This is a genomic window from Jannaschia helgolandensis, assembly GCF_900109285.1.
Classification (GTDB): Bacteria; Pseudomonadota; Alphaproteobacteria; order Rhodobacterales; family Rhodobacteraceae; genus Jannaschia; species Jannaschia helgolandensis.
In genome coordinates this window covers 53747-111201 of sequence record NZ_FNZQ01000007.1, presented here as the reverse complement: position 1 = coordinate 111201, position 57455 = coordinate 53747, and the positions used below count along the sequence as shown (strand labels likewise).

Annotated in this window: 53 protein-coding genes (1 of these 53 cut by a window edge); 29 read left to right on the top strand and 24 right to left on the bottom strand. The window is 61.4% G+C overall.

From position 1 onward, the window contains the following. A protein-coding gene (locus tag BMY38_RS15705; RefSeq protein ID WP_092764610.1) for a DUF2270 domain-containing protein crosses the window boundary here: on the bottom strand, positions 1-600 show its 5' portion. It extends 78 nt beyond the left edge of the window; only the first 600 of its 678 coding nucleotides appear in the window; its start codon is at positions 598-600; the stop codon falls past the left edge of the window. A 242-nt stretch (positions 601-842) separates the two neighbouring features. Continuing rightward, positions 843-1763, bottom strand: a complete 921-nt coding sequence (locus tag BMY38_RS15700) for a fumarylacetoacetate hydrolase family protein (protein ID WP_245737646.1) — start codon at positions 1761-1763, stop codon at positions 843-845. Positions 1764-2077: 314 nt separating this feature from the next. On the opposite strand from BMY38_RS15700, the gene BMY38_RS15695 reads away from it, so the two are divergent. Continuing rightward, positions 2078-4285, top strand: coding sequence for an NADP-dependent isocitrate dehydrogenase (locus BMY38_RS15695; RefSeq protein ID WP_092764608.1), 2208 nt, complete (start codon positions 2078-2080; stop codon positions 4283-4285). Between the two features lie 43 nt (positions 4286-4328). Here BMY38_RS15695 and BMY38_RS15690 read toward each other — a convergent pair whose 3' ends face one another. The 7 genes from BMY38_RS15690 to BMY38_RS15660 form a co-directional block, all read right to left on the bottom strand. Beyond that, complete coding sequence (locus tag BMY38_RS15690; RefSeq protein WP_092764606.1) at positions 4329-5309, bottom strand: 2-dehydropantoate 2-reductase; 981 nt, start codon at positions 5307-5309, stop codon at positions 4329-4331. Beyond that, the gene (locus tag BMY38_RS15685; RefSeq protein WP_092764604.1) at positions 5306-6838 is read right to left on the bottom strand and encodes an acyl--CoA ligase; all 1533 of its coding nucleotides are present in this window, start codon (positions 6836-6838) and stop codon (positions 5306-5308) included. The genes BMY38_RS15690 and BMY38_RS15685 overlap by 4 nt, the downstream gene beginning before the upstream one ends. Before the next feature lie 27 nt (positions 6839-6865). Further along, positions 6866-7618: an ABC transporter permease gene (locus BMY38_RS15680; protein ID WP_092764602.1), complete on the bottom strand. Its 753-nt coding sequence runs from the start codon at positions 7616-7618 to the stop codon at positions 6866-6868. A 9-nt stretch (positions 7619-7627) separates the two neighbouring features. Further along, complete coding sequence (locus BMY38_RS15675; protein WP_092764600.1) at positions 7628-8428, bottom strand: ABC transporter ATP-binding protein; 801 nt, start codon at positions 8426-8428, stop codon at positions 7628-7630. Next, on the bottom strand, positions 8415-9176 hold the full coding sequence (locus BMY38_RS15670) for an ABC transporter permease (RefSeq protein WP_092764598.1): 762 nt from the start codon (positions 9174-9176) through the stop codon (positions 8415-8417). The genes BMY38_RS15675 and BMY38_RS15670 overlap by 14 nt, the downstream gene beginning before the upstream one ends. A 74-nt stretch (positions 9177-9250) precedes the next feature. Then, positions 9251-10225 (bottom strand): ABC transporter substrate-binding protein, encoded by a 975-nt coding sequence (locus BMY38_RS15665; protein ID WP_175495917.1) that lies wholly within the window; start codon positions 10223-10225, stop codon positions 9251-9253. A gap of 85 nt (positions 10226-10310) precedes the next feature. Further along, positions 10311-11003 (bottom strand): FadR/GntR family transcriptional regulator, encoded by a 693-nt coding sequence (locus tag BMY38_RS15660; protein WP_092764596.1) that lies wholly within the window; start codon positions 11001-11003, stop codon positions 10311-10313. A 164-nt stretch (positions 11004-11167) separates the two neighbouring features. Between BMY38_RS15660 and BMY38_RS15655 the strand changes: the two genes are divergently transcribed. Beyond that, complete coding sequence (locus tag BMY38_RS15655; RefSeq protein WP_092764594.1) at positions 11168-11851, top strand: fumarylacetoacetate hydrolase family protein; 684 nt, start codon at positions 11168-11170, stop codon at positions 11849-11851. A gap of 510 nt (positions 11852-12361) precedes the next feature. Further along, on the top strand, positions 12362-13963 hold the full coding sequence (locus BMY38_RS15650) for a thiamine pyrophosphate-binding protein (RefSeq protein WP_092764591.1): 1602 nt from the start codon (positions 12362-12364) through the stop codon (positions 13961-13963). Here BMY38_RS15650 and BMY38_RS15645 read toward each other — a convergent pair. Together BMY38_RS15645 and BMY38_RS15640 are read right to left on the bottom strand one after the other, a co-directional pair. Then, positions 13960-14787 (bottom strand): nitroreductase family protein, encoded by an 828-nt coding sequence (locus BMY38_RS15645; protein ID WP_092764589.1) that lies wholly within the window; start codon positions 14785-14787, stop codon positions 13960-13962. The two genes, BMY38_RS15650 and BMY38_RS15645, sit on opposite strands and share 4 nt — an antisense overlap. Further along, the gene (locus BMY38_RS15640) at positions 14780-15394 is read right to left on the bottom strand and encodes a glutathione S-transferase family protein (protein ID WP_092764587.1); all 615 of its coding nucleotides are present in this window, start codon (positions 15392-15394) and stop codon (positions 14780-14782) included. Before BMY38_RS15640 ends, BMY38_RS15645 begins: the two co-directional genes overlap by 8 nt. A 187-nt stretch (positions 15395-15581) precedes the next feature. Here BMY38_RS15640 and BMY38_RS15635 point away from each other — a divergent pair, with 187 nt between their 5' ends. Genes BMY38_RS15635 through BMY38_RS15605 form a run of 7 tightly spaced genes read left to right on the top strand, consistent with a single transcriptional unit; the run spans position 15582 to position 21452 of the window. Then, positions 15582-16289 (top strand): succinate dehydrogenase/fumarate reductase iron-sulfur subunit, encoded by a 708-nt coding sequence (locus tag BMY38_RS15635; protein ID WP_092764585.1) that lies wholly within the window; start codon positions 15582-15584, stop codon positions 16287-16289. Then, a complete protein-coding gene (locus BMY38_RS15630; protein WP_092764583.1) occupies positions 16286-16615 on the top strand; it encodes a succinate dehydrogenase in 330 nt (109 codons plus the stop codon). The genes BMY38_RS15635 and BMY38_RS15630 overlap by 4 nt, the downstream gene beginning before the upstream one ends. Next, a complete protein-coding gene (sdhC, locus tag BMY38_RS15625; RefSeq protein WP_092764581.1) occupies positions 16612-16953 on the top strand; it encodes a succinate dehydrogenase, cytochrome b556 subunit in 342 nt (113 codons plus the stop codon). Before BMY38_RS15630 ends, sdhC begins: the two co-directional genes overlap by 4 nt. Continuing rightward, positions 16953-18707, top strand: a complete 1755-nt coding sequence (locus BMY38_RS15620; protein ID WP_092764579.1) for an L-aspartate oxidase — start codon at positions 16953-16955, stop codon at positions 18705-18707. The genes sdhC and BMY38_RS15620 overlap by 1 nt, the downstream gene beginning before the upstream one ends. Next, complete coding sequence (locus BMY38_RS15615; RefSeq protein WP_092764578.1) at positions 18704-19663, top strand: fumarate hydratase; 960 nt, start codon at positions 18704-18706, stop codon at positions 19661-19663. The genes BMY38_RS15620 and BMY38_RS15615 overlap by 4 nt, the downstream gene beginning before the upstream one ends. Continuing rightward, entirely contained in the window at positions 19660-20790 is a 1131-nt protein-coding gene (locus BMY38_RS15610) for a CaiB/BaiF CoA transferase family protein (RefSeq protein WP_175495916.1), read from the top strand. The genes BMY38_RS15615 and BMY38_RS15610 overlap by 4 nt, the downstream gene beginning before the upstream one ends. Then, positions 20787-21452: a fumarate hydratase C-terminal domain-containing protein gene (locus BMY38_RS15605; protein ID WP_092764574.1), complete on the top strand. Its 666-nt coding sequence runs from the start codon at positions 20787-20789 to the stop codon at positions 21450-21452. Before BMY38_RS15610 ends, BMY38_RS15605 begins: the two co-directional genes overlap by 4 nt. Here the strand turns inward: BMY38_RS15605 and BMY38_RS15600 are convergent. Genes BMY38_RS15600 through BMY38_RS15590 form a run of 3 tightly spaced genes read right to left on the bottom strand, consistent with a single transcriptional unit; the run spans position 21449 to position 24240 of the window. After that, positions 21449-22588: a mandelate racemase/muconate lactonizing enzyme family protein gene (locus BMY38_RS15600; protein ID WP_092764572.1), complete on the bottom strand. Its 1140-nt coding sequence runs from the start codon at positions 22586-22588 to the stop codon at positions 21449-21451. The genes BMY38_RS15605 and BMY38_RS15600 overlap by 4 nt on opposite strands. Then, positions 22588-23331, bottom strand: coding sequence for a sulfite exporter TauE/SafE family protein (locus BMY38_RS15595; protein WP_092764570.1), 744 nt, complete (start codon positions 23329-23331; stop codon positions 22588-22590). The genes BMY38_RS15600 and BMY38_RS15595 overlap by 1 nt, the downstream gene beginning before the upstream one ends. Before the next feature lie 3 nt (positions 23332-23334). Next, positions 23335-24240, bottom strand: coding sequence for a LysR family transcriptional regulator (locus tag BMY38_RS15590; protein WP_092764568.1), 906 nt, complete (start codon positions 24238-24240; stop codon positions 23335-23337). Positions 24241-24402: 162 nt separating this feature from the next. Between BMY38_RS15590 and BMY38_RS15585 the strand changes: the two genes are divergently transcribed. The 3 genes from BMY38_RS15585 to BMY38_RS15575 all read left to right on the top strand — a co-directional run bounded on the left by BMY38_RS15585 (position 24403) and on the right by BMY38_RS15575 (position 27423). Then, a complete protein-coding gene (locus BMY38_RS15585; protein ID WP_092764566.1) occupies positions 24403-25380 on the top strand; it encodes a Bug family tripartite tricarboxylate transporter substrate binding protein in 978 nt (325 codons plus the stop codon). Positions 25381-25441: 61 nt separating this feature from the next. Continuing rightward, a complete protein-coding gene (locus BMY38_RS15580; protein ID WP_092764564.1) occupies positions 25442-25924 on the top strand; it encodes a tripartite tricarboxylate transporter TctB family protein in 483 nt (160 codons plus the stop codon). Continuing rightward, positions 25921-27423 (top strand): tripartite tricarboxylate transporter permease, encoded by a 1503-nt coding sequence (locus BMY38_RS15575; RefSeq protein WP_092764562.1) that lies wholly within the window; start codon positions 25921-25923, stop codon positions 27421-27423. Before BMY38_RS15580 ends, BMY38_RS15575 begins: the two co-directional genes overlap by 4 nt. A 94-nt stretch (positions 27424-27517) precedes the next feature. Here the strand turns inward: BMY38_RS15575 and BMY38_RS15570 are convergent, their stop codons facing one another. From BMY38_RS15570 to BMY38_RS15555, 4 genes are all read right to left on the bottom strand, one after another. Then, complete coding sequence (locus BMY38_RS15570) at positions 27518-29707, bottom strand: RNA degradosome polyphosphate kinase (RefSeq protein WP_092764749.1); 2190 nt, start codon at positions 29705-29707, stop codon at positions 27518-27520. Positions 29708-29795: 88 nt separating this feature from the next. Further along, a complete protein-coding gene (locus tag BMY38_RS15565) occupies positions 29796-30446 on the bottom strand; it encodes a P-loop NTPase family protein (protein ID WP_092764560.1) in 651 nt (216 codons plus the stop codon). Next, a complete protein-coding gene (locus BMY38_RS15560; protein WP_092764558.1) occupies positions 30443-31558 on the bottom strand; it encodes an AI-2E family transporter in 1116 nt (371 codons plus the stop codon). Before BMY38_RS15560 ends, BMY38_RS15565 begins: the two co-directional genes overlap by 4 nt. 82 nt (positions 31559-31640) lie before the next feature. Then, positions 31641-32093, bottom strand: coding sequence for a GatB/YqeY domain-containing protein (locus BMY38_RS15555; RefSeq protein WP_092764556.1), 453 nt, complete (start codon positions 32091-32093; stop codon positions 31641-31643). Positions 32094-32283: 190 nt separating this feature from the next. Here BMY38_RS15555 and carA point away from each other — a divergent pair, with 190 nt between their 5' ends. Next, positions 32284-33429, top strand: a complete 1146-nt coding sequence (gene carA / locus BMY38_RS15550) for a glutamine-hydrolyzing carbamoyl-phosphate synthase small subunit (RefSeq protein ID WP_092764554.1) — start codon at positions 32284-32286, stop codon at positions 33427-33429. Between the two features lie 234 nt (positions 33430-33663). Further along, positions 33664-35559, top strand: a complete 1896-nt coding sequence (locus tag BMY38_RS15545) for a glycosyltransferase family 2 protein (RefSeq protein ID WP_175495914.1) — start codon at positions 33664-33666, stop codon at positions 35557-35559. A 67-nt stretch (positions 35560-35626) separates the two neighbouring features. Here the strand turns inward: BMY38_RS15545 and BMY38_RS15540 are convergent, their stop codons facing one another. Next, positions 35627-36262 carry a GntR family transcriptional regulator gene (locus BMY38_RS15540; protein ID WP_092764550.1) on the bottom strand — a complete coding sequence of 212 codons (636 nt, stop codon included), beginning with the start codon at positions 36260-36262 and terminating at the stop codon, positions 35627-35629. A gap of 140 nt (positions 36263-36402) precedes the next feature. Here BMY38_RS15540 and BMY38_RS15535 point away from each other — a divergent pair, with 140 nt between their 5' ends. Both BMY38_RS15535 and BMY38_RS15530 read left to right on the top strand, forming a co-directional pair. Further along, positions 36403-37062, top strand: a complete 660-nt coding sequence (locus tag BMY38_RS15535) for a pyrimidine 5'-nucleotidase (RefSeq protein ID WP_092764548.1) — start codon at positions 36403-36405, stop codon at positions 37060-37062. A 25-nt stretch (positions 37063-37087) separates the two neighbouring features. Then, positions 37088-38278 carry an FAD-dependent monooxygenase gene (locus tag BMY38_RS15530; RefSeq protein ID WP_092764747.1) on the top strand — a complete coding sequence of 397 codons (1191 nt, stop codon included), beginning with the start codon at positions 37088-37090 and terminating at the stop codon, positions 38276-38278. A 9-nt stretch (positions 38279-38287) separates the two neighbouring features. Here the strand turns inward: BMY38_RS15530 and BMY38_RS15525 are convergent, their stop codons facing one another. The 3 genes from BMY38_RS15525 to BMY38_RS15515 all read right to left on the bottom strand — a co-directional run bounded on the left by BMY38_RS15525 (position 38288) and on the right by BMY38_RS15515 (position 40405). Then, entirely contained in the window at positions 38288-39418 is a 1131-nt protein-coding gene (locus BMY38_RS15525) for an aminotransferase class V-fold PLP-dependent enzyme (RefSeq protein WP_092764546.1), read from the bottom strand. 76 nt (positions 39419-39494) lie between these two features. Next, positions 39495-39953 carry an Lrp/AsnC family transcriptional regulator gene (locus tag BMY38_RS15520; protein ID WP_092764544.1) on the bottom strand — a complete coding sequence of 153 codons (459 nt, stop codon included), beginning with the start codon at positions 39951-39953 and terminating at the stop codon, positions 39495-39497. After that, positions 39950-40405: an Lrp/AsnC family transcriptional regulator gene (locus BMY38_RS15515; protein ID WP_092764744.1), complete on the bottom strand. Its 456-nt coding sequence runs from the start codon at positions 40403-40405 to the stop codon at positions 39950-39952. Before BMY38_RS15515 ends, BMY38_RS15520 begins: the two co-directional genes overlap by 4 nt. Positions 40406-40539: 134 nt before the next feature. Here BMY38_RS15515 and ilvC point away from each other — a divergent pair, with 134 nt between their 5' ends. The 12 genes from ilvC to glmM all read left to right on the top strand — a co-directional run bounded on the left by ilvC (position 40540) and on the right by glmM (position 56019). Then, positions 40540-41562 (top strand): ketol-acid reductoisomerase, encoded by a 1023-nt coding sequence (ilvC, locus tag BMY38_RS15510; RefSeq protein WP_092764542.1) that lies wholly within the window; start codon positions 40540-40542, stop codon positions 41560-41562. A 241-nt stretch (positions 41563-41803) separates the two neighbouring features. Next, a complete protein-coding gene (locus tag BMY38_RS15505; protein WP_092764540.1) occupies positions 41804-42721 on the top strand; it encodes a DMT family transporter in 918 nt (305 codons plus the stop codon). 60 nt (positions 42722-42781) lie between these two features. Further along, positions 42782-44230, top strand: coding sequence for a TrkH family potassium uptake protein (locus BMY38_RS15500; protein ID WP_092764538.1), 1449 nt, complete (start codon positions 42782-42784; stop codon positions 44228-44230). Positions 44231-44387: 157 nt separating this feature from the next. Continuing rightward, the gene (locus BMY38_RS15495; RefSeq protein WP_092764536.1) at positions 44388-45323 is read left to right on the top strand and encodes a glycine--tRNA ligase subunit alpha; all 936 of its coding nucleotides are present in this window, start codon (positions 44388-44390) and stop codon (positions 45321-45323) included. After that, positions 45320-46213 (top strand): FkbM family methyltransferase, encoded by an 894-nt coding sequence (locus tag BMY38_RS15490; protein ID WP_092764534.1) that lies wholly within the window; start codon positions 45320-45322, stop codon positions 46211-46213. The genes BMY38_RS15495 and BMY38_RS15490 overlap by 4 nt, the downstream gene beginning before the upstream one ends. 80 nt (positions 46214-46293) lie before the next feature. Next, positions 46294-46836 (top strand): DUF6446 family protein, encoded by a 543-nt coding sequence (locus BMY38_RS15485; protein ID WP_092764532.1) that lies wholly within the window; start codon positions 46294-46296, stop codon positions 46834-46836. Between the two features lie 2 nt (positions 46837-46838). Beyond that, positions 46839-49061: a glycine--tRNA ligase subunit beta gene (glyS, locus tag BMY38_RS15480; RefSeq protein WP_092764530.1), complete on the top strand. Its 2223-nt coding sequence runs from the start codon at positions 46839-46841 to the stop codon at positions 49059-49061. 184 nt (positions 49062-49245) lie between these two features. Next, positions 49246-51777 (top strand): putative PEP-binding protein, encoded by a 2532-nt coding sequence (locus BMY38_RS15475; RefSeq protein WP_092764528.1) that lies wholly within the window; start codon positions 49246-49248, stop codon positions 51775-51777. Between the two features lie 197 nt (positions 51778-51974). Continuing rightward, positions 51975-52661 carry a cell wall hydrolase gene (locus BMY38_RS15470; protein ID WP_245737645.1) on the top strand — a complete coding sequence of 229 codons (687 nt, stop codon included), beginning with the start codon at positions 51975-51977 and terminating at the stop codon, positions 52659-52661. Positions 52662-52761: 100 nt separating this feature from the next. Further along, the gene (locus BMY38_RS15465; protein ID WP_092764526.1) at positions 52762-53703 is read left to right on the top strand and encodes a dihydroneopterin aldolase; all 942 of its coding nucleotides are present in this window, start codon (positions 52762-52764) and stop codon (positions 53701-53703) included. Further along, on the top strand, positions 53703-54695 hold the full coding sequence (gene folP / locus BMY38_RS15460; protein WP_092764524.1) for a dihydropteroate synthase: 993 nt from the start codon (positions 53703-53705) through the stop codon (positions 54693-54695). Before BMY38_RS15465 ends, folP begins: the two co-directional genes overlap by 1 nt. Beyond that, entirely contained in the window at positions 54676-56019 is a 1344-nt protein-coding gene (gene glmM / locus BMY38_RS15455; RefSeq protein WP_092764522.1) for a phosphoglucosamine mutase, read from the top strand. The genes folP and glmM overlap by 20 nt, the downstream gene beginning before the upstream one ends. Here glmM and chrA read toward each other — a convergent pair. Together chrA and BMY38_RS18225 are read right to left on the bottom strand one after the other, a co-directional pair. Beyond that, positions 56016-57248: a chromate efflux transporter gene (chrA, locus tag BMY38_RS15450; RefSeq protein WP_092764520.1), complete on the bottom strand. Its 1233-nt coding sequence runs from the start codon at positions 57246-57248 to the stop codon at positions 56016-56018. The two genes, glmM and chrA, sit on opposite strands and share 4 nt — an antisense overlap. After that, positions 57245-57391, bottom strand: a complete 147-nt coding sequence (locus BMY38_RS18225; protein WP_175495913.1) for a hypothetical protein — start codon at positions 57389-57391, stop codon at positions 57245-57247. The genes chrA and BMY38_RS18225 overlap by 4 nt, the downstream gene beginning before the upstream one ends. Positions 57392-57455: the final 64 nt, after the last annotated feature.

The following is a 57455-nucleotide window of genomic DNA, read 5'->3' as shown; positions in this document are numbered from 1 at the left end:
CCACGTCAGGCAATAGGCAACGCCAAGACCAATGACATATTTTCCATCCAATGGACCAATTGCGGCGCGATCTATGAACTGCGACGCGCTTGTCAAAGGTTCGGGGTGGACGACCAACTTGCCAATATAGGCCGCGCTTTGAATCAGCAGGATCCATAAATAATTCCGCCGGATGCGCCGTCCGAGCGCCACCCATATGGAAACATGGTGCATAGGATATAAATAATCCTCGGCCAGGACTTTTTGCCAGCCGTCTTCCATATGGAGATCGCCGTCGTGCAGCATCGGCGCATAAAAATGCACCTCCATCCACCTGCATCGCGCGCGCCATACATTGAAATATCGGTAGCGGCGCGCCTCCAGCATCAAAAAGAAGAAGATCAAGACGCCCACGAGTATCAAGGGCAGTGGCGATGCGGCCGGCGACGAAAACGCGATGGATAATGCGATGCCCAAAGTGACCACGGCCCAGTTGGTCGTGGTGTCGAGCCGCGTCCGCCAGAGCGTCGACCTGTAGACCTCGCCACGATACAGGTGCGCAATCGCGCCGATTTCGGCAGCGCTAAGTTTCTTTCTTTGCTCAGCTATCTCCGCTGTCATCGAAGCCCCCTGAAACAGGGTTGCACATCAAATATGCACTGAACAACAAATTTCCCGGTGGCTACCGGCCTCTTCGAGACTTAGGACCGCTTTCGGTCTGTCCGATGGCTGCACGGTTCAAACGACGTTGGACACCAGACCTGCCGATCCGAAGGGCCGGAGGGATATATCGTCACTTGCCCATCCCAGCCGGTGAAAGAAACCGGGCCGCACTGACTGCTGTTCTGCATCGTTGGATGTCTTCATTCAGCAGCTTTCACCCCGAGATCCTTCTCGTCGACAATCGGGCTGGCGCAAATGCCGATACCTTCGATCTCGATCTCGATGATCTCACCGGGTAGCAACCAACGCGGGTTTGGCGTCTTGGCATGACCAACCCCCGGCGGTGTGCCCATAGCGATCAGGTCGCCCGCATCGAGTGTCGCGTATTCCGAAATCGTCGCAATCGTCTGGGCAACGGACCAGATCATGTTGGCCGTGTTGGAGGATTGCAAAATCTCGGTACCGACGCGGCTTTCAATCCTGAGACCTGATGCGCCAGCGGGAAGTTCGTCCGGGGTCACAACGAAAGGACCGATCGCGCCTGTGTCGTCAAAGTTTTTACCCGGCGTCCACTGGTGCGTCTTGCGCTGGTAGTCGCGCACGGACCCATCGTTGAATACGGTATAGCCGAAGACATGGTCCAAGGCATCCGCTTCGGGAATGTGACGCCCACCTTTGCCGATAACCAGCATCAGTTCTGCTTCATAGTCCAGTTTATCGGAGCAGGATGGCCGCACCATCGGTGCTCCTGCGGCCATGATGGAATTCCTGCCCCGCATGAAGAGCGCCGGGTAATCCGGTATGTCATAGCCGCCCTCCTTGATATGGTCAGTATGGTTCAGACCCAGACAGATGATCTTGCCCGGATCGGCAACGGGCAAGGCAGGGGTGATCGATGCGACCGGGACGCTGGATGCACCCCTCGTTTTTACAGCCACTGACCTTGCGAGCGCGGGGGCGGCGATCAGCGCCTTCAGATCATTGCCGACCGCAGGGTCCAATGCCGTAAGATTAATGGCTTCGTCACCTGTGACCGCAACACGGCGGTGCCGTTCGCCGTCTCGCCCACCATATATTTCCTGTGCATGATCCTTGTCAGTGCGATGATGTTTTGCCCGCACTAGAGGTATTCATGAGTAAGTATCGATTCATTTTGCGGGGGTGAATTGGTGGCGCAGGCTGTCAGTAAGACAAGCGTCATATTGCGATAAGCCAAGGTCGGGCTTCGTTGCCATCCCAAGGCCAACGATGGATAAAAGGCAGTCCCAGGCCCCGTCCTTGATTTCGAAACCTCAGGCCAAGCTGGAGAAGTTCTGCGGTACGGGCCTCGTCAAGCGTCGGTACAGTCATAAAGGCGACCGCTTTGTGTGGACCTTGGTGAGGCTGCTGGATAAGTCGATACCCAACAGATCAAAGCTGAGGAGGACGACAGCCCATGGATAATCCTGATATCGTATACACCAAAGTTGATGAGGCCCCGGAACTGGCTTCTGCGTCCTTTCTGCCCATCGTTCAGCGGTTTGCGTCAGAGGCGAACGTTACTGTCGGGACGCGCGACATTTCACTGGCCGGGCGCATCATCGCGACGTTCCCCGAAAACCTGACCGAGGAACAGCGCCAGACAGACGATCTTGCACACTTGGGTCAACTGGTGAAAACGCCCGAGGCGAACGTCATCAAGCTGCCCAATATCTCTGCATCCGTTCCGCAGCTGGTCGCCGCGGTCACTGAACTGCAATCGCAGGGTTACGACCTTCCGGATTACCCGGAAAATCCTGCGACCGACGCCGAAAATGCCATCCGCGCACGGTATGACGCGATCAAGGGATCGGCTGTGAACCCCGTCCTGCGGGAGGGTAACTCTGATCGCCGCGCGGCTGTGGCCGTCAAAAACTATGCGCAGGCCAACCCGCATCGGATGGGCGTCTGGTCCAGCGACAGCAAGACGACTGTTTCCACCATGTCAGCCGACGATTTCCGGTCGAACGAGAAATCCGCGACGCTGACCAAGGCGGCGACCGTGCGGATCGAACTGGTGGCCAAGGATGGCAGCGTAACGGTCCTGAAAGACAGCGTGTCCTATCCTGCGGGCACTGTTGTAGATGCGACGTTCATGTCGGCAAAGGCGCTGGATACATTCTTGCTGGATCAGGTTGCCGCGACCAAGGCGGCTGGTGTCCTGTTTTCCATCCACCTCAAGGCCACGATGATGAAGGTGTCGGACCCGATCATTTTCGGACATGCGGTCAAAGCGTTCCTGAAACCTGTCTTCGATCAATATGGCGATGATCTGGCAGCGGCCGGTGTCAACCCGAACTCGGGCCTTGGCGCTTTGCTGGACGTCGTGGCGACATCGCCGAAAGCCACAGAAATACAGAAGGCAATTGAGGAAGCCATTGCTGACAACCCACCATTATACATGGTCAATTCAGACAAAGGCATCACCAACCTGCACGTTCCGTCTGATGTGATCATCGACGCATCGATACCGGCGCTGATCCGGGCGGGCGGCAAGGGCTGGGGACCTGACGGGTCTGAATCGGACACCAATTGCGTGATCCCCGACAGCTCTTACGCCGCAGTCTATGACGAGGCGATCAAGAACTGTAAGTCCAACGGCGCGCTGGATCCGTCCACCGCCGGTACAGTTCAGAATGTCGGCCTTATGGCGCAGAAGGCCGAGGAGTATGGGTCGCACCCCACCACGTTCGAGATGCCAGAGGCTGGCACTGTCCGCATGGTTCTCGAGTCTGGCGATGTACTGCACGAACACGAGGTCGAGGCGGGCGACATCTGGCGCTCCGCTTCGACGCGGCAGGCTCCAATCGAAGACTGGGTGCAGTTGGCAATCGACCGGCAGGCGCTGGAAGAATGTCAGGCGATCTTTTGGCTGGACGCGTCACGCGCACATGACGCCGAACTGCTGAAATACGTAAAACCTCTGCTTGATAAGGCTGGTGTTGCAGACAAGTTCCTGATCCTGGCCCCGCGTGAAGCCACGGCCCTGTCGTTCGATACAATCCGCAAGGGCGATACATCGATTGCGGTCACGGGCAACGTATTGCGCGACTACTTGACTGACCTGTTCCCGATCCTTGAACTGGGCACATCGGCCAAGATGCTGTCGATCGTCAAGCTGATGCAGGGCGGCGGACTGTTTGAGACCGGTGCAGGCGGTTCGGCACCGAAACATGTCCAGCAGTTGGTTGAAGAAAACCATCTGCGGTGGGATTCACTGGGTGAGTTCTGCGCGCTGGGGGAAAGCCTGAAATACCTTGCACAGGTAAAGGACAACCCCAAGGCAATGGTTCTGGGCAAGGCCGTCGATGCCGCAACCCAAGGCATTCTGGACAATGACAAGTCACCCGGTCGCAAGGTTGGCCAGCCTGACAACCGGGACAGCCATTTCTATTTTGCGCTCTACTGGGCGCAGGCGTTGGCGGCACAGACTGAAGACCCTGAAATGGCAACTGCATTTGAACCGCTCGCCAAGGCACTGGCCGATAGCGAGGAAAAAATTGTGGCCGATTTTGCCGCCGTGCAGGGACGTGCGGTCGATACGGGCGGTTATTACAACACGGATGCCGCGAAAACTGCGGCGGTCATGCGTCCCTCCGCTACGCTGAACGACATCATCGGGTGAACTGATACACGACCCCGCCAGAGTAATTTGGCGGGGCTTCTTCTCAAGTGTATAATCCAGCTGAACGCGCCCGGAGTTTCACCAGCGCCAATACCGTATCAAGCGTCGGTGTGGGCGTGCCGGTCAACATTCCCAATTCTTTGACAGACCCCACCAGTGCGTCGATTTCCATCGGGCGACCCGCATCAAGGTCTTGCAGCATCGATGTGCGGTGCGATCCGACCGCGGCCCCGCCATCCAATCGCCGGTCAACGTCGATAGGGAATTTCACGCCCAAGTTTTCAGCAATCGTCTGCGCCTCCACCATCATGGCGCGCGCCACGGCGCGTGTTCCCGGATCGGTGCACAGCACATCCAGCGTGGAGTCGGTCAGGGCCGAGATCGGATTGAACGACAGATTACCCCACAGCTTGACCCAAATCTCATCGCGCAGCTTTGGGCGAACGGGTGCCTTCAGTCCGGCGTTGGTCAGCAATTGTGACAGGGCCACTGCGCGGTCCGACTTGCTGCCGTCAGGTTCGCCCAGTGAAAACCTGTTACCTTCGATATGGCGGACTGTGCCGGGTTCACTCACTTCTGCCGCGGGGTAGACCACGCAGCCCAAGACGTTGTCAGGTCCGATACCGTCCCACTGCGCGTTTCCCGGATCGACAGACGTCAAACGCGTGCCTTCAAGCGGGCCGCCGATTTTGTGGAAATACCACCAAGGGACACCGTTAACGCCACTTACAACTGTGCTGTCAGGCCCCAGCAGCGGCTTCATCAACGGAACGACAGGCGGAACGGAGTGCGCCTTCAACGTCATGACAACATAATCCTGTGGCCCGAGTTTCTCGGGATCATCGCTGGCCGTAATGGGCACCGTCACCGGGTCGGCCCCATGCTCCAGCAGCGTCAGCCCTTTGTCCTGCATTGCAGCAAGATGCGGTCCGCGCGCAACAAGACTGACATCCGCACCGGCCAGCGCCAGTTTCGCGCCCAGGTAACCACCGATGGCACCCGCCCCGAAAATGCAGACCTTCATGTTGTGGCAAGCCCAAGCTTTTCGGCCAAACCGATACGCTGCATCTTGCCCGTCGCCCCCTTTGGGATTTCATCCAGAATGATGACGTGGCGCGGCACTTTGAAATCGGCAAGCCGTTCAGCGGCAAAGCTGCGGATATCGGTGTCAGTGGCCCTCTGCCCCTCGACAAGGACGACCGCTGCTGCGACGTCCTCACCCAACTTGGCGTGGGGGATGGCGAAGGTGACGACCTGGGCCACTGCCGGATGATCAAGCAAGATACCATCGACTTCGAGCGGGCTGATCTTTTCGCCGCCGCGATTGATGATTTCCTTCAAGCGTCCCGTCAGATGCAGATACCCGGCATCATCAATCGCCCCCTGATCCCCTGTGCGAAACCAACGTGTGTCGTCGGCGACGAAGAAATTCTTTGCATTCGCGTCCGGGTTGCTTTCGTAGCCCGATGTGACATTCGCCCCCGAGATCACGACCTCGCCGGTGCCGTCGATGATCCGGTTCTCGGCTTCATGGGCGATGCGAACCACAGGTCCGGCTGCAATGCCAACCGATCCGGGCATCTGCGCCCCGCGTGCCAGAGGGTTGCTGGTCATCTGATGCGTGGCTTCTGTCATGCCATAGGCCTCGATCACCGGGGCGTTGAACGTATCGGCCAGTGCCGTCATTACCTGCGCTGGAAGCGAGGCTGACGACGATCGCAGAAACCGCAACGGTGTGGTCGCTATGATGTCGGCGTTCCGCGCCGCACGTGACAGGATCGCCTGGTGCATTGTCGGAACGGCCGTGTACCACGTTGGCGTTGCCGTTTTCATCCAGCCGAAAAATTTCAGCGCGTCAAAGCCGGGGGCGCACCAAACGGATGCACCCGAGGCCAGCGATGCAGACACTGCCGCGATCAGCCCGTGTATATGGAACAGTGGCATCACGTTCAGGCAGCGATCGACCGATGTCAGTGCAAGAGACGTCTGAATGTTGCGGGCAGATGCGACAAGGTTTGACTGTGACAAGGGTACGATCTTGGGTCTCGATGTCGTGCCAGACGTGTGCAGGATCAGCGCGGTGCTATCCGGTCCCGGCGACCCCGCTGCGGCAGGGATATCTGCCGCAGCGTCGGGCACAAGGTGGAAGACCCCCGCCGGATCGCTTGGATCAGCATGCAACCGTAATATGCCGACCCCGCAGTCCTGTGCGGCCCGCACCGCAGGGCCATCGTCGCCTGCCTGCGCGACCAACGCTTTGGCCTTCAGATCCGTAAGATAGAATGCGTATTCATCCAGTCGGTAGGCCGGGTTCAGCGGCGCGGTAATGGCCGCTTGCGCGACGGTCACAAAGGCTGTCGCCATCTCTGGTCCGTTCGGCAACACGATCGCGACACGGTCATGTGCGCCGATCCCGGCTGCGCGCAGCTGGTCGGTGATTTGATAACCTAACGCCCGCAGCCCCCCGTAGGTCAGCCAATCGCGGTCAGGCGCGCCGATAGCAGGAAGGTCAGCATCATGAGACGCAAGAAGTGAATGCAGGGTCGCTGACATTTCAAAACCCCGCTTCAATGGATCTGATCATCGGCTTGCAGCATAATATGACACTTTCCTTTCCAGATAACCCAGGAATTCGGAAATGGTAAATGCCAGTGCGAACAGCACGATAAGTACTGCCCAAAAATGCGACATCAGAAAATTCGAAGCATAAAGTTCAAACAATGCGCCAAAGCCAACGATTGATATCAGAAGCTGCCCGATAATAACGCCCTTAACGGCGCGGATGACTCCAATCCGTACTCCACCAAGAATTTCCGGCAAGGCGGCCCAGAAATAGACTTTCGTGAAAGCATCCATAGGTGACGCGCCAAAGCTGGTGGACATTTCAATTAGGGACCGGTTGATCTGACGTACACCTGCGCGGGTGTTCAGGATAATGATCCATATGCCAAATAGTGTCGTCGTGATGATGATCGATTTTAGCCCAAACCCAAATAATACCATGAGCACGGGAACCAGCGCAGTCAGCGGTGCGCTGACAAAAATATTTACCCAGGGCAGCAGCAACTCATCCAGCAGACGGTTGCGACCCATGAAAATTCCGATGGGAATGCCAATTACGATAGCAAAGAAAACCCCACCAAGGAACGCCACAGCGGTTTCATACAGTGCTTTGGTAAAAGCAGGCGTGCCGATGATATTGAACAGCGTTACAAAAACCTCCGACAGTGGCGGGACAAAGAACGTGAGCTCCAACTGACCGGTAATTTCCCAAAGTAGACCCCAAATAAGCAGGGATGACATATTTGGAAGTTTATATCCCTTGAACCACACTTGAGCCCCCTATTCCACATAAGCGCGCAGTGACGCCCATATCTGATCCACGATATCAAGGTATTCAGGGGCCCGACGAATACTTTCGACCCCTATGGCACGATTGATATTTGGACGTATAATCTCGTGAACGCGGCTTGGCCGCGGTAATAGCAAGGCGATTTGGTCGGAACAGTAGACCGCTTCTTCGATAGAGTGGGTGACAAAAATGAATGTTTTGTTCTCATTCGCAACAAGTGCCAGCAAATCTTCCTGGAACTTGCGCCGGGTCTGTTCATCAACGGCTGAAAACGGCTCGTCCAGCAGTAACACATTTGCATCAACCGAAAGGGCGCGAGCAAGGCCGACACGTTGACGCATACCTCCCGAAAGCTCGTGAGGATACGCTCCTTCAAACCCTGCGAGTCCAACGTCGTTGATATACTTGGCCGCCTTGTCCTCACGTTCCGATTTCGCTACGCCACGCAATTCCAACCCGAATGCCACATTGCGCATGACACTGGCCCAGGGCAGCAATGCGAAATCCTGAAAGACAAAGGCACGGTTTGGGCCTGGACCGGTTACCGGTTTGCCATTGACGATAATCTTTCCGGTATCAGACTTTAGCAGGCCAGCAATGATCTTCAGGAGTGTGGTTTTCCCACAGCCGGATGGTCCGAGGAGAGAGGTCAGTTGCCCGCGTGGAAAATCGAGTGACATATTTTTGAGCGCTTCGACTGCGCCATAGTTTTTGGATACTCCCTGCACTGAAACGGCGATGTCCTGTTCCAGCGATTGCGCGTCGGCGAAGGCACTCTCAGTCTGAGACATAACCACGATCATTTCCTTTGAAGAGAATATTTTCTGTTTTTTCCAGCAGATTCAGAAACAGGACAGCGAGTAGAATAATAGAAAAGATGGCCGCATACATGCTGGGATAATCGGCGATAGAGCGACTGTAGGATATGATGTCACCGACACCGGTCGGGGTGATTTTCAACTCGGCGAGGATTGCACCGATGAATCCGGCAGACACACCCAGGCGAAGACCAGAAAAAATCACCGGACTGGCTGCGGGAATAATGATCTTCAGCAGAATATGTCGATCCTTTGCTAGAAACGACTTTGCCATTTCTTTCATCGACGCTGGTGTATTTCGCACGGCACTGCTGGTGCTCAGCACGATTACCGGCATGGACATGATGCAGACAACAAATACCTTTGACGTCAGCCCAATACCGTAGACCATGACCAATAGCGGGATCAAGGCCGCAAGTGGGGCAGCCTGCATCACAATGAATATAGGAGAAAAGAGCCATTCGAACCGTGTACTCAAGCCGATCCAAAGACCAAAGCCGATGCCAAGAACGGTCGATATTGCAACACCTGTAATCAAGGGCTTCAGCGTTTCGGCGTAAGCCACGAATATGCTGCCATCGAATGTCATGCGGGCCAATGCGGTCATAGATTCAATGAACGTAGGAAAGGCATAGCTGACGGGGATACGGCCCGCAATTTCCCATGCACCGAAAACCAAGAGCGCGGAGAGGACTTTCAAAAGGAGCGATCGATGTTTCATGACACCTCGGAGGACTGCAAAGGCGAGTAAGGAGCTGTCACCGACAAATTGAAATGCCAGTGACAGCGGTCAGGTTACTTCGCTACGGCATCCAATGGAGCAAGATACCAGAAATCCTCGATATTCATTTCGGCAGGATCGCCGTCCAACTGCCCGGACGCTGAATACCATTCGAGGTCGGCCATTGCCGCGGTACGACCGCCACCATTGGGGTCATACAAACCACCTTCCACCGCTTCGGTGTAAAAGTCGTCAAGCGTGGCCAATATCTCGCCAGGAAGCTGACCGATAGGGCCATCGGGATTGGTTTCGCGGCTGATTATCGTCGGATCCTCTGCCATATCCTGCCAAACGCTGGCCAAGGCTGCGACAAGAATATTCACCTGCTCGCTGTTTTCCTGAATCCAGTCGAGATTAGCAAACAGCGCCTCATCGCTGGCATCGACATCGAACATGGGCAACACGTTAAAACGGTCGCCAGCCTCTGCGATGATCTTGTTCTTGTTTGACAGATCAAGGATCGTAGCCTGCGCTTGACCGGCAAGCATTGCCACAACCCGATTGGAAGATCCTGGTACGTAAGACCGCTCTCCAAACTTCATATCCATCCGGCTTTCAATGACATTGGCGATGGAGTCAGTGCCGCCGCCACGCGAATGCAGCATAATCGGCTGACCATCAAGCTGGTTGAGTTCGGTGTATTCTTCGACGGCGACAGGGAAGAATTTCAGCTTAGAAAGCTGAAAGATGATACGGAGCGGTGCCCGGCTGCGCTGCATTGCCGAATATGGCGTGCCGAAGCCGATATCCATCTGGCCGCTCAGGATTGCCTGGATAGCCAGCTCTTCATCTGAAAACGCGGTCCATTCATATTCGAGGCTATTTGCCTTGGCCCTTTCCAGGGCGACGAAGAAAGCGGCCAATTCATCCGACGGTGTTTCAGCAAGTGCAATCTTGATTGGCTCGGCCTGTGCTGCTGTAAACGTCATGGCAACAGCCAACGGAACAGCCAGCGCAGTTTGCGCGAATTTCTTGACAAAATGTTTCATGGTTCTCCTCCCAGTGAACTCTAATCTTGATTATTCTTGCCGGGGTGGCGCCGTTTGAAGCTTGTCCTCGATCTGTATTTAGTTGCTATGCGTCCTTGAAAAGACGGTCCGAAACCGAACGCAAGTGGGTCCGCATTGCATCATGTGCGGCATCAGCATCCCGGGCGGCGATCGCTGCCACGATTGCATCGTGCTCTGCAAAGCTTGTGTGGGTTGGCGATGGCCGTACACTTGAGCGCACAACGCTTCCCCAGGAAACGGCTCTCCGCACCAGATTCAACTTTTCAAACAGCGCAACGAGAAGCAGGTTATCACTGGCGGTTGCAACATGGTGGTGCAGCAGATCGTCCTGCTCTTCGTATTCGGCCCAGGTGGTGGCGTCCCGAGTGCGATTCATCGCTCTTTCCATCAATCGCAGGTCATCACCCGATGCATTGATCGCCGCCTCTCGCGCAATCGCAGGTTCGATTACCAATCGGGATCGCATCATCCGGAATGGAGTTAACTTACGACCCAGGTCGACAATTTCATCCGATGAAGCGGCCGCCGCATCTTCCTCGGCAAGAAAAGTCCCCTTCCCTACGTGCCGCCAAACTGCGCCTTCACGTTCAAGCGTGTCCAGTGCCTTGCGCAGTTCTGTTCGGGTCAGGGCAAGACGCTCGGTCAACTCGCGTTCCGCTGGCAGGCGATCGCCCGACGCATACCCACCATCTGCAATGAAAGTTCGCAAAAGCTCGAGCGATGGATCGCGTTTTACGAGTTTGCTGGCGTTGAGCACGTATCCCCCTGCTGGTTGACCAATTCACGAATGATTCCGCTTCACCTGCACAAACCATTACCTCTTGGTGCGCTTAAATCAACACATATTATATTGGTTGGGATTGATCTGCCCACGCTCCCCGACTATCAGTGGCATGATCGCTTTGACCAGGGAGAACATAAGTGACTGAATTTGTTATTACACCGCCTCCGATTGCCTCCATCCCCGTTGTTCGGGGCGGGGCTTTTCCTGTTCGTCGCGTCTATTGCATTGGTCGAAATTACGCGGCCCACGCCATCGAAATGGGGCATGATCCCGATCGTGACCCGCCTTTTTTCTTTCAGAAGAACCCAAACAACTTGGACGCTACGGGCATCTTCCCTTATCCCGCGCAAAGCAGCGACGTACATCATGAGGTCGAGCTGCTCGTCGCATTGAAGTCCGGCGGCACGAACATCACGGTTGAAGATGCGCTTGATCACGTGTGGGGCTACGCGCCGGCACTCGATATGACGCAACGCGATCTTCAGGGACTGGCCAAGAAGATGGGGCGCCCCTGGGAAATCGGCAAAGCCTTTGAGCATTCCGCACCAGTTGGGCCGTTGCAGCCTGTTGCAGATACCGGGCATCTGGACAGCGGCAAAATCGAATTGTTGGTCAATGGCGAGGTCCGGCAGACCGGTGACATGAATCAGATGATCTGGAAGGTGCCGGAGATGATTTCTTATCTGTCCGAGAATTTCGAACTGGCCCCTGGCGATGTCATCATGTCGGGTACTCCCTCTGGCGTGGGACCCGTTGCGCGGGGCGACACGATGGTTGTCACAATTGAAGGCCTGGCCGACCTGACGGTCAAGGTTGTCTAGCCCTTGACGCATCGGCTCGCAGCTGGAACTGGACTGTGGCTGCGGGCGACGTAACGTAAAGGGTTGCTGCTTGCACCTGTAAGACTGGAGGCTCGCTTGCATCGGTGTGCCACGCGTAATGGCCCGGCCAGTTTCCGGCGCACCGAACCACAATTACACGTTGATGCGTCATGCCGCCGTGAACACATCTTTCGTCAACGTGAGGTAGATGTTTCGATCTCATATCCTGCGTAGGATAATGGTCATGCTTCGCCGAAACCTGTCGGCATGCAGAACCATCTCAGGAAAAACAGTGCCGCTGATCGTATCTGTTACGTGGAATACCTCTTTGGAATGGCCGCTTGACAAGCAACAGGTCATGGCGAACCTTCACGACGGGCAGGTTAGGATGACAGACCGCCTGACCTGGTCATTCCTGCATGCATTCGGCCATTACCCGGACAAACGCTGGAGGTCAGCGAGCGGATACGCACGGATGATCCCAAGCGTCTCAATCAAGGAACGGACATCATGAGAGGCGCAGACCTTCTGGTTCAAACGCTGTCGAGAGCGGGCGTCACTCGTATATTTTCGCTGTCGGGCAATCAGATTATGCCGATCTATGATGCCTGCTTCGATGCCGGGATCGAGATCATTCATACACGCCACGAGGCCGCCGCCGTCTTCATGGCGGAGGCATATGCCCAACTGACAGGGACGGTCGGCGTGGCCATGGTGACAGCCGGAGCGGGGGCGGCGAACGCTCTGGGCCCGCTTTTCACCTGCTCGGAATCGGAAACACCTGTCCTGCTGCTCACCGGCGACTCGCCGATCGGTCAAGACGGCTGGGGCGCGTTTCAGGAGCTGGATCAGGTTCCGATGACGGCCCCTGTGACCAAGTTGTCTTTCCGACCCAAGCGCGCGACGGATTTTGGCATCGACACTGTCCGTGCCCTGCGCACCGCCATGTCGGGCCGGTCCGGGCCCGTGCACATGGCCCTGCCCTTCGATCTGGTCGAAGCCGATGTATCGGGCGGCGTGGTTCCTCCCGCGCCAATCAGGGAACCGATGCCCTTGTCCGCATCTGACGCGCGCGCCATCGCGCAGGCTGTTGCCAAATCTCAGCGCCCGCTGATCCTGTGTGGCCCCGCCATGAGCGAGACCCGCAATCCCGGCCAACTGGCCGCGCTGGAAAGCGCTTTGGGCGCGCCCACGATCGCCATGGAAAGCCCGCGCGGGCTGAAAGATCCGGCTTTGGGGAATGTCGCAAAAGCGTTGGGCCAGGCCGACCTGATCGTCGTATTGGGAAAACGCATCGACTTCACGCTTGGCTTCGGCGGAAACAACGGTGTTGACCCCGCCTGCAAATGGATGGTGATCCAGGCGGACGCGACTGAGCGTGATCGCGCCCACCGCAATCTTGGTACCCGCCTGAATGCATGTTTTGCGGCCGATCCTCGCGACAGCATCGACGTTTTGGCTGGATCTGGCCAAGGTGGCCACGACGCTTGGCGCCGAGAGGTCGCAAATCTTGTCGCCGCCCGCGGCTTCAGTGCAGAAAACAACGTGCCGTCGGGCAAAATCACCCCCGCCCAGCTGTGCGCTGCGGTTCAACGCCAGATCGGCAAGGCTGAACGCTCGATTGTCATCTGCGACGGTGGCGAGTTCGGCCAGTGGGCGCAGGCCGCCACGCATGCCGATCACAGAGTGATCAACGGCATATCCGGTGCGATTGGCGGCGGACTCTGCTATGGCCTCGGAGCTAAATGCGCGATGCCGGATGCCACAGTTTTCGCTTTGATGGGCGACGGCACCGTCGGCTTCCACTTTGCCGAGTTCGAGACCGCCGCCCGTGTTGGAAAGCCCTATATCGTAGTCATCGGAAATGACGAACGCTGGAATGCCGAGCATCAGATCCAGCTGCGCGATTACGGCCCAGACCGCCTGATCGGCTGCGAATTGAGCGGTGCCCGATATGACGAGGCGGCGAAAGGCCTGGGCGCGCACGGAGAGTTTGTAACCGACCTGGCCGACCTGGATGCTGCGCTGGATCGCGCGGTGCAAAGCGGCAAGCCTGCTTGCGTCAACGTCCTGATCGAAGGCCTGCCCGCCCCCAGCGGGACTGCGCATTAGTCAAGCTTGAAGCCCTTGGCTTTTATGAATCGAGCGAAGTCGACCCGCTCCGGCAGGCTGTATTGACGCGCTTTGTCCATCGACCATGTATAAGTGTCGCTGGTCCCGAAACGCTCTGGGCTTCGCTGCGTCTTGTATGGCTGTACCTGCGCGCGATGCGCGTCATATTCCGCCACATCGGAGTCTGATGTCTCGCGGAAGCGGTCCAGATGCACGGTCGCACGAAGCGGAAGTCTGGGGCTGATCTGCGGAACTTTGGCTGGATAACCCAACGCAAGCGCGGCGACGGGAAAGACATGATCCGGTAGCCCCAGCAGGTCGCTTACCGCCTGCGCGTGATTGCGGATCGTGCTGATGGGGCAACAGCCCAGGCCCGCCACTTCCGCTGCGATAACAAAACTTGCCAGGGCGATGCCTGCGTCCAGGCTGGCGTTGAAAAATGCGTCCAGGTGGTCGTTTGCGAACCCTAACCCCTGCATATCGTGCAGTTGCCGCTGACGGCGGTTATTTGCGCAGAAAACCACCAGACTTGGCACGCCTGCAATCCAGGCTTGGGCAGATACAAGCTCCAGCAGTTGCGCTCTGAGATCGGGATCATCGACAATCACGACGTCACGCTGTTGCAGGTCGCTTTTGGACGGCGACGACAGGGCCACCGCACTTAACACTTCCATGACCTCCACAGGCACCGGGTCCGGACGAAACGCCCTGCATGAGCCGCGCCCTGCGATCCCTTGCAAAACCATATTGCCACACAAAGATTCCGGCACGTCGGGCGCATCGGAAAAGCGCGCGTTCAAACCGTCGCGAAGTGGATCACTCATGGAATTTCAGGACGGCCTGCACAGCAGGACGCGCTTCCATTCGTGCACGGTGCGCCAGAATATTCGGGAAGGCACTTTCATCCACGCCATCCCCTTTCAGCCACCGCGTCACCAAGAACAGATACGGGTCGCAGACTGAGTATTGCTCGCCCAGGACCCAAGGTCCTTTAAGGTAACGGTTCTCAATAAACTCCGCACAGCCGGTCATATTCTCCGCGACTTTCATCCGCATGGCATCGTGGGACGCCGTGTCGTCCGACCAGCGTGCGCCGCGCATCTTGTGCGCATGGGCGACATGAACGGTCGCAGCGATATACAGGTTGAACTCCTGCGCCTGTGCAAACCCGAACGGCGTCGACGGGATCAGATTCGCAGCAGAATAGGTCTGACCGATATAGGCCAGCAATGCAGGTGCCTCGGTCAGGATGCCATCGTCCATGACCAAGGCGGGCACGCGCCCCTTTGGATTAACATTCAGATAGTCCGGCTGAAGATGGTCTTTCGCTGTGAAATCCAGCAGCCGCAACTCATACTCTGCACCGGATTCTTCAAGAGCTATGTGAACCGGCAAAGCCGCTGTGCCCTTGGCATAATAGAGCGTGAACATCCCGTTTCCCCCTTGTTCCAAGCCCGACAATAGCGGTGGGGCGGTCTTTGGGAAGACCGCATAATTGTAATTATTAATTACACAATGGGTAAGAATTTATTCCTTTGTGTTAGAAAAAACTTCACCTATATCCATTGTCCACTGACTTTCCATCCGAAGGAGCTGCAGTTTGGCGGATAAGCACCAGATGTCTGTTTCTGTCTGGCGCGGTGCGGCTGCCGGGTCTTTTCAATCCTTTGATGTGAAGATGGAAGAGAACCAGACCGTCCTCGATGTAGTTGCCTGGATTCAGCAACACGCAGACCCGACGCTGAGCTATCGCTACGCTTGCCGCGTGGGCATGTGCGGTTCTTGTGCGATGATGGTGAACGGCACCCCGCGCTGGACCTGCCGCACGCATGTCAAGAAGGTGTTGGTCGACGGCCACATGGAAATCGCACCCTTGCGCAATCTGCCGGTGATCAAGGACCTGGCCACCGACATGGACCCGTTTTTCGACAAATGGGTCGCCGCTGAAGGCCTGCACCACCCGACCCAAACCCGCCACGATCCGATCGAGGCGATTGACCCGGCCAGCGCAGGACGTGTCGAGGTCAATGCGGGCATCGAATGCATCAACTGCTCCGTCTGTTATGCCGCCTGTGATACGGTCGCCGGTAATCCCGACTACCTCGGTCCGGCCGCGCTACAAAGGGCGTGGAGCGTCTATAACGACAGCAAGGACGCGGGCAAACAGGCCATCCTCGATGCGGTGTCCGGCGTGGGCGGCTGCCACAATTGTCACAGTCAGGGCAGTTGCGCGGTGCATTGTCCGAACGAATTGAACCCGATGAACGCCATTGCGGGGCTGAAGCGCGAAACCGCCCGCAATTTCTTCAGGAGACGCGCAAGATGACATTCAGGCTCTACATGGTGCAGCGCATTTCCGCACTGATCATGGCCCCGCTGGTGCTGATGCACATCGCGGTGATGATCTACGCGATCCAGGGCGGGCTATCGGCTGAGGAAATCCTTGGCCGAACCCAGGGCAGCGTCCTGTGGTTCCTGTTTTACGGCACATTCGTCGTCGCGGTTTCGATCCATGCAGCGATCGGCCTGCGCACAGTGCTGTCTGAATGGGCGGGCCTGCGTGGAACGGCCTTGAACGCTGCCGCCTGGGCCGTCCTCGCCCTGCTCCTGATCCTCGGGATGCAGGCTGTCTACGGGGTCACGGCCACATGATACGCGGATACCGGACCCACACGCTTTGGGTGGCATTTCTGCTCCACCGTATCTCGGGCGTGGCGCTGGCCCTGTTCCTGCCGCTGCATTTCTGGGTGTTGTCCTATGCGTTGACCGCGCCCGAAACGCTGGATGGACTCCTGCTCTGGACCGATCTGGGCATCGTGAAATTCTCGGAATTCGGCCTCGTCTTCCTGCTGTCCGTCCACATGTTCGGCGGATTGCGCCTTATGGCGCTGGAATGGCTGCCTTGGACATCGGGCCAGAAAACTGCGGCTGCAAGCGCGGTTGCCGCCTCGACGCTGGTGGCAGGCGTCTTCTTTCTGAGAGCAATCTGATGCAGATCGATAGGCATGACACCGATATCCTGATCCTCGGCACTGGCGGTGCAGGGATGTTCGCCGCCCTTCATGCGCAACAGAGCGCACCGGCTGGAACGAAGATCACGATCGCCGTCAAAGGTCTGATCGGCAAATGCGGCTGCACCCGAATGGTTCAGGGCGGCTACAACGTGGCCCTAGGTGGCGGCGATACGGTCGAGCGGCATTTCATGGATACGATCCAGGGCGGCAAATGGCTGCCCGATCAGGACATGGCCTGGAAACTTTGCGAACAGGCCGTTGTGCGCATTCGCGAGCTGGAAAACGAAATCGGCTGCTTCTTCGACCGCAATCCCGACGGCTCCCTGCACCAGAAGGCCTTCGCGGGTCAGACGGCAGACCGCACCGTCCACAAAGGCGACCTGACCGGCATCGAGATCATCAACCGGCTGATGGAACAGGTCCTCGCCCGCCCTGTCGAGAAATTGCAGGAACACCGCGCCATCGGCCTGATCCCGACCAAGGACGGCAGCGCGCTTGCAGGTGTTCTGATGATTGACATGCGCACCGGAAAATTCCGTTTCGTGCGCGCCAAGACCGTGATGATGGGCACCGGCGGCGGGCCGACCATGTATAAATATCACACCCCCAGTGGTGACAAGACGATGGACGGTCTGGCCATGGCTTTGCGGGCGGGCCTGCCGCTGCGCGACATGGAAATGGTCCAGTTCCATCCGACCGGATTGCTGGCGGGTGACCATACCAAGATGACCGGCACTGTGCTGGAGGAAGGACTGCGTGGCGCGGGTGGGCGGTTGCTGAACGGGGCCGAGAACCGTTTCATGTTCGACTACGACGCCAAAGGCGAACGCGCGACCCGCGATGTGGTCAGCCGTGGTATCTATGCGGAAATGCGCAAGTCCAACACGACCGCGAACGGCGGCGTTTACATCTCCATGTCTCACCTTGGCCCTGACAATGTCCGCGCCAAATTCCCCGGTATGGTCAAACGCTGTGCCGACAGCGGTTTCGACCTGGCCGCAGGTAAGGTCGAGGTCGTGCCGACCGCACACTACTTCATGGGCGGGGTCATCGTGGATCCGGACACCCGCACCGCGATGGAAGGCCTGTACGTGGCGGGCGAAGATGCGGGCGGGGCGCATGGCTCCAATCGCTTGGGCGGCAACGGGGTGGCGAACTCGACCGTTTACGGCGGCGTGGCGGGCGATGTGATGGGGACGGACATTCGCAGCATGGGCGCCTTGCGCGACCCTGACGAAGCCGTGCTGGAGGCCGAAGTCGCCCGCGCATTGCGTCCTCTGTCGAACAGGATCGCCCCGATCCAGCCGCTCCGCGACAAGCTACAGGAAGCGATGTGGGAAGATGTCGGTGTCATGCGCACCGAAATCGGCATGCGGCGCGGTCAGGCCCGTATCGCCGACATTCAGGCCGAACTTATGGAGACCGGCATCTCTGGCGACAACCTTGCCTTCAACCTGACATGGCACGACTGGCTGAACATGGCGTCGCTGTGCGAAATTTCCGAAGTCATAACCGAGGCGGGTCTTGCCCGCGAAAACTCCCGCGGGGCGCATTTCCGCGAAGATTTCCCCGAGAGCGGATCGATGGAGAGCAGCTATTTTACCTTTGCAAGGCAGACTGGCGCGGAACTCGGCGTCAGTCGCGAGGACGTGAAGTTTACAATCGTTCGCCCCGGCGAAACCATCTTGCCGGAAGGCGAACCCATATCACTGGTGGAGGCCGCAGAATGATCCCGATCGACATCATCCAGAAAACCGCCGAGACCTTGATGGACAAGGCCGCCATCGAAATCCCTCAGGATTACCTCGATGGGTTGCAGGCCGCAGCAGAGGTCGAGGACGGCGATCTTTCGTCCTTCGTGTTGCAGGCGATGCTGGAAAATTACGAGGCCGCCAAGGAAGACCGCCGCGCGATGTGCGGCGATACCGGCACCCCGCGCTGGTACGTGAAAATGGGCAACGAAACTCAGATCGAAGGCGGCCCGATTGCGTTGGAAGCCGCCCTGCGCCGGGCCACCGCAAACGCCACCAACGGAGTGCCCCTGCGTCCGAACCGCGTGCATCCGCTCTGGCGCACGGATCACAACAACAATGTGGGCATTGGCGCACCCGAGATTGAATATGGCTACGAGCCGGGCGGTGAGTGGATTGACCTGATCACCGTCCACAAGGGCGGGTTGTTCGGCACGGACTACCGGATGCTTTTCCCGTCGGACGGGATCGAAGGCATCAAGCGGTTCTACCTCGACAGCCTTATCGCATTCGGCAAGCGTGGGCTTGCCTGCCAGCCTGCCATCATCGGTATCGGGCTTGGCGGCTGCAAGGACACCTGCATGGTCCTGGGCAAGCGCGCCGCATGCCTGCGCACGGTGGGCAGCGAGAATTCCGATCCGAAAATCGCAGAGCTGGAGCGGGAGTTCAAGGAACTCGGCAACTCCATCGGCATGGGCGCAATGGGTTTCGTCGGCAAGTCGATGGTGGTCGATTGCAACATCGAGGTCGGCTATTGCCACACGGGCGGCATGCAGATGTCCGTCCACGCCTTCTGTCTGTCATCGCGCCGCGCGGTCGCGCGGGTCCATGCGGACGGACGAGTGGAATACCGCACCGACCCCGACTGGTTCACCGCCTACCAACGCCGCGAAACGGTCGAATGGGACGCCCCTGCATTGGATGCCGCGGAATGAGCGGACCGCTTGCAGACATAAGAATCCTCGACCTTACCCATGTTCTGGCGGGGCCGTATGCCACTGGTCAACTGGCGTTGATGGGGGCCGAAGTGATCCGCGTCGAACGCCCCGGTGGCGACGATTTCGTGCGCGGGCATGGTGGCACGAAGGCGATGCGCGACGCAGGGCTTGGCGCATCCTTCCTCAGCCAGAATTCAGGGAAAAAATCCGTGGTGCTGGATCTGAAGACCACGGAGGGCCTGAATGCCGCGCTATCACTGGTCGCGCAGGCGGACGTGCTGGTGCAGAATTTCCGTCCCGGCGTGGCAGAGCGTCTCGGTCTGGGCTTCGACGCCACCACGACGCGCAAGTCCGATCTGATCTATGCAAGCCTGTCGGGCTACGGCCCGGACGGCCCCCTCGCCTCCCGCCCCGCTTATGATCATATCTTGCAGGGCGTCAGCGGGTTGATGGCCATGACCGGCAGTCCCGAAAGCGGTCCGCTGCGGGTTGGCATCCCGATCGTGGATTACGTCGCAGGCCAATCCCTTGTTGCGGCCATTCTCGCGGCCCTTTTGCAACGCGCAAAACAGCCGTCGGTACCGCAAGAGCTTCACGTCTCCATGCTCGACGCGATGACCAACCTGATGGGCGCATATGCGGTCAACCACCAGACCACCGGGGCGCTGCGCGGGCTGGACGGCAATCGCGCGTTCTCGGACTCGCCTTTCTCCGGCCAGTTTGATTGCGCCGAGGGGCAATTGGTCGTCACCGCCAACACGGTCGCGCAAACGGACAGACTGTGCCGTGCACTTGGGCGGCCGGAATTGGCGCAAGCCGACGCTCAGACCGTAGCGGATACGCTGACGCGCGTTTTTGCCACCATGCCCGTCGCCCACTGGGACACTTTGCTGGCTGAGGCAGATGTGCCCGCCGGTCCCGTCCTCGATCTTGGCGCGGCTTTGGCGCAACCGCAAATGAAGAACTCTCCGTGCTGGCACGATCTTCCCGTGCCGGAACTGGACCAGACCGTCCGTGTGCCCGGCCTCAGCTTCCGCGCCCCCTGGGCACCCGTCCAGCTTAAGCCCGCCCCGACGTTCGGGCGCGACACCGCCGAAATCCTGTTATCGGAGGCCGCACAATGAGCCCGCGTAAAATTCGCCTCAGCACTACGCCCACGCAAGAGGCGCTTGACGATCTGCGTCTTGGCGACATCGTCTATCTGGACGGCCTGATGTATACGGCTCGCGAGGGCGTTTACAAACGCGCGCTGGAGGACAAGGCCAACATTCCGATGGAGTTGCCGCGCGACTCGGCGGCAAACTTCCACTGCTCCCCCGCCGCGCGGATCAACCCTGACGGCACCTTCGAGATGGGGGCGGTGACCGCCACGGCGTCGTTCCGCTTCGCCAAATGGCTGCCTGAATGGATGGCGAAATCCGGTGCCAAGCTGATCATCGGCAAGGGCGGCATGACGTCGAAAGACTACAAAGCCTTCTTCGTCCCCAACGGCGCGATCTACCTCTCGACAGTGGGCTATGGCACCGGCGCGCTTTTGGGGCGCGGAGTGGAGAAGGTCGAGGCGGTCCACTGGAACGAGGAACTGGGCTTGGCCCAGGCCATGTGGGTGATCAAATGCAATAACATGGGTCCCTTCATTGTCGCCTCCGACAAGAACGGCGATTGCCTGTTCGAGCGCGAAAACGCCAAGGTCGCTCAAAATCTGGAGCGCGTCTACGAAGGGACCCGGCCCGCAACGCTCAAGAGATATGGCGAGACTGACGATCGCAGCGACGAGGTGATCTAGACCCGCGCCTCCAGGCTCAGTGTCTGGTATTGAGCCAACTCTTCGGGCAGCTGTTCGACGCCTAGCCCCGGTGCCTCGCTGATTGCGAACAATCCGCTGCCCTGCACCCCTGCCGCATCAAATGCGTCGCGCAAGGGGTTGGGGTTCACGTCGACTTCAAGCATCCCGTCCCCGCCAACCGCCGCCAGCAGATGACCCGAGGCAATCAGCCCGATGCCGCCACCCAGGAAATGCGGGCAATAGCGCAGCCCCGCATCACGGACATTGCGGGCGACGGACGCGCAGCCGCTCAGGCCGCCCCATTTTACGATATCGGGCTGAACCACCGACAGATGCCGCGCGGAGATTGCGGCGGCGAACTCCGTATGGCCGGCAATGTTTTCGCCACCCGCCAACGGAGTCTTGAACCCCGCTGCCAGCTCGGCCCAATCTGCGGTCGGCAAGTCGGCACGAACCGGTTCCTCAAGCCAACCCAGACCCATCGCGTCGATCTGGGCGGCAAAAGACAACGCCTCCTTGACGGACCACGCCTGATTGACATCGGCCATCAACTGCTTACCCGTGTGCAACGTCTCAGCCATCGTGTGCAGCGTGTTAAGGTCGCGCCTGCCGTCAAAGCCGATCTTTACCTTAAACGCTTCATGCCCTGCCGCGCGGGCCCGTGCAATCAACTCAGGCGCGGCGCCAATCGCGATGCCGCTGGCATAAGTTGGAACGGCATCTGCGGCGTCCTTGTTCAGGAACCGCGCCACCGACATGCCGTCACGACGGGCAAACATATCATGCAGGGCGATATCCAGTCCCGCGATCACTTGCCGGAAAGGTCCCCATTCGCCCGATTGCAACGCACGGATATGGGTCTGTTCGGTGAGGCGGTCAAACAAGTCCCCCGCCTTGTTGACGCGCGCACCCACCACCAGATCGCAAATGTCTTGCACCAAAAGCTGTGCGCGGTGTTCTGCGGCTGCGGCGGGCCAGTTGGCGAAAATCTCTCCCCACCCGAACACGCCGTCTTGGGCCGTAAGCTTGACGAAAACCGCCGGACGGTCCCGCATCACCCCGAACGAGGTTGCCACCGGCACCTTAACGGGAACGCGAAAACTGACCGCTTCGACACGTTCGATCACGCAAGTCATCACAAAATTTCCCGCGCCATCAGGATCAACCCCGAAACCAGCATCATCGCGATCAGCAATCGGCGGAACTGGTCATCCGTAAGTCGTTTGAAGACCGTGATGCCAATCTGCGCAAAGATCATTGTCACCGGCAGAGCCATCGCGATATAGGTCAGCGTCTGCACAGTGTATGTGCCCTTGACTGCGAAGACCAAAGCGGCAACGCCCAGCACCACCACGTTGAACGGTTGCAGCACCGCCCGCGTCTCGGATTTTGTCCAGGGTCGCATGGCGCACCACATCGTCGGCAGCGCACCCGACAGGGACGCCGCACCGCCCAGAACACCGCCCGAAAATCCGATCAAGACGTCGACCACCGGCGTCGGACGCTCCAGCTTTGGCAGGGACGACCGCAGGGTGAAGAACCCGCCGTAAAGGATCAGAAATCCGGCGATGATCAGCTTCAACATATTCGGCTGCAGGACCGACAAAGCTGCAACACCCAGCGGGACACCGACCAACGCGGGCAGCACGAAGCGCATGAGACGACGTGGCTGATCCATGATCGATGCGCGCACCAACCAGACCCCTTGCAGGCCTGCGATGACCGACATGACCACCACGATGGACACCGCTTGCGCGGGGGGCATGATCTGCAGCCAAAAGCCCAATGCAAACAGAGCAGTACCAAACCCAGCCAGCCCGTTCATAAAACCGCCCGATGCGGCACCCAAGGCGAGGATCGCAAAGAATTCCAGGGTCATGACCTAGCTCGTTGCCTGTGGAAATGGATCAAACCGACCCACTTTGACCGCATTCAACAGCTCGGTTTCTACTTCTTGAAGGACCCGCAATTTCACAGTGTTGGCCAGTGACATCAGCCCAAGTTCGCGCACTGGCGCGTCATCACCCAAGGGAATATGCCTTACCGGCAGGGGGTTCGGTGGCAGCACGCTTCGATGCGGGACAATGGAGACGCCAAGATCGGCATGGACCATGCTCAGAATGATCTCCAGATTTTCTAGCTCCATCGTGTCCTTCACCATGATCCCCTTCACTTGCAGCCAATTGTCGATGAAATCGCTCAGCAGCGCCTTGCGGGTGAAGCGGAGGTAGGGATGTGTGGCCAGAATTTCGAACGGATCGTCAGATTTGACATTGATTGACGTCAGCAGTTCCATCGGCTCCATACTAATTGGTGCCCATCGCATATTTCGGGGTACGACATGCGGCTTGGTAATCACCGCCGCATCCAGCATTCCACGTTCCAGTTCAATCAGCAGCTCCTTGGTTTGCCCCGGTGTCACGCCGATATGCAGATCCGGAAAGCGCGCCTTGATCGAAGTGATGGCAAATGGGATCAGACTCGTCAGACCTGTTGGCACGCTGCCCAGCGACAGGTTACCGCGCAGGCCGTCATCACCCAGTATCGAGGGAAGGAGATTATCGTAAGCGGCCACAATCTCGCGGGCGCGGGTGACAATGGCGCGGCCCACGGGGGTCAATTCAGGTGTCCGCCGGGTGCGATCGAACAGGGCGACGCCCCATTCCTGCTCCAACGCCTTCATCTGTTGGCTAACTGCGGCGTGGGTGACAAACACTGCGTCGCCCGCAGCACTGAATGTGCCGTTTTCCTCGACGGCAATCAAAGTCTTGAGCATCCGGATAGACATGTGCGACACGCTTACTGTTAGTTTAGCTTTCGGTAATTGTAATCAATTGCCGCTTTATACAAGAATGTCTTACCAATAGGATTTGTCAAGGATCGGCATGTCGCTGGACTTGTCGGTAAGGGAGGCTGAAGTTCAGCAGCCAGAAGTTTTTGGGAGGAAACTATGAAATTTTCGAAATTCAGTGCCTTGGGCGCTGTCGTCCTAGGACTAGCCACTGTGGCGTCCGCGGCGGAATACCCTGACCGTCCGATCAACATGATTATCCCGTTCGGCGCAGGGGGAGCTACCGACATTTCCGCGCGCACGATCGCGGAACCCCTCGGCAATGCCGTCGGCAAGCCGCTTATCATGGCAAACGTAACCGGCGCGGGGGGCGCAACCGGTTCGGTCGCCGCGATGAATGCCAAGCCCGATGGCTATACGATGGTATTCACCCGTGTCGGGTCGCACTCCGTAAACCCCGCGATGAAGGCGACCCTGCCCTATACGCTGGATGATTTCCGGTATGTGACTGTCTATGAAATCAACCCGTTCGCCTGTGCCGTCGCAGCCGACTCCGACATCAACTCGATGGACGATCTGGTCGCCAAGGCACGCGAAGGCGGGGTCAGCTTTTCGTCATCTGGCGTAGGTTCCGGCCTGCATCTCGGTGGCGTCATGGTCATGGATGCATTCGGCATCGAGGATCCCGTCAATCAGGTCACGCATATCCCGATGGATGGTGGCGGCGCCGCGGCCACGGCCGTGTTGGCGGGGACCGCAACGTTCCTGTGCACCAACTCCTCGGCCCTGGCGAGCTTCGTGGCCAACGGCCAGCTGAAACCGTTGATGGTCACCACGGCAGAACCTGTCGTGGGCTTCGACGCGCCGACCGCGGCCGATCTGGGCAAGCCCGAGCTGGAACAGCTGGTTGGTTGGACCGGGATCGCAGGTCCCAAGGATTTGCCCGATGACATCGCCGCCAAATGGGGCGAATGGATGCAGGCCGCAGCCAACGACGAAGAGTTCGTGTCCCGCATGGAGGCCGTCGGATCCATCATCAACGTGATGAGCCCGGAAGAGGCCAACGATTTCATTCGCGGTCAGTACAGCACCTTCAAGGCGCTGGTCGACAGACTCGGCATGCGGATCGAAGGTTAATCCTGGATCGGCAAGGCGCGCGGAGGCTTCCGCGCGCCATTTTGTTGCAGAAGGTCGGGATATGCAAAGCATTCACAGACAAACCGTGATCGGCCTTGCGGCGCTGCTGGTGTCCGCAATCATTATTCTGATCGTCATTCCGACATGGGTCTCGTCACCCAGTAATGTGCGCAATATCGTGCTATCGCCAGTCTTCTGGCCCTACATTCTAAGCGGGATGACAGTCCTGATCGGACTGGGCCTCGTGGTTACGGGCTTTTATTCTTCGGAAAACCTGACACATGAACCGAACGACATTCCCGGCGGATACAGGCGACTGGCGCTCATGGGCGCAATCATGGTCATCACCATGTTTGCCCTGCCTCGTCTGGGCATGGTCTGGACATCGATGCTGATCTTCGTTGCGACCGCCGCCCTGATCCGCAGTTCGCATCCGAAAACCGCACTCATCTGTGCCGTCCTCGTGCCACTGGCGCTCTATGCTTTCTTTGCCCATGTCGCCAGCGTCGCCATACCGCAGGGCGATTATGTGAGACTTCCATGAATTTTCTGGACAATATCGCCGCCGGGCTGTCGCTGGTCGGCAATCTAGAGGCCTTTGCGGCGCTGTTTCTCGGCGTTCTGATTGGTACCATTGCGGGTGCTATTCCGGGCATGTCCGCAACTATGGCGGTCGCGCTGACCTTGCCATTCACCTTCTCGATGGAGGCGATCACCGCCATCCTGCTGCTGCTGGGTGTCTACAAGGGCGGCATCTTCGGAGGCAGTATCCCGGCCATCCTGATCAAGACTCCGGGCACGCCTGCCTCCAGTGCCACGGTGCTCGACGGCTACCCGATGGCCGAAAAGGGTCAGGCAGGCAAGGCGCTGGGCATGGCACTGTGGGCCTCCTGCACGGCGGATCTGATTTCCAACCTCGCGCTGATCCTGTTCGCGGGCTGGCTGGCCTCCTTCGCACTCAACTTCGGACCGCCGGAATTTTTCACCCTGATCCTGTTCTCGCTGACGATCATTGCGGGCGTTTCGGGCAACAGCTTGTTGCGCGGGGCGCTGTCGGCGATGCTGGGCTTGCTTCTGGCCACCGTCGGGCTTGATCTGGTCTACGGCACCAACCGTTTCACTTTTGGCGATCCGAACCTGATGGGTGGTCTGAATTTCATTGCCGTGCTGATCGGTCTGTTCGCCATCCCCGAAGTATTGTCGATGGTCTGGGAACCGAAGCCGCATGTCGGCAAAACCCGCAGTCTGGGCAAAAATTCCGTGACCTTCGCCGAGTACAGACGATGCTTCAAATCCATCGTGCGAGGCAGCTTCATCGGCGTGTTCCTCGGCTCGATTCCGGGCATCGGGGCGGCCCCGGCGGCCTTCCTGTCCTATAGCGAGGCACGGCGCAAATCGCCGGTGAAGGAAAATTTCGGCAAGGGCGAGCTGGAGGGCGTGGCCGCCTCGGAGGCTGGCAACAACGGCGTTGCAGGGGCCACCCTGATCCCGCTGCTCGCGCTCGGCATACCGGGCGACGTGATTACCGCGATCATCATTGGTGCGTTCATGGTGCATGGCCTGCAACCCGGCCCGATGATGTTCATCCTGAACGTCGATATCATCTACGGGCTGTTCATCGGCCTGATCGTCAGCTCGGTCTTCCTGCTCATGATCGGCTCCGTCGCCATTCGTGGCTTCAAGTATGTGGCCGACATTCCGCGCGGCGTCCTGTTTCCCGGCGTTCTTGTCCTATGCATCTATGGCGTGTTCGCGGTGAACAATAACATCTTCGACGTCGGGGTGATGTTTGTGATGGGCTGGGTCGGTTTTGTAATGCTGCGCAACGACATTCCGGCGGCACCGTTCCTGATCGCATTCATCCTGGGCCCGCTTCTGGAAAACAATTTCCGTCAGGCGATGCTGATGTCGGGCAATTCGCCAGACATCCTGTTCCGCGGTCCGATCACATGGTTCTTCTGGGCGCTGACCCTGCTGACCATGGTTGCCATCGTTCGTGCGGGCATCCGTGCCACGAAGGACCTCAAGAAGAAGAACATCTAAGCTGTGGTCACCCAATCCCGCTTATGTTTCTGACGGATGCGGGCTGCCAGGCATGGACCATATGCTTTGGAAATCCTGTCCCTGAGGGTCGGAGCTAGTCGCTGGAGTGGGTCAACTCCGGCACGTCTTTGGCCCCGGCCGATCCGCGCCCCGACAGGGACGGATTTTCCATGAAAAAACGGTGACAGCTGAACGGGTTTACCAGCGTCGACAGATCCGCACGCGTCCAGGCCCCTTCCGCCCCCAGAACCCAGCTTTGCGCCACATCCGCCAGATTCGCGGCCATGATCTGACTGACGATCTGCGCCTTGACCGTCGGGTTCACGCATTCGACCAGCGTCTCGACCCGGCGGTTCAGGTTACGGCCCATCCAGTCTGCGGAACTGATGTAAACCCTTGCTTTCTTGGCCGGAAGACCGTGCCCGTTGCCGAAACAGACGATGCGCGAATGTTCCAGAAAGCGCCCGACGACAGATTTCACACGGATATTTTCCGACAGACCGCGAACACCAGGACGGATACCGCAGATACCACGGATGACCAGATCGATGCGCACGCCCGCCTGCGACGCCGCATAAAGCGCGTCGATGATATCCGGCTCGATCACCGAATTCATCTTGGCCCAGATGACTGCCGGGCGTCCGGCACGCGCATGGTCGGCCTCGGCGGCGATCGAGGTCAGCAGATGATCTTTCATCTGGCTGGGCGAAATCGACAGGCTTTCCAGTCCATCCGGCGGCGCATAGCCCGAGATGTAGTTGAAGACCTTGGTCGCATCCCGTCCAAGTGCCGCAGAGCAGGTGAACAGCGACAGGTCGGTATAGATGCGCGCCGTCATCGGGTGATAATTTCCGGTGCCAAAGTGTGTATAGGTCACCAGCCTGTCGCCCTCGCGGCGCACGACAGTGCTGATTTTGGCGTGTGTTTTCATCCGGGTGAACCCATAGACGACATGCGCGCCTGCCCGCTCCAGACGACGGGATTGCCGGATGTTCGCGGCCTCGTCGAAGCGGGCCTTCAACTCGACCAGCGCGGTGACGGTCTTTCCCTGCTCGGCCGCCTCGCACAGGGCGGCGACGATAGGGCTGTCGCGCGATGTGCGATACAGCGTCTGCTTGATGGCCAGGACATTCGGATCGTTGGCCGCCTGCGTCAGGAAGCGGACGACCATGTCAAAGGTCTCATAGGGGTGGTGCAGCAGCATGTCCTTCTGCCGGACCGCCGCGAACATGTCGCCATCGTGGTCCTGCACACGTTCGGGAACGCGCGGCGTGAAACTGGGCCACAGCAGGTCCTTGCGGTCGTCGACAACTAACTCCTTGAGCGCGGCAAGGCCGATCAGCCCGTCGACGTCGATTACTTCGTTTTCGTCAATGCCGATTTCCTCGACGATCTCGCGGCGCAGGTCGGCGGGCGCGTTGGCCGTCATCTTCAGGCGGATCACATCGCCACGGCGACGCCGCTTGAGCGCGGTCTCGAATTCCCGCACCAGATCCTCGGCCTCCTCCTCGACCTCCAGATCGCTGTCGCGCAGCACACGAAATGCGCAATGACCCTTGAGGGAATAGCCCGGAAATATCTGTTCGATCTGCAACAGCAGCAGCTCTTCCAAAGGCAGGAACCGGATTGCATGGGGGGCGTCCGCGGCACCGGCCCCCTCCAGACGCAAGAAACGATTGATCTGTGTCGGGATCGGCAACAGCGCGCGCAGCGTCCGTCCGTCGGAGGTACGCTGCAATTCGACCGCAAGTGCGAAACCTTCGTTTGGCAGAAACGGAAACGGGTGCGCCGGGTCGATGGCCAGCGGCGAGACGATGGGAAATACGTTGTTCAGAAACAGCTTCGCCATGTCACGACGTTCCGCCCCGGTCAGGTCGGCTGCGGCCAGAAGGGAAAGACCTTCCCCTTCCATCTCGGTGCGGATGGCTTTCCAGACGAACTGCTGATGCGCCAGCAGGCGGCCTGCATCCTCGTCGATCATCACCAGTTGCTCGGCAGGTGTGCGTCCATCGGCGGCGGGTGTGCGGTTTCCGGCGCGCGCCAACTCGCGCAGACCGGCGACACGGACGGTATAGAACTCATCGAGGTTCGCCGCCGAAATCGACAGGAACCGCAGGCGTTCCAGCAGAGGAACACGCGGGTTCTCGGCCTCCTCCAGCACACGCCAGTTGAACGCCAGCCAACTGCGTTCGCGGTTGAAAAACCGTTTCGGAGTGGTCCGGCGTGCCTCGTCCAGATCGATGGGATCGGGAATCGGTGCATTCAGGAAGTCGGCTGGGGGAATCGCTGTCATGGCGGGCGTCTGGTTTCGCTTTGTACCGGAAAGTCGACAGGCTAGGCGGGCCTGGGTCGGGTGTCCAGCAGCCCCCGCCTCAGCCGTCCAGCAGATCGCGGGCCAGCGCCTGGTTCAGAGGCACGCCGCGTTCCAGCGATTGCGCGTCCAGACGGTCGACCAAGGCGCGTGCTGCGGCAAAGCTGCGCTCCATCCGGGGCAGCAGAAAGCCGATCAGCGCGGGTTTAACCTGCAACTGCCGGTCCGCGAACAGCTTGAGCAACACCACCGACAACAAGGTATCGTCCGGGTCGTCAATGGGCGCGGGCGTCAGCGACGACAAGCGGCTTTTCAGATCTGGCAGCTTCACCGGCCAATCCGATGGCGGCGTCCGCCCTGTCAGCAACAGGCCATGGCCGGTCTGCGCGCAGGCGTTCCACAGATGGAACAACGCCTCCTCGTCGACGCCCCGGTCTGCATCCTCGATCACCAGCGGTCCTTTCGCCAGATCAGGAGCCTGTGCAGCCCGAAGTCCGGTGGCAGGCAGGGTTGTCGCGCCGGTGTCGCCGGCCCAGATCTGCGCCAGATGCGACTTGCCGCACCCTTCGGGCCCGATCAACGCTAGCCTGCGGTCCGGCCAGTCCGGCCAGCTGTCCAGCAGCGCCAGCGCCGTCGCATTCGATGTCGAGATCATGAAATCATCCCGCCCCCGCGCGTCCAACCGTGGCAGCGAGATACTCAGCTGGGTCATTGTTCGCCCGTTGACGTCCGGTCTGCGTCACGGGGCACGGAGAGTTGCGGCTCGGGGTCCGGAGGATTGCCCTGATAGAGCAGGCTGGACTTGTATTCGGCGATCCCGTGGCGCGCCACGACGCCCAGCGCCGCGGCGACCGGCACCGCGATCAGCATGCCCACGAACCCATAGATCGAGCCAAAGGCCGCAAGGGCGAACAGCAGCCATACGGGATGCAGCCCGACCGAACTGCCGACCAGCTTCGGCGTCAGGATATTGCCTTCCAGAAACTGGCCGGAGACGAAGATCGCCGCCACCAGCCCGATCGACGCCCAATCGCCCCAGAACTGGAACAGCGCCAGACCGATGGCAAGGCCGCCGCCGATCAGTGCACCGACATAGGGAATGAACGTGATCAGCCCGGCAATCGCGCCCACCACCAGCCCGAATTGCAGCCCGACCAGCATCAGGCCGACTGAATAATACGTGCCCAGAATCAGGCAGACAGTCAGCTGACCACGTACGAAACTGGCCAGCGTTGCGTCGATTTCGCTGGCGATGCGGCGGATGCGGCCAACGTGTTCACGGGGCAGCATCTCGTCAATGCGCGCGACCATGTTGTCCCAGTCCAGCAGCAAATAGAATGCGACGACGGGAACGACGACGATGAAAACCACCGCATTCACGACACCGAAGATATAGCCCAACACCTGCTGCGCCAGCTCTCCGCCGCGGGACCGTATCGCCTCTCCCATGTCAACCAGCGCCGTTTGAATGATGCCGCCTTCGGCAACCATGTCGGGGAACCGTGCGGTCAGCCAGGCCCGAAGTGCGGCGAAGTAATCCGGGGCGACACGCACCAGAGCATTGGTCTGTTGCACCAGCATCGGGATCAGGAAGGCGACGGCGATCACCAGCACCGTCAGGCCGATCAACGTGATCACGGTCGTCGCAACGACGCGCGGCAAGCCCAGCTTCTCCAGCCTGTCCGCCAGCGGATCGAGGATATAGGCAATCGCCGCTCCCACCAGAAACGGCAACAGAACCGGCCCCAGATACCACATCAGGACAAGCAGGACGGCCAGCGTCACGCCCCAATAGGTCATCTGTTGCCGAATGGGCAGCGCCATGGTCGTCCCTCGCGTTTGCCCGTCCTAGATGCCCGTCCCGCCCCGCCGGTTCAAGCCGCGTAGGGCTCAGGGCGGGCGCGCCCTAATTCAATCGGTTCTTGACCAACGGACCGACCGCCCCAAAGTCGATCTGACCGGGATATTTTGCCTTCAGCACGCCCATGACCTTGCCCATGTCGCGCACCGATGTGGCACCCGTCTCGGAAATGGCTGCGGCAACGGCGGCCTCGACTTCGGCGTCCGACAGGCGTTTGGGCAAAAATTCCTCGATGATGCCGATTTCCTCAAGCTCGGCTTCCGCCAGCTCCAGTCGTCCACCCTCTTCATACGCGCGGGCCGATTCCTGACGCTGTTTGACCATCTTGGCCATGATCGCTGTCGCCTCGGCGTCGCCGACGGTGCGACCCTCGGCGCGCAGGGCGATATCCTGATCCTTGATCGCGGCGTTGATCAGCCGCAGCGTCCCGACCCGTCTCGCATCCTTGTCGCGCATCGCCTCTTTCAGGCGCATGCCCAGTCGTTCCCGCAATTCCATCCGAACACCCTGTGCCGTTGCCTGAGGCGCGGACAGATAAACCAAGCCGGGCGTCCCGGCAAACCTTTCCGGGATCGTAAATCCTTTTCCGAAACGTCACCCGCCAGAGGTTGACCGCCCGCCGCACGCTCCCTAGAACCCGGCGAGTTTGCCCGATGCCTGCCACATCCATGCCAATCCGGAGTATTCCATGCCCCAGACCCCGACCGCCTGTCTCGCCCTTGCCGACGGCACGATCTTCAAGGGTCGCGGATTCGGCGCGACTGGCGTTGCCGTGGCCGAGTTGTGTTTCAACACCGCCATGACCGGCTATCAGGAGATCATGACCGACCCCAGCTATGCCGGACAGGTCGTGACCTTCACTTTCCCGCATATCGGCAACACCGGCACCACACCCGACGACGACGAAACGGCACAGCCCGTCGCGGCCGGAATGATCGTCAAATGGGACCCGACCGACCCGTCGAACTGGCGCGCGACCAACGATCTCGAAAGCTGGCTGACCTCTGCCGGGCGCATCGGAATGGGCGGCGTCGACACCCGCCGCCTGACTCGTGCGATCCGGCAGCAGGGCGCGCCGCATGTCGCGCTGGCGCATGATCCGGAAGGTAATTTCGATATCGAGGATCTGGTGGCGCGGGCTCGCGGCTTTGCAGGTCTGGAGGGTATGGATCTGGCGGGCGAAGTCACCTGCGCCCAGTCCTATCGCTGGGATCAGACGAAATGGGCCTGGCCCGACGGTTTCGGCACATTGGATGCGCCGCGTCACAAGGTCGTGGCGATCGACTTCGGGGCCAAACGCAACATCCTGCGGTCTCTGGCATCTGTCGGCTGCGACGTCACGGTCCTGCCCGCGACCGCCACGGCCGAGGAGGTCAAGGCCCTCTCGCCCGACGGCGTGTTCCTGTCGAACGGTCCGGGCGATCCCGCCGCGACCGGTGAATATGCCGTACCGATGATCCGCGAAATGGTCGCATCGGGAATACCAGTATTCGGAATTTGCCTGGGCCATCAGATGCTTGCAATGGCCTTGGGGGCCAGAACGGTCAAGATGAACCACGGCCACCACGGCGCGAACCACCCGGTTCAGCGGCGCGTCGACGGCAAGGTCGAGATCACATCCATGAACCACGGCTTCACCGTCGATTCGCAAAGCCTGCCGGATGGCGTCGAGGAGACCCATGTCTCGCTGTTCGACGGGTCGAATTGCGGCATCCGCCTGTCTGGCAAGCCGGTCTTCTCGGTGCAATATCATCCCGAAGCCAGCCCCGGCCCGCATGACAGTGCCTATCTGTTCGATGATTTCGCCGCCGCGATGGATGCACGGCCTGTCTGAAGATCAGGACGTTCGTTTGTTAACAAACATTTAAGACTTGGCTGCGAAGGATAACCCGGATCGAGTTCCGGGTATTCCATGGCCACGTCCACTGCATCTGCCGCTCTACGTACATCCGTCGATCCAGGCGATCCGGCTGCTCCCCCGCTGCGGTCTTTCGCCTCGGTCAGACCGGCGGCAGGCCTTGCCTGTAGGCCAGGCTTCCGGCGACAGGCTTATGTGCGGCGACCCAAATTGGGTGAGATCCTGCTCGAAATGGGGGCGATCAACGGCTCCGATCTGGCTCACGCGCTGATTCTTCAACGCAGGTTATCTGCACGGCTGGGCGATGTCCTGCTGCGGCGCGGTCTGGTTGACGATGAGGTTTTGGCCGATGCGCTCGGTCGCCAGCGTGGCCTCGGGCGTGCCGGACCCGCGCCACAAGACTGTCCAGCCATCGACGCGCTGGCCCGGTCACTTCCGTTACAGGTCGCATTAACATTTCGGGCGCTTCCCTGGGACCGTGTCGGCGGACGGACCCTGATCGCGACCTCTCGGCCCGAAGCACTAGACGATCTGCGCGCGGCCCTGCCCGAAAGCTTCGGGTCCTGCCTTTTCGCGGTTGTTACCGATGGCGCGCTGGACGCACGCATGCATCAGGTTCACGGTGCATCGCTGGCCCGGTCCGCCGAATGTCGCGTTCCTGAAGGGCTGAGTTGTCGCCTGTGGGGCTCCCGGCCGGGGGCTGCGATACTGGCGATTTTCCTGTTGTCGGTGTTGTTGGCCACGCTGGTCTGGCCGACCGGTGCCCTCCGCATCGCGACTGCGCTCGCCTTGATGGTCATGTCCGCCAATCTCGGCCTCCGGGTCGCCGCTGCGCTGGCCATGCGGCGAAAACCCATGGGTTTCAACTCCATCAGACCGGCCGAGCAATCGGCGCGCAAGCTGCCCTGCATCACCATACTCGTCCCTCTTCACCAGGAGCCGGATATCGCAGCGCCCTTGACCAAACGTCTGGCCCGCCTCGACTACCCAAGAGAACTTCTGGATATCTGCCTCGTGGTCGAGGCTGACGACGCGAAGACGCGCGCCGCGCTCGACCGGGCCGACCTGCCGGTCTGGATGCGGGTCATTCCGGTGCCGGATGGTCATCCGCGCACCAAACCGCGGGCCATGAACTACGCCCTGACTTTCGCCCGCGGGACCATCGTCGGCATCTACGACGCCGAGGATGCCCCGGCGGCAGACCAGCTGCTGACCGTCGCCGCACGTTTCAGGGCTGCGCCCGCCCGCGTCGCCTGCCTGCAGGGATTGCTGGATTATTACAATCCGACGCGAAACTGGATGTCCCGCTGCTTCACCATCGAATATGCCAACTGGTTCCGGCTGATCCTGCCGGGCATCGCCCGCCTTGGTCTGGTTGTACCGCTGGGGGGAACGACGCTGTTTTTCCGGCGCTCCGCTCTGGAACGGGTCGGCGCATGGGATGCGCATAACGTCACCGAAGATGCAGACCTCGGGGTCCGGCTGGCGCGCATGGGATATCGCACGGAAATCATCCAGACGACCACACTGGAGGAGGCGAACGCCTCGCCGTTCGCCTGGATCAAGCAGAGGTCGCGCTGGATGAAGGGCTATATTCTGACCTGGGCGGTGCATTCGCGGCGTCCGGCCCGGCTTTGGAAAGACATCGGGCCGCGCCGCTTTTTCGGATTTCATCTGTTGTTTCTCGGATCGATCCTGAACGCGGTCCTGCTGCCCGTCCTCTGGTCGACGATCATCATGCTGTTCGGCATCCCGCATCCGATCAGCGACTGGCTGCCGGGAAACGGCGCGATTGCGCTTGGCACGATCATGGCGTCCGCAACCGTCCTGTCGATCACCCTGTCCTGGATCGCCTGCTCCACGCTTCACCACCGTCGCCTGCGCCGCTGGATTCCAACAATGGAGCTATACTTTCCCTTAGCAAGTATCGCCATTCTCAAGGCTCTTACCGAAATCGTCCTGCGACCCTTTCACTGGGACAAGACCGCGCATGGCGGGTTCGGAGGTGTAGATCAGGGCGATATCGGAACATTGGAAGACAGCCTGGCCTTGACCGACGCAGGGCACCTCACACGGAACAGCGGTCGAGTGACGCGGATTGCCTGACGTCCGGCGAACGTCCCCGGATCGGGCTGACGACATACAGGTTTGCAAGCGGCCCGGCCCCTTCGGATCACATGCGCCGCGCTTCTTCCTGAAGGCGCGTCTCGAACGCACGGCTGAGATGGTCGCGTACCGCATCGGCCGCCGCATCGCCGTCGCGGGCTTTGATGGCGTCGACGATCGCCAGATGTTCCGTAAGGGCCGCCGCGCCGCGCCCCTCCACCGCCAGCGAAGTCGTTGCCATCAGCGCCATTGAGCGGTGCACCGACCCCAGTTGCTGAACCAGATAGCGATTATGTGACGCCAGATGGATCTGCCCATGAAACCGCCGGTTCGCCCGCGCCAAAGCCCGTGCATCGCCCAGCAAAGCCGCATCCTCGTCCACCATCCGCTGCAGCACGCGAATTTCCTCACGGGCGGCATGTTGTGCTGCCAATCGGGCGGCCAATGCCTCCAGTTCGGTCCGCACGGCATATAACTCCGCCATCTGATCATGGTTCAGCGTCGCCACCATCAGGGATCGACCATCCCGGACCAGAACCGATTGCGTTTCCAGCCGCTGCAATGCTTCGCGGACCGGCGTCCGGGAGACGCCAAACCGATCTGCCAACTCGCTTTCCACCAGACGGTCGCCGGGCTGGAAATCACCCCGGTCGATGGCGTCCAGGATCAGCGCATGCGCATCCTTCTGAGCGATCTGCCCCATGGTCGGCTCCCCTGTTGCGCCACAGGCTAGACTCGCCATCGGCCACAGACAACCAAGCCGACAGGCAGAACGGACAATGGACAGCGGCACGACGTCATCTCGACCTTGACCCCGGTCCGCCCCCCGGTCACACCCGCTGCATGTCGCTCGCCTCCGCTTTCGATCACGTGACCACCTGGGTCTTCGACCTTGACGAAACGCTCTATCCGCCGACCTTCCCCCTGTTTCCGCAGATTGAGGCGCGGATGGCGCAATGGATCGTGGCCGAACTGGGCGTCGACCTTGCCCAGGCCGACGCGTTGCGGCGACGCTGGTGGCACGATCACGGCACCACGCTGGCCGGACTGATGCGGGAGCATGGTGCCGATCCCGCCCCGTTTCTGGCCCATGTGCATGACATCGACTTTTCCGTGCTGCGCCCCGACCCGGACCTGCGTGCCGCGCTCGCCGCCCTGCCCGGCAGACGCGTGATCTATACCAACGGCACCGCGCCCTATGCCGAAAAGGTGCTGGCCGCCCGTGGCTTGTCGGGAATGTGGGATGCGGTGCATGGCATCGAACACGCGGACCACCATCCGAAACCCGACCGCGCGGCCTTCGAAACGGTCTTCGCGCGGGACAGGCTGGACCCGATGCGCAGCGCCATGTTCGAGGACAGCGCCCGCAACCTGTCCGTTCCGCACGAACTGGGCCTGGTCACGGTGCACGTCGGACCAGAGCGGGCTCCGGGCGCGCATATCCATCATCACGCGCCCGACCTGACGGCCTTTCTGCGCGCTATCGTGGCCACTGGAACGTGATGCCCCCGCGCTCTAGATGTTGCCCATGACGCTTTTCGACACCGATATCGTAATCGCGGGCGCGGGCCCCGCGGGCCTGGCGGCGGCCTGCGTACTGGGCACCGAAGGGCACCGGGTCACCTTGATCGACCCCGCCCCACCGGTCACCGGCGAAGCGGACGCCGGTGCCGACCTGCGAACGACGGCGCTGTTGCAACCGGCCCGCGATCTGCTCGCGACTGCGGGTGCCTGGGATGGGCTGACCGCCTCGGCGACACCGCTCTGGACCATGCGGATCGTCGATGCGGCGGGCGCGGCCCCCGTGAGCCGCGACTTCGAGGCCCGCGACCTGTCCGACAGGCCATTCGGCTGGAACGTCCCCAACTGGGCCCTGCGCGATGCCCTTCTCTCGCGGGTCATGGCACTGGACACCGTCGAAACCCGGTTCGGCAGGTCGGTGACCGGGCTGTTGCAGCGCACGTCCGGCGCGCGCGTCACGCTGTCCGACGGAAGCCGGTTGACGGCGCGGTTGGTGCTGGCCTGCGATGGCAAGAACAGTCCGTTGCGCCGCATGGCCGGGATCGGGGTGCGCCGCGTCGATTACGGCCAGACCGCCCTCGTCTTCGTCGTCGGGCACGACCGGTCGCACGGCGACGTGTCGATCGAAGTGCATCGCACCGGCGGGCCATTCACTCTGGTGCCGCTTCCGGATCGGGACGGGATGCACCGCTCATCCGTTGTCTGGATGGACGACGCGGCACAGCAGGCAAATCGGATGGCAATGGACGATGACGCCTTCACGGCACAGGTGCAGGACCGGTCCGCAGATGTCATGGGGCCGCTGCGTGTGCTGTCCGACCGCGCCGCCTGGCCGATCACCTCCGCTTTGGCCGAACGTTGGACCGCGCGCCGGTTCGCCCTGGCTGCCGAGGCCGCGCATGCGATGCCTCCGATCGGGGCGCAGGGTCTGAACACATCTCTCAAGGATGTGGCCGCCCTGCGCGATCTTGGTGGCACATCCGAAATCGGGTCGGATGGAATGCTGGATGCTTACGCCCGGTCGCGGCGGGCGGATGTCGCGTTCCGCATGGCCGGGATCGACCTGCTCAACCGCAGCTCCATCGCAGGGCTGGCCCCTGTTCAGGCCCTGCGCGGCAAGGGACTTGCCCTGTTGCACGACCTGGCCCCGCTACGGCGCGCAACGATGCGTATGGGGCTGGGGTCAGGCACGGACTGAAAGCACATCTCAATCCGGAAAGACCTGGTCCACGACCCGTTTCAGCCGCCCGACTGTCGCGTCCACATCCATCAGCTTGTCCAAACCGAACAGACCGATGCGGAACGTCGAGAAATCCGCCGGTTCATCGCATTGCAGCGGCACGCCCGCCGCAATCTGCATGCCGTGGGCGGCGAAGGCCTTGCCGGTTTTGATTTCCTCGGACGGAGCATAGCTGACAACCACGCCCGGCGCACCGAAGCCTTCGGCGGCAACAGACGGCACACCCTTGGCGGCTAACATTTCGCGGACCTTGGTGCCCAACTCCCACTGCGCCGACTTCAGCCGGTCAAAGCCATACGCGCGCGTCTCGGTCAGCGTGTCGCGAAACACGCGCAGGGCGTCGGTGGGCATCGTGGCGTGATAGGCGTGGCCGCCCGCCAGATAGGCCTCCATGATCTGCGTCCATTTCTTCAGGTCGATGGCGAAACTGTCGGAGGTGGTCGTCATGACACGGTCGTATGCGGCGTCGGACATCAGAACCAGCCCGGCGCAGGGCGACGCGCTCCACCCCTTCTGCGGCGCGGACAGCAGCACGTCGACGCCGGTTTCCGCCATGTCGACCCAGATACATCCTGACGCGATGCAGTCCAGAACCATCAGCGCACCCACTTCATGTGCCGCGTCCGACAGCGCCTTGATGTAATCGTCGGGCAGGATCACGCCCGCGCTGGTTTCAACGTGCGGTGCGAAAACGATATCAGGGCGGGTTTCGCGGATGCGGGCCGTGACCTCCTCGATCGGGGCAGGCGCGAAGGGGCTGCGGCTGTCATTGCCGGACTGGCGCGCTTTCAGAACCTCGGTCCCCTCGCTGAAGGCTCCGGTCTCGATGATCTGTGACCAGCGATAGCTGAACCATCCGTTGCGCACGATGAGGGCCTTGGCCCCCTGCCCGAATTGCCGGGCGACCGCTTCCATCCCGAAGGTGCCGCCACCGGGGATGATAGCCAGGTGTTCGGCATTGTAGACTTCGGTCAGACCGGCATGCAGATCGCGCATGACCTGCTGAAAGCCGGCTGACATGGAATTCAGCGAGCGGTCGGTGAACACCACGGAAAATTCGTCCAGTCCTTGTGGGTCGACCGTGTCTAGAAGGGCCATGCGTCGTCTCCGCCAATGATTTCGAAAGAGTGTTTCATGTCGGGCGCAGACCTTCAATGCGCCTGTCGACACCCCGTCAAAGCGGCCCCGGCAGGCGTTCCTCGGACAGCAGGACATTCGCCTCCACTTCGCCGACACCGGGCAGGGCCATCACCCGCCTGCGCAGGACACGCTCGAAATCGGCCAGATCACGGGCGGTGATCCGCAGACGATAATCATAGCGGCCCAAGACATGTTCGACGCGCCGCACTTCGGGAATGGCGGCGACCACCCGTTCGAAATCTTCCAGCGAGACGCGACCCTTGGTGGCCAGCTTGATCCCAAGGAAGACCGTCACCCCGAAGCCCAGCATTTCCATATCGAACGACAACTCCCGTCCCCGCAGGATGCCCGCATCGCGCAGCCGCCGCAGCCGCCGCCACGCTGCCGGTTGCGATAGACCCACGGCTCGGCCCACGGCTCCGGCAGACAGCGTGGCATTGGTCTGCACCACGCGCAGGATCGCACGGTCGGTGGCGTCGATAAGGTCTGTCATATCGGCAGACTCTGGTCGGTCTTGACGTTCGCGACATGCATCAGGGCCTCGATTTCGGCGATATGCGGCAAGGTCAGAATCCGGTCGCGATACAGCGTCTGCCAATGTCCCATATCGCGCGCGATCACCGTCAGGCGCAGGTCGACACGCCCCAGAAATGTCTGCATCTGCGTCACCTCCGGCACTTTGCGGGCAGCATCCATGAAACGGTCGAAGGCCCCCGGCACGGTCTTGTCGAGCTGGATCCGAAGGCTGACTTCGACCGTATATCCCAGCGCACCCCAGTCGATGACCCCATGCACACCGCGCAGCACGCCCGTTTCCCGCAATCGGTCGATGCGGCGGGACACGCGGGCCGCGGGCAACCCGAGGATGGCGGCAAGATCGGTCGCCGTCAGATCGGGATCGGCCTGCCATTGGCGCAAAAGATGGCGGTCAATATCGTCTAACATGAAAAACACGATATTTGATTGATTGACGAATGACTATCGCAAAAATTTGCCAAGATTTCCAAGGAACCCTTCTCGGCTTCCCCGATCCACGTCGCTATCCCTCTCGCCAGATACATCCCACGGAGGACTCCCCGATGCGCGTTTACTATGACCGCGACTGCGACGTTAACCTGATCAAGGACATGAAGGTCGCCATCCTCGGCTATGGCAGCCAGGGCCACGCCCATGCCCTGAACCTGCGCGATTCTGGCGCGAAGAACGTCGTCGTCGCCCTGCGCGAAGGCTCCCCAAGCCGGGCCAAGGCCGAAGGCGAAGGCCTGAAGGTCATGGGCATCGAAGAGGCCGCCGCCTGGTGCGACCTGATCATGTTCACCATGCCCGACGAATTGCAGGCCCAGACCTACAAGAACCACGTCCATGACAACCTCAAGGACGGCGCGGCCATCGCCTTCGCCCACGGCCTGAATGTCCACTTCGGCCTGATCGAACCCAAGCCCGGCGTCGACGTCATCATGATGGCGCCCAAGGGCCCCGGTCACACCGTGCGCGGCGAATACGTCAAGGGCGGCGGCGTGCCCTGCCTTGTCGCCGTTGACAACGATGCCTCCGGTCGCGCGCTGGAAATCGGCCTGTCGTATTGCTCGGCCATCGGGGGCGGACGCTCCGGCATCATCGAGACCAACTTCCGCGAGGAATGCGAAACCGACCTGTTCGGCGAGCAGGCCGTGCTGTGCGGTGGTCTGGTCGAGCTGATCCGCATGGGCTTCGAGACGCTGGTCGAGGCCGGTTATGCCCCCGAGATGGCCTATTTCGAATGCCTGCACGAAGTGAAGCTGATCGTCGATCTGATCTACGAGGGCGGCATCGCCAACATGAACTACTCGATCTCGAACACGGCCGAGTATGGCGAATACGTCAGCGGCCCGCTCATCCTGCCCTACGACGAGACCAAGAAGCGCATGAAAGAGGTTCTGACCGACATCCAGACCGGCAAGTTCGTCCGCGACTTCATGGCCGAAAACATGGTCGGACAACCTTCGTTCAAGGCCACACGCCGCCTGAACGACGAACATCAGATCGAAGAGACGGGCGAGAAGCTGCGCGGCATGATGCCGTGGATTTCAGCCGGCAAGATGGTCGACAAAGCGCGCAACTGATATCTGTAAGTCATGACTGACGAAAGGCCGCCCCCTGGGTGGCCTTTCTCTTTACTGACGGGGCCTGATCTGTATGGACCCGCGTCTGCCAGTATCCCCGGCTGCTCGCATCGTGTGTATGCTCAAGCTCCGGCGAAATGAGGTTCCCTGGCGCTAATGATCGCAACTGAAGCATGGCGATCATGCGCGGCCGAGCCGCATACCCTGTCCAACCGCCTGCCCAAAGGCTAGGTCCGCGATCATGGCAAGCACGACCGACACCCCCGTTTCGCAACCGACCCTCGGCAACTATGCTTCGGTCATCGCCCTCGGGCTGATTTGGGGTGGCACGTTCATGGTCGTGTCCATCGCCCTGCGCGGCTACGGTCCGGTCACGGTTGCCACGGCGCGCACGACTCTGGGGGCTGTGGCGCTGCTGTCGCTGGTGGTGATGATGGGCCGACCGATGCCGCGATGGTCGGGCCTGCTGGCCGGATACATCGTGATGCTGGGCCTGCTGACCACGGCGATTCCCTTTCTTCTGCTGTCGTGGGGCCAGCAATACGTCGCCTCGGCCTTCGCGGGCCTGTCGATGGCGGTTCTGCCGCTGTTCGTATTGCCGCTGGCGCATTGGCTGGTGCCCGGCGACCGGCTGACGTGGCGCAAGGGCAGTGGTTTTGCACTGGGTCTGACGGGCGCTCTGGTCCTGCTCGGGCCGGGCATAACGGCGGCGGGTGGCGGCGATCTGGTGGCATTGGGTCGGCTGGCCTGCATCGCCGCGACGGTTTGTTACGCCGTCGGCTCGATCCTGACGCGCCGCTGCCCACCCATCGACGGAATGTGGCTGTCGGCGCTGACGCTGGGGGTCGGGGCCGTTGTCCTGGTGCCCACGATGTTTGTGGTCGAGGGCGCGCCGGGCGCGGCGGACCCCGGCATCATGGCGGCGATCGTCTTTCTGGGACTGGTGCCCACGGCCTTCGCCGTCCTGCTCCGGGTACAGGTCATCCGCTCGGCCGGGCCGTCGTTCATGACGCTGGTGAACTATCAGGTGCCGGTCTGGTCGATGCTGTTCGGCGCGCTGATCCTGTCCGAAGATCTGCCCGGCCGGTTCTATCTGGCGCTGGCGCTGATCGCCAGCGGTCTCGCCGTGTCGCAATCGGGTGGGCGCAAACGCCTCTGACGCCGCGCCATCGCACGCGCCTCGCTTGACAGCGCAGTCCCGGCGGCGGACACCGCTTGAATGCTGGACGTGCGCCCCGTCGGATACGTGATCGGCCTTTTGCTGATGGCCCTCGGCGCGTCGATGGCGCTGCCGCTTATCGCCGATATCATCGAAGGGAACGGCCATTGGCCGGTCTTCGTCGAATCCGGCCTGATCACCATTCTTGTCGGCATGTGCATCTCGCTGGCGACGGCAAACGCGGTGCGCGACCGGCTGTCGCTGCAACAGACGTTCCTGCTGACCACCGCGGTCTGGCTTATGCTGCCGGTCTTCGCGGCCCTGCCCCTGATGATCGGAGCCTCCGATCTCAGTTATACGGATGCTTTCTTCGAGGCGATGTCCGGCCTGACCACCACCGGCTCGACCGTCATCACGGGTCTGGATGATCTGCCGGCGGGTATCCTGCTCTGGCGCGGGCTGCTGCAATGGTTCGGCGGCATCGGCGTCATCGTCGTTGCCATGGTATTCCTGCCCGAGCTGCGCGTCGGCGGCATGCAGATCTTCCGGTCCGAGGCCTTCGACACGATGGGCAAGGTTCTGCCCCGCGCGGCACAGATCAGTTCCACCATATCCTCGATCTACCTTGGGATCACGGTGCTCTGTGCGCTGGCCTATGGCGCGGCGGGCATGGGCATGTTCGATGCGATCGTCCATGCGATGACCACTGTGTCTACCGGCGGGTTCGCCAACTACGATGCCAGTTTCGCGACGTTTCAGGGTCCGACGGAATACATCGCCACGGTCTTCATGCTGGCCTCGGCCCTGCCCTTCGTCCTGTATGTGCAACTGGTGAACGGATCGGGTCGGCCGATCCTGTCGAACAGTCAGGTGCGGGCCTTCCTGGGTACGGCCGCGACACTGGTGATGACGGTGGCAGGTGCGCTGATCCTGTTCGACGACTTTTCAGTCGAACAGGCCATACGCGAAGCCTTGTTCAACATCGCCTCGATCCTGACCGGGACGGGCTATGCCAGTGTGGACTATATGCAGTGGGGCGGCTTCATCATCGCCATCTTCTTCTTCAGCGGATTGATCGGCGGCTGTGCCGGATCGACGACCTGTTCGGTCAAGATATTCCGCTACCAGATCCTGTTCGCGGCGGTGAAGGCACAGATCCGCCGCGTGCATTCACCCCACGGCATATTCCGGGCGCGCTATGACGGTGTGGCGGTGTCGGAAGACGTGCTGTCTTCGGTCATGGCGTTCTTCGTGCTCTTCGTCGTGACGCTGGGCGTTTTTTCGGTGGCACTGGCGATGACCGGGCTGGACCTTGTGACCAGCGTTTCGGGCGCGGCCACGGCGGTTGCCAACATCGGGCCGGGTCTGGGCGACATTATCGGCCCTGCGGGCACCTTCGCGTCGCTGAGCGACACGGCGAAATGGTTGCTGGCAGCCGCGATGCTGATCGGGCGGCTGGAGCTGATGGTGGTCTACGTATTGTTCACGCGGCGCTTCTGGACGGCCTAGCGTCAGGATTCATAACCGGACATGCTCCGCCGGGGTCTCTTGCGGGCAGATCTCGGTCCGCGCTGCTGATCAGCGCCTTTCGATCGCGTCTGCACCCTGCGTTGACGGGCCTGATCATGCCGCTTAGACGCGGTTTCGACCGGATCGGAGACGCCAGATGACCGTGCATGACGCCCCCCGCAGCTTTCAGGAGATCATCCTGCGGCTTCAGACCTACTGGGCGATCAAGGGCTGCGCCATGTTGCAACCCTATGACATGGAGGTCGGCGCGGGCACGTTCCACCCGGCCACGACACTGCGCGCGCTTGGACCAAGGCCCTGGGCCGCGGCCTATGTGCAGCCATCGCGCCGCCCGACCGACGGGCGTTACGGCGAGAATCCGAACAGATTGCAGCATTATTATCAGTATCAGGTTCTGATCAAACCCAGCCCGCCAGACCTGCAGGAACTGTATCTGGGTTCGCTGCAGGCCATCGGCATCGACGCCGGTCTGCACGATATCCGTTTCGTCGAAGACGACTGGGAAAGCCCGACACTGGGCGCCTGGGGGCTGGGCTGGGAAGTCTGGTGCGACGGTATGGAAGTCAGCCAGTTCACCTATTTCCAGCAGGTCGGCGGCCACGACTGCCATCCCGTGTCGGGCGAACTGACCTACGGACTGGAACGTCTGGCGATGTATGTGCTTGGCATCGATCACGTCATGGACATGCCGTTCAACGACCCCTCCGCCGCGATTGCGCTGACATATGGCGACATCTTCAAACAGACCGAGGAAGAATACGCCCGCTGGAATTTCGACACAGCCGACACCGCCGTCCTGCTGCGACACTTCGAAGAGGCCGAGGCGCATTGCGCCGAAATCCTGTCGCAACCGGCCGACGACCCCAAGACCGGCAAACGCATCATCATGGTTCACCCGGCCTATGACCAGTGCATCAAGGCCAGCCATATCTTCAACCTGCTGGATGCGCGCGGCGTCATCTCGGTCACCGAACGCCAGGCCTATATCGGGCGCGTCCGGGCGCTGGCCAAGGCCTGTGCGGATGCCTTCCTTCTGACCCGCGCGGGCGGCTGGACCGAGGACGCGGCATGATTGAGTATCCCGTCACACGCCTGCAGGGGGCTGCGCGACGTCGGCATAGACGCCTTCGCGCCCGCATTATGCGCCACCTGCACAAGCGAAGCGGCGAAGGCCTGGTGAGCCGGGCAAATCTGCTTGTGCGCTGGCTCTCAGGAAAAGAGCGCACCTTTCATTACGATTCCGCTGCGGGCCTTTATTCCATGCGCGAAAACGGGCAGGAACACTGGTTCAGCTCGCCACATCGCATCTGGACGACATTCGACGGACTCGCCGCGCGGGCCACCGATCTGCGCGGGCAATATGTACTCGATGGTGTCCCTTTCGAGGAAGATGACTGGATCGTCGATATTGGTGCTAATATCGGCGACCTGTCCCTCTGCTTTCGCGGTCTCGAAAGTGGTGCATCTATGAGCGTTAACTTCATCGCTTTCGAGCCGTCGCCGAAGGAGTTTGCCGCGCTGGAACGCAATCTAGCAGCAAATCCGGCACTGGCCTCGCATGAATGTCATAACCTCGCCCTATGGTCTGACGACAGCGAAGCGTTAACCTTCTATGTGAAGTCAGAGGAAGCAGACTCCTCACTCATACCAATCACCGGAGCAACGCACAAAATCAAGGTGCCAACCGCGCGCCTTGATCATGTTCTGCCCAAGCGAACTTACAAGCTTCTTAAGCTGGAAGCGGAAGGTGTCGAGCCCGAAATCCTAGAAGGGGCCACCGAAATCCTGCCCCACTTCCGTTTCATCACCGCCGACCTCGGGTTTGAGCGCGGTACGGAACTGGATTCGACCTTGCCTCAAGTCACCAACTTCCTTCTGCAACGCGGGTTTGAAGTTGTGGGCTATGAAGGTAGCCGCCATGTCGTTCTCTTCCGCAACACGAACCCTCCTCCGGAAGCCTGACCGCACCCTGCCTCGCGCTTGCCCCGGCCCAAGGCTCGTTGTAACCCGCCCGGACCGCCGCAACCCCGGAAGGGACCAATATGGGCAAGTTCGCCGTCATCGCCATCCTCGTCACCTCGCTGCTTGTCGGCGGCGGTATCTGGTATGCCCAGACGCGCGGCTATTATGCCCCTGCCGACGGCCCCGTGACCCTGACGCTGGCCTCGCCGGACGGCGCACTGACGACCCTGCCGGCCCAGAACGTGGAGGCGATCATCTCCAACGCTTCCCCCTTGGGGTTTCGCGCTTGTTTCCAGCACCTTCTGGACGTCTCCACCCTGGGCGCGGAAATTCCGGTAATCCTTCGGACCGACCCCGGCCCAACCATCGCACCCGACTGGTTCGACTGTTATGACGCTGGTTATGTCGGCGAATTACTGACCTCGGGCGAAGCAGTGGCCTACACAGCCTATCCGAACGTCGCCTACGGGGTGGATCGCGTCGTCGCGCTGACCGGCGACGGGCGCGGCTGGGCCTGGAACGAACTGAACGATTGCGGCCGCAAGGCTTACGACGGCACCCCGGTGGGCGAGGCCTGCCCCGACCGCGAAACCTACGAGCCGCTGATCGAGGGAAGCCTCTAGATATGTCCGACCTGCTGATCGAGTTGTTTTCCGAAGAGATTCCGGCGCGCATGCAACGCCGCGCCGCCGACGACCTCAAGCGCCTTGTCACCGACGGTCTGGTCGAGGGCGGGCTGACCTATGCGGGCGCCATCGCCCATTGCACGCCGCGTCGCCTGACGCTGTCGATCCACGGGCTGACCGACGAAAGTCCGACCACCACCGAGGACCGCAAGGGCCCCAAGGTCGGCGCTCCGGAAAAAGCGCTGGACGGATTTCTGCGCTCCACCGGACTGACGCAGGACCAGCTTGTCGTGGCCGACGACAAGAAAGGTCAGGTCTATATGGCCCGGATCACGAAACCGGGCCGTGCCGCGCCCGCAATCGTGGCCGAGGTGCTGGAGGCGGCGGTGCGCGGTTTCCCCTGGCCGAAATCCATGCGCTGGGGCACCGGGTCGCTGAAATGGGTGCGCCCGCTGCGGTCGATCCTGTGCATTCTCGTGCGCGAGGACGGGGCGGAAATCGTGCCGCTGGACATCGACGATATCGTTTCGGGCGTTACGACCGAAGGTCACCGCTTCATGGCGCCGGGCCGCTTCGCGGTGAAATCCTTCGACGACTACGAGGCCAAGCTGAAACGCGCGAAAGTGGTTCTCTCGTCCGAAGAACGCGCCGACGCCATCTGGCAGGACGCCACCAATCAGGCCTTCGCCGCCGGGCTGGAGGCGGTCGAGGACAAGGGCCTGCTGGCCGAGGTCGCGGGGCTGGTCGAATGGCCCGTCGTGTTGATGGGCGAGATCGGGGCCGATTACCTCGACCTGCCGCCCGAGGTGCTGCAAACCTCGATGAAGGAGCATCAGAAGTTCTTCTCGGTGCGCAATAAATCCGGCAAGATCGTCTGCTTCATCACCGTCGCCAACCGCGAAACGGCGGACCACGGCGCGACCATCCTTGCGGGCAACAACAAGGTGCTGTCCGCGCGCCTGGCCGATGCGAAATTCTTCTGGGAAAACGACTTACGCATTGCCAAATCGGGCGGTGACGACTGGGCCGCGCCCTGGCTCGACGCGCTGGGCAATGTCACCTTCCACGCCAAACTCGGGAGCCAGGCCAAGCGCATCGACCGCATCGCCGCCCTCGCCCGCGAAATCGCCCCCGCCGTCGACGCCGACCCCGATCTGGCCGAGCGCGCCGCGCGTCTGGCCAAGGCCGACCTGTCGTCCGAAATGGTCTACGAGTTCCCCGAACTTCAGGGCCTGATGGGCCGCTATTATGCCGAAGCCGCAGGCGAAGTCCCGCAGGTCGCCGCCGCCGCACAGGAGCATTACTCGCCGCTCGGGCCGTCCGACGACGTGCCGACCGCGCCAGTCTCGGTGGCCGTGGCGCTGGCGGACAAACTGGACACGCTGGCCGGGTTCTGGGCGATTGATGAGAAGCCGACCGGCTCGAAGGATCCCTATGCGCTGCGGCGGGCGGCTTTGGGGGTTATTCGGCTGGTGTTGCAGTCGGAACTGTCGCTTCCTCTCGGTCGAATTATTAATTCCGCACTCCTTTCTTCTGAAGAGAACGCAAGGAAGCGGTCTCGGATCGCTTTGCAATCCGTCCTCGCGGCCGCTGACGGTTTACCCGATCCAAAGAGTGACCCACTGGATATTCTCGAACCAGTCGACGAGAAAGACCGCATAGAACCGCGCCTTTCCGAAGAAGAAAACCTCCGCAGAGAAAACCTCCTCGCCTTCCTCCACGACCGCCTCAAGGTCCACCTCCGCGACGAGGGCATTCGTCACGATGTCATCGACGCCTGCCTCACCGGCGACCGGACCGACGACCTGACCGACCTTGTGGCCCGCGCCCGCGCCCTCAATGCCTTCCTGACCACCGATAACGGGGAAAACCTAACGCAGGGTTACCGGCGGGCGAAAAACATCCTGACGCAGGCCGAAGAACAGGACGGCGTCGAATACAGCTACGGTGCCGAGCGCAAGCTGGCCGAGACCGACGAGGAACGCGCGCTGTTCGATGCCATCGAAGCTGCCCGTCCGAAGATCGATGCGGCGCTGACGTCCGAGGACTACCCCGTCGCCATGACCGCGCTGGCCGACCTGCGCGCGCCGGTGGATGCGTTTTTCGAGGCGGTGCAGGTCAATGCCGATACTCCGATCCTGCGCCGGAATCGCCTGAACATGCTGTCGGAAATCGTGCGCACCTGCACCAAGATTGCCGACCTGTCGCGGATCAGCGCGTAAATATGGTATGCTCCGGGTAATACCGGAGTAATACCCGACGGCATACCGGCAACACACCGGCATTTCGACGTATCGAGGGCTAGGCAGACGTTACGGAAATCTTAGGATCGGCCTCGTAAACTTGCTATGCTGCGGCGCAACATTAAGTTATGCTGCATCTGCACACTTGTCCGAGGTTGAGACCATGCTCGACATACCCGGCTTCACCCCGGTCACGCCCACCGCCGACATTCGGGTCGCGCGGCATGGCAACCGTGCCAAGTGCCTGCAACGCCTTATCCGTATGGACCTGCCGGTTCCGCAGACTGTTGCCATCCCCTTCGCCACCGTCCGTGAAATCGCCGAAGGGCAGATGCCCGACCTTGCCACCCTGATCGGCCTGTTCGAAGGCGAGCCGATGCTGCTGTCCGTCCGCTCTTCCAGTGAAGCAGCGGACTGGGGCGGGCCGAACGCGGTGCTGAACATCGGCATGAACGACGCCGCGCACGGTTGGTTGTCGAAGACGCTTGGCCATGCCGCTGCCGACAAGCTCTATCTGAGATTCATCCGGTCTTTTGCCATTGAAGTCATGCGCTTGGACGAAGAACCTTTTGACGCCGCCAAGACTCCGTCCGAGGCCTGCATCATCTACGAGGAAGAGATCGACGACCCCTTCCCGCAGTCCATCGCCGATCAGTTGGCCGCCGTTCTGCGCTCGATGGCGCGCGCTTGGGATGGCACCTCTGCCCGTCTGTTGCGACAGGCCAAGGGCGCGCCCGGCGATGCCGGACTGGGTCTGGTCGTTCAACGCATGGCGCAGGGCATGGGACCGGGGCAATCGGGGTCTGGCGTCGTGCAATTCGTCAACCCCGCCACCGGCGAGCCGAAGGTCACGGGCCGCTATATGGGTCAGGCCATGGGCCGACGTGATTTGCGCAACAGCGACAAGGCGATCTATCTGACGCGAGACGAGCGGGGGCCTTCGCTGGAAGATCTTCTGCCCGAGGTCTATGGCGAACTGCTGAAGGTCGGGGCACGCTGTCGCAAGCGTCTGCGCGAGGAAATGCAGGTCGAATTCACTATCGACCAGGGTCGCCTGGCCGTTCTGGACGCCGTGCGCTGCCCGCGCGAGGCCCGTGCGTCGGTCGCCATAGCCGCCGCGCTTGCCCGCGATGGAATCATTCCGCGGTCCGAGGCGTTGCTGCGGGTGTCGCCCGATACGCTGTCGCGCCTGCTGCATCGACAGGTCGATCCCGGGGCTGAACGTGTTGTTCTGGCGCGCGGTATCGCCGCCTCGCCCGGAGCCGCTGCCGGTCGGATCGTATTCGACAGTGCGGCCGCGCAGGCTGCGCAATCGCGCGACGAGGCCTGCATTCTGGTTCGGCGTGAAACTTCGCCCGACGACGTACGCGGCATGCATGCCGCCGATGCGGTGCTGACAGAACGCGGCGGCACGACCAGTCACGCAGCCGTCATCGCACGCGGTCTGGGCCTGCCCTGCGTTACCGGCGCGATCGGACTGCACGTCAGCCATAAAAAGCGTCGCGTGATCCTGGCCGACGGACGTGTGCTGCGCGAAGGCGATGAGATCACGATCGACGGTTCCACCGGCGAAGTGATGGAAGGTCGCGTCGCCACCACCGAACCGGCGCTGAACGGGGCCTTTGGCGACCTGATGGCCTGGTCGGATGATGTCCGGGACATCGGCATCCGGGTCAACGCCGACACGGTAGCCGACGCAACTTTGTCGCGCACATTTGGCGTCGACGGTATCGGCCTGTGCCGGACGGAGCATATGTTCTTCGAAAGCGGACGCCTGACCGTCATGCGCGAGATGATCTTCGCTGAAACGGGGGCCGATCGCGCCGCCGCCCTGGATCGCCTGCTGCCGATGCAGCGCGACGATTTCACCGCTTTGTTCAGCCTTATGTCTGGCCTGCCGGTCTGCATCCGCTTGCTGGATCCGCCGCTGCATGAATTTCTGCCCAATGAAACCGACGGCATCAGATCTTTGGCCGAGGCGTTGGACCGGCCCCTGTCGGAGGTAAAAGCCCGGATCGAGTCGATGCAGGAATACAACCCCATGCTGGGCATGCGCGGCGTACGGTTGGGCATTGCCCTGCCCGAAATCTATGAAATGCAGGCCCGCGCCATTTTCGAAGCGACGGTCGCCGCCTTGGCCAAGGGTGTGGACGTGCGGCCCGAAATCATGATCCCGCTGGTAACCGCGCGACGCGAAGTCGAACTGGTCAAGCGTCGGCTGGACGGGGTGGCGGCAAAGGTGCGTGACGAAACCGGCGTTGATTTCGACTATGACCTTGGCGTCATGGTGGAAACGCCGCGCGCGGCCTTGCGGGCCGGGGAAATTGCTGAACAGGCAGCGTTCCTCAGCTTCGGAACCAATGATCTGACGCAGATGACCTATGGGTTGTCCCGCGACGATGCTGGCCGGTTCATGTCGGCCTATGTCAACGAAGGCGTCTACCCGGAAGACCCCTTCGGAACGCTGGACGTCGAGGGCGTGGGCGAGTTGCTGCTGCTGGGGGCCTCACGCGGTCGCAAGGCGAACCCAAAGGTGATCCTGGGGCTGTGCGGCGAACATGGCGGCAACCCCGAATCGATCGCCTTCTGCCGCTTTGCAGGGTTCGACTATGTCAGCTGTTCTCCGTTCCGTGTGCCAGTCGCCAAGCTGGCCGCAGCACAAGCCACGATACTCGCAGCGAAAAAGGCGGATTGACGCCGAAATTTGCCCGCAACGGCAAGATACCGCGGACTCTGGTGCCGTGACGTAGCGAAGGCGACCGGTCGCATTGCGCATCATCGTTGCCGGTCCCAATTCCCCCCATGACGCAACAAGCGCCGGATTCACGCTTCGCTAACGCGAGCCGTGTAGGCCTTGCGCGGGATGAAACGGTTCAGGGGTACGAATTGTCGATGATCTGGAAAAAGGCCCTTACGGGCCTGTTGTTCGTCTGCGTCGGGTTGATCCTGGCCACCACGCAGGCTGCGCAGGCGCAATCGCTGGCCATGTCGATAGCCGGCGGGGTGGAAATGCGGGGGTTCAGCCGCCTCGCCAGCTTGACGCGGGATGCGCCGGACACAGAACTGGTGCGAGCGGCGCAGCCTTTGTCGCAACAGGGAAAGGCACGATTGCGCGATGAAAACCGCGACCCCGGTGTTCAAAACGATACCGCACTCGTTGATACGCCCCCGGCCACCGGCGATGCGCAATGGCGTTGCCTGACCGAGGCGATCTATTTCGAAGCCAGGGGCGAGCCGCTGGACGGTCAGGTTGCCGTGGCCGAAGTCGTTCTGAACCGCGTCGATTCCAAGCGGTATCCGGACACGGTCTGCGAGGTCGTCAATCAGGGCACGGGAAAACTGAACGCATGTCAGTTCAGCTATACCTGTGATGGTATCCCCGAACGGGTCACCGAACCCAAGGCATGGGACAAGGCAGGGCGGGTTGCCCGGCGTCTGATCGATGGCGCTCCACGTCTGCTTACCCGCAATGCAACGCTCTACCACGCCGATTATGTAGACCCTTACTGGGCAGCTGCCTATCCGCGTACGGTCAAGGTCGGGCGGCACATTTTCCACAGACAGGGTCCTGACGCCTGAAGGTCGCCTCCGGACCCTCCGGCACACGCCGGGGCTTTCGTCCGCGCGCCTGCCGTGGTCTGAGGGGGACGCCCTGTCTGCTCCGATCGCGAGGTCCGCCATGTCCGTCCGTTCCGTCCCGCATGCCCCAGCCAGCGATACTGAGTCCGAGCAGGAAGCTCTGCGCCTTGCCTTCGCCGCCCCGCTGGACCGGGCGCGCGCGACAGGACTGCCGCTGGACCGCATTTCCCTGCGCGATCATATCCGCGAGGTCGAGATCGGTGCATTCCAGCTGGAACGCGGCATCACGCAACGGGTGCGCTTCGACATCGTCGCGGAAGTTATCCCCGACACCGAAGCCATCGTCAGCGACGATGTCGATGGCATCCTGAGCTATGACACGCTGATCGAGGCGATCGATACGGTGTTGGACGCAGAGCGCATGAACCTGCTGGAAACGCTGGCCGAACGGCTGGCCGCGCGCGTCCTGCAGCACGACCGCGCCGCCCGTGTCTTCGTGCGGATCGAAAAGCTGGACCGCGGGCCGCATCTTCTGGGTGTGGAAATTGTCCGTTCGCGGTCGCAATCGCCCGCCATCGACCTGTCCGACGATACTCCCCGGCCCCGCGTGGTCCTGTTACCGCCGGGTGCACAGGACGATGCCGCTTTGCCCGCACTTCTGGACCGTCTGGCCGCAGATCCGGTGCCGACGGTGTTGGTCGCCAGCCTCGACTTCGTGCCGCCCGCGACGGATCAGCCGATGGCCGGACGCCGCATCGCGCTTTTGGCACTGGAACAGGCTGCATGGCGCTTGGCGGCCCGCGACCGTCGCTGCGTGGTCGTCGACAGCCGGACCGAACTGGACTGGTCGATGCGTCACGCCGGATTGACGGTCTGGGCCCCCTCACGGCTGGTGCTGGATGCGACCGAGGGACCGGACGGTTTCGACGCGCCCAGCCTGGCGCGGTGGTTCGCGCAGACATTCGGCGCGGTGGAGCTTGTCACGCCAGATGCCCCCACCGCTGCGATTGAACGTCAGGCGGTGACGCTGGACGCGATCTGATGCGCTATCTGCGGCCCTTGCCTGCAACGATATCGGATGGTCCGCGTCTTGCCGGTGGCTGGATGCGGTTTGACAGGGTCGAGATCTGCGAACGTGACCGCCGACCCGTGATTGTCCCGGTCGGCGACCTGCCCGAGGCCGAACTGGCCCCGCTGATCGCGCCGCGCCCGCCCCTGTGTGGCATCCCGATGGATCGCCCGTCGATCATGGGCATTCTGAACGTCACGCCCGACAGCTTTTCCGATGGCGGTCTCTTTGTGCATCCCGATGCGGCGCGCACGCAGGCCGATGCAATGTCGCGGGCGGACATTCTCGACATCGGGGGTGAAAGCACCCGGCCCGGCGCGGCGGAGGTCTCGGCCGCTGTGGAAATCGAGCGGGTCCACCCGGTGATCGCGGCCCTGCGCGGACGCGCCCTGTCCATCGACACGCGCAAGGCCCCGGTGGCGCAGGCCGCGGTGGCGGCGGGCGCGGTGCTGGTCAACGACGTATCTGCGATGACCTTCGACGCCGACATGGCGGCCACGATCGCCGCGTCTGGCGCGGCGGTCTGCCTGATGCATGCGCAGGGCGCGCCCGAGACGATGCAGGACGATCCGCGATATGCCGATGTGGCACTGGATGTGTATGACGCCCTGGCATCGCGGGTCGACGCAGCGGTGACGGCAGGCATTCCGCGTGACCGGATCATGGTCGATCCGGGGATCGGATTCGGCAAGACGCAGGACCACAACCTTGACCTGCTGCGCCGCATCGCACTGTTCCACGGACTGGGTCTTCCGATTCTGCTGGGCGCATCGCGCAAACGGTTCATCGGCGCAATCGGCAGCGCGCCGCAGGCCGCGGATCGGATGCCGGGCACTCTGGCGGTTACCCTCGCTGCCGTGGCACAAGGCGTCCAGATGCACCGGGTTCACGATGTGACGGCGGTGGCGCAAGGCATCGCACTGTGGCGCGAAGTGGGAGGTTACGATGGCCCTGTTTGGAACTGACGGCGTGCGCGGACGCGCCAACCAAGGCAACATGACAGCCGAGATGGCACTGCGCCTCGGGGCCGCGGCGGGCCGGTATTTCCGGCGCGAGGGGACGGGATATGCCGCCCACCGCGTTGTGATCGGCAAGGACACGCGGCAATCGGGCTATATGCTGGAAAACGCGCTGACAGCGGGACTTACCTCGACGGGCATGAATGTGCTGCTGCTGGGGCCGGTGCCGACGCCCGCCGTGGGTCTGTTGGCGCGGTCGATGCGCGCCGATCTGGGCGTCATGATCAGCGCCAGCCACAATCCGGCAGACGACAACGGAATTAAGTTCTTCGGCCCCGATGGCTTCAAGTTGTCCGACGAGGCCGAAGCCGAGATCGAACGTATGGTCAAAGATGGCGTGGATCTGGCCGAGGCACCCAGCATCGGGCGCGCCAAGCGCATTGAAGACGGGCGCGGCCGTTATGTCGAATACGCCAAGACCACAATTCCGACCGGCATGTCGCTGGAAGGGCTGCGCGTGGTGATCGATTGCGCCAACGGGGCCGCCTATCGCGCCGCGCCCGACGTCCTGTCGGAACTGGGTGCGACCGTGATTCCCATCGGCGTTGCGCCGAACGGACGCAACATCAACCTCGACTGCGGATCGACGCAGACCGACACCTGCGCGCAGGCCGTCGTCGCACATGATGCAGATGTGGGTATCGCGCTGGACGGCGATGCCGACAGGGTGATGATCCTGGATGCCCAAGGAAACGTGGCGGATGGCGATCAGCTGATGGCGCTGTTCGCCACCCGTTGGGCCGCCGAGGGACGGCTGAACGGCAACGCGCTTGTGGCCACGGTCATGTCCAACCTGGGCCTGGAACGATATCTGGACGACAAGGGTCTGCGCCTGTTGCGCACCAAAGTCGGAGACCGGCACGTGGTCGAGGCGATGCGGTCAGGCGGCTACAACCTGGGGGGCGAACAATCGGGGCACATCGTCATGACGGACCACACGACCACCGGCGACGGCTTGATCGCCGCGCTGCAGTTTCTGGCCGAGATGGTGCGCACCGGTCTGCCCGCGGCCGATCTGATGCACAGTTTCGTCCCGGTGCCGCAGAGGCTGGAGAACGTGCGCTACGATGCCGGAGCCACGCCGTTGGAGACCGCGCGCGTCAAGGCTGCGATTGCCGCCGCCGAAGCCGCGCTGAACGGCAGCGGACGCCTGTTGATCCGTGCGTCGGGGACCGAGCCGTTGATCCGCGTGATGGCCGAAGCGGAAGACGATGGCCTGCTGAACCGTGTCGTCGATGATGTGGCCGATGCGGTGCGCGCGGCAATCTAGACAAACAGGAACAGTGCGGCCCCCGCCAGCGCGGCCAGTGCCAGCGTCTCCGGCAGTCCACGCTTCAGGACCAGCAGCCAGACGAAGGCCAGAAGTGCCAGCATCAGCGCGCGCCCATCCAGCGATCCTGGCAATGGCACGGGCGGAGAAGAATTCCGCACATCAGTGAACAGGATATGGACCGCGAACCAGACCGACAGGTTTGCGATGACCCCCGCCACCGCCGCCGATACCATATCGAGTGCGCCGCGCAGTCGGGGATTGGCGGTCAGTCGCTCCAGATGCGGGGCACCTGCGAATATCCACAGGAAGCACGGCGTGAACGTCGCCCAGAGTGTCACCAGCGCCGTCGCGATCGCCGTGCCGACACCGACCTGCGCGCCACCCAGCCAACCCGTAAAGAGTGTCACCAGGATCAGAGGGCCGGGCGTCGTTTCCGCCAGTCCAAGCCCGTCGACCATCTGATCCGGTCGCAGCCATCCGTTCGTTTCCACCGCCGTCTGCGCGAGGGCTGCCAACACTGCATAGGCTCCACCGAAGCTGACCGTGGCCAGCCAGCTGAAGAACAGCCCGGCCTGTGCCGGAACCGATCCTGGGGCCAGCCACAGCACGGTCAGCAGCGGCAGCCACCAGATCGCCAGCCATGTGACGATGGTCCGCAGAGTGCCGGCCTGGGCGGGCGGTGGCATGGATCCGGCCTTGCCCGACGGCACAGCGAACCCGAGCACCAGGGCCGAGCCCAGCACGATCCAGAACGGCACCGCGAAGAAGAACAGCGCGACGAAAGCCGAAGTCGCGATAGCCAGGGCCAGCGGACCTTTCAGGGCTTTGGCCCGGAGCTTCCAGAGCGCACCCGCAACGATGGCCAATGCCGCAGCCTTGATGCCGAGAAACGCGGCCTCGACCAGCGGCAGCCGACCATAGCCAAGGTAGAGCGCGGACAAGGCGACTATCACCAGCGCGCCCGGCAGGACGAACAGAACTCCAGCCAGAAGTCCCCCCGCCGTGCCGCGCAGACGCCACCCGGCATAGGTCGCAAGCTGCATCGCCTCGGGGCCCGGCAGAAGCGTGCAGAAGCCAAGGCCACGCAGGAAGGTATCTTCGTCCAGCCAGCCCCGCTCCTCGACCAGTTCGTGATGCATCAGGGCGATCTGTGCCGCCGGGCCGCCAAAGGACAGAACCCCGATGCGCCCGAAGGCGCGCGTCATCTCGGGCCAGCCGGGGGTCATACCGGCACTTGCTGAGCCATCAACCGATCGGCGATCGGATCCCGCGCAACTTCGGGCTCGGACGGAGCAGAGACGCCCGGAATCACGACCGTGCTGGACAAAATCGACATTGGCTTCGGGAGCACAATGAATATGTCGGCCAAGGGGGCATCCTCCGAATGAACGACGTCAAGGATGCGCGACTTGGGCCGAAGCCTCGGACGGGTA

Excerpts from the sequence above, each read along its gene's own strand:
- BMY38_RS15685 (WP_092764604.1), bottom strand. The coding sequence starts at position 6,838 with ATGTCAGCGACCCTGCATTCACTTCTTGCGTCTCATGATGCTGACCTT.
- BMY38_RS15650 (WP_092764591.1), top strand. The coding sequence starts at position 12,362 with ATGAGAGGCGCAGACCTTCTGGTTCAAACGCTGTCGAGAGCGGGCGTC.
- BMY38_RS15690 (WP_092764606.1), bottom strand. The coding sequence starts at position 5,309 with ATGAAGGTCTGCATTTTCGGGGCGGGTGCCATCGGTGGTTACCTGGGC.
- BMY38_RS15580 (WP_092764564.1), top strand. The coding sequence starts at position 25,442 with ATGCAAAGCATTCACAGACAAACCGTGATCGGCCTTGCGGCGCTGCTG.
- BMY38_RS15675 (WP_092764600.1), bottom strand. The coding sequence starts at position 8,428 with ATGTCTCAGACTGAGAGTGCCTTCGCCGACGCGCAATCGCTGGAACAG.
- BMY38_RS15495 (WP_092764536.1), top strand. The coding sequence starts at position 44,388 with ATGACCGTGCATGACGCCCCCCGCAGCTTTCAGGAGATCATCCTGCGG.
- BMY38_RS15590 (WP_092764568.1), bottom strand. The coding sequence starts at position 24,240 with ATGTCTATCCGGATGCTCAAGACTTTGATTGCCGTCGAGGAAAACGGC.
- BMY38_RS15610 (WP_175495916.1), top strand. The coding sequence starts at position 19,660 with ATGAGCGGACCGCTTGCAGACATAAGAATCCTCGACCTTACCCATGTT.
- BMY38_RS15520 (WP_092764544.1), bottom strand. The coding sequence starts at position 39,953 with ATGACAGACCTTATCGACGCCACCGACCGTGCGATCCTGCGCGTGGTG.
- glmM (WP_092764522.1), top strand. The coding sequence starts at position 54,676 with ATGGCCCTGTTTGGAACTGACGGCGTGCGCGGACGCGCCAACCAAGGC.
- BMY38_RS15535 (WP_092764548.1), top strand. The coding sequence starts at position 36,403 with ATGTCGCTCGCCTCCGCTTTCGATCACGTGACCACCTGGGTCTTCGAC.
- BMY38_RS15615 (WP_092764578.1), top strand. The coding sequence starts at position 18,704 with ATGATCCCGATCGACATCATCCAGAAAACCGCCGAGACCTTGATGGAC.
- BMY38_RS15505 (WP_092764540.1), top strand. The coding sequence starts at position 41,804 with ATGGCAAGCACGACCGACACCCCCGTTTCGCAACCGACCCTCGGCAAC.
- BMY38_RS15470 (WP_245737645.1), top strand. The coding sequence starts at position 51,975 with ATGATCTGGAAAAAGGCCCTTACGGGCCTGTTGTTCGTCTGCGTCGGG.
- BMY38_RS15665 (WP_175495917.1), bottom strand. The coding sequence starts at position 10,225 with ATGAAACATTTTGTCAAGAAATTCGCGCAAACTGCGCTGGCTGTTCCG.
- chrA (WP_092764520.1), bottom strand. The coding sequence starts at position 57,248 with ATGACCCCCGGCTGGCCCGAGATGACGCGCGCCTTCGGGCGCATCGGG.
- BMY38_RS15500 (WP_092764538.1), top strand. The coding sequence starts at position 42,782 with ATGCTGGACGTGCGCCCCGTCGGATACGTGATCGGCCTTTTGCTGATG.
- BMY38_RS15595 (WP_092764570.1), bottom strand. The coding sequence starts at position 23,331 with ATGACCCTGGAATTCTTTGCGATCCTCGCCTTGGGTGCCGCATCGGGC.
- BMY38_RS15530 (WP_092764747.1), top strand. The coding sequence starts at position 37,088 with ATGACGCTTTTCGACACCGATATCGTAATCGCGGGCGCGGGCCCCGCG.
- carA (WP_092764554.1), top strand. The coding sequence starts at position 32,284 with ATGCCCCAGACCCCGACCGCCTGTCTCGCCCTTGCCGACGGCACGATC.
- BMY38_RS15640 (WP_092764587.1), bottom strand. The coding sequence starts at position 15,394 with ATGTTCACGCTCTATTATGCCAAGGGCACAGCGGCTTTGCCGGTTCAC.
- BMY38_RS15670 (WP_092764598.1), bottom strand. The coding sequence starts at position 9,176 with ATGAAACATCGATCGCTCCTTTTGAAAGTCCTCTCCGCGCTCTTGGTT.
- BMY38_RS15565 (WP_092764560.1), bottom strand. The coding sequence starts at position 30,446 with ATGACCCAGCTGAGTATCTCGCTGCCACGGTTGGACGCGCGGGGGCGG.
- BMY38_RS15575 (WP_092764562.1), top strand. The coding sequence starts at position 25,921 with ATGAATTTTCTGGACAATATCGCCGCCGGGCTGTCGCTGGTCGGCAAT.
- BMY38_RS15540 (WP_092764550.1), bottom strand. The coding sequence starts at position 36,262 with ATGGGGCAGATCGCTCAGAAGGATGCGCATGCGCTGATCCTGGACGCC.
- BMY38_RS15635 (WP_092764585.1), top strand. The coding sequence starts at position 15,582 with ATGTCTGTTTCTGTCTGGCGCGGTGCGGCTGCCGGGTCTTTTCAATCC.
- BMY38_RS15490 (WP_092764534.1), top strand. The coding sequence starts at position 45,320 with ATGATTGAGTATCCCGTCACACGCCTGCAGGGGGCTGCGCGACGTCGG.
- ilvC (WP_092764542.1), top strand. The coding sequence starts at position 40,540 with ATGCGCGTTTACTATGACCGCGACTGCGACGTTAACCTGATCAAGGAC.
- BMY38_RS15515 (WP_092764744.1), bottom strand. The coding sequence starts at position 40,405 with ATGTTAGACGATATTGACCGCCATCTTTTGCGCCAATGGCAGGCCGAT.
- BMY38_RS15695 (WP_092764608.1), top strand. The coding sequence starts at position 2,078 with ATGGATAATCCTGATATCGTATACACCAAAGTTGATGAGGCCCCGGAA.
- BMY38_RS15645 (WP_092764589.1), bottom strand. The coding sequence starts at position 14,787 with ATGAGTGATCCACTTCGCGACGGTTTGAACGCGCGCTTTTCCGATGCG.
- glyS (WP_092764530.1), top strand. The coding sequence starts at position 46,839 with ATGTCCGACCTGCTGATCGAGTTGTTTTCCGAAGAGATTCCGGCGCGC.
- BMY38_RS15465 (WP_092764526.1), top strand. The coding sequence starts at position 52,762 with ATGTCCGTCCGTTCCGTCCCGCATGCCCCAGCCAGCGATACTGAGTCC.
- BMY38_RS15585 (WP_092764566.1), top strand. The coding sequence starts at position 24,403 with ATGAAATTTTCGAAATTCAGTGCCTTGGGCGCTGTCGTCCTAGGACTA.
- sdhC (WP_092764581.1), top strand. The coding sequence starts at position 16,612 with ATGATACGCGGATACCGGACCCACACGCTTTGGGTGGCATTTCTGCTC.
- BMY38_RS15555 (WP_092764556.1), bottom strand. The coding sequence starts at position 32,093 with ATGGAATTGCGGGAACGACTGGGCATGCGCCTGAAAGAGGCGATGCGC.
- BMY38_RS15525 (WP_092764546.1), bottom strand. The coding sequence starts at position 39,418 with ATGGCCCTTCTAGACACGGTCGACCCACAAGGACTGGACGAATTTTCC.
- BMY38_RS15475 (WP_092764528.1), top strand. The coding sequence starts at position 49,246 with ATGCTCGACATACCCGGCTTCACCCCGGTCACGCCCACCGCCGACATT.
- BMY38_RS15605 (WP_092764574.1), top strand. The coding sequence starts at position 20,787 with ATGAGCCCGCGTAAAATTCGCCTCAGCACTACGCCCACGCAAGAGGCG.
- BMY38_RS15630 (WP_092764583.1), top strand. The coding sequence starts at position 16,286 with ATGACATTCAGGCTCTACATGGTGCAGCGCATTTCCGCACTGATCATG.
- BMY38_RS15485 (WP_092764532.1), top strand. The coding sequence starts at position 46,294 with ATGGGCAAGTTCGCCGTCATCGCCATCCTCGTCACCTCGCTGCTTGTC.
- folP (WP_092764524.1), top strand. The coding sequence starts at position 53,703 with ATGCGCTATCTGCGGCCCTTGCCTGCAACGATATCGGATGGTCCGCGT.
- BMY38_RS15600 (WP_092764572.1), bottom strand. The coding sequence starts at position 22,588 with ATGACTTGCGTGATCGAACGTGTCGAAGCGGTCAGTTTTCGCGTTCCC.
- BMY38_RS15560 (WP_092764558.1), bottom strand. The coding sequence starts at position 31,558 with ATGGCGCTGCCCATTCGGCAACAGATGACCTATTGGGGCGTGACGCTG.
- BMY38_RS15620 (WP_092764579.1), top strand. The coding sequence starts at position 16,953 with ATGCAGATCGATAGGCATGACACCGATATCCTGATCCTCGGCACTGGC.